Origin of the sequence: Clostridium puniceum, assembly GCF_002006345.1 — a bacterium.
Lineage (GTDB): Bacteria > Bacillota > Clostridia > Clostridiales > Clostridiaceae > Clostridium > Clostridium puniceum.
The window spans coordinates 1-57,671 of sequence record NZ_LZZM01000125.1 but is presented as its reverse complement, the minus strand read 5'-3'; the positions used below and the strand labels follow the sequence as shown (position 1 = coordinate 57,671).

Sequence of the window (57,671 nt, the reverse complement as noted above, 5' to 3'; positions counted from 1 at the left end):
CGAAGGCTTCTTTAATCATATCTTTAGCTTCTTGACTATCAGCAGGCTCAAACATAGGTATTTTCGCAGCTCTTGCATAATTTCTATTATCTTGCTCATTTTGTGATGAATGCATTCCTGGTTCATCTGCTGATATTACAACAAGTCCACCATTAACGCCTATATAAGCATTTGTGAAAAGTGGATCTGCTGCAACATTAAGTCCAACGTGCTTCATAGAGGCCATAGATCTAGCTCCTGCATAAGATGCTCCTATTACAGCTTCTAACGCAACCTTCTCATTTGTAGCCCATTCAGCTAAAACATCTCCCTTATAAGTAGCCATATTTTCAAGAATTTCTGTACTTGGTGTTCCTGGATATGCAGATGCAAATTTTACTCCTGCCTCCCATGCCCCACGGGCAATAGCTTCATTTCCTGTTAATAACTTTTTCATGGTACCGCTCCTTCTTATTCTAATTTTTATTATTAAAGTAAGTTCCTTCTTTAACTGCCACACGCAGATAATATAAGTGATAAGTATTTTTATGATATAACAACAGATACTATTATCTTCTCTATGTTATTTATGATTAATATTAATAAAGTAACTAATCACTTTCCTAAATATATAAAGCAATTACCATGCCAAAAAAAATATAAGCTAAATCCTCGTATTTTATTACTGCTTCTCTTTTTATATGTTCCATATTCTTAACATGTTGTTTTGTTTACTTTACACTTTTCAATATCCCATTTTATAGACTTATCTTATTAATTAATAATTGAGTAAACAAAAAAATACAGGAATTAAACCTGTATTTTTATAATCTCCTTCTAACTCTTAGTCTTATTCCACAAGGCTGTTCTGCTAATACCCAGCTGTTTTGCAATTTCAGTCTTATTCAATCCTTGATTAGATAACATTTCTATTACCTTTTCTTCTACAAATCTATTAATCTCTTTTAAATCAATATTCTTTTCTCTACTGATTTTATTATCATCATTTGTATTATGAACATTAGAATTATCACTAATAATTTGTTCATTACTCTCAATAACTTCTCTATCCCCTAAATCCAATTTATTAAATATTACATATCTTTCAGCAATATTCCTTAGCTCTCTTACATTTCCCGGCCAAGGATAACTTATTATTTCTTCTTCTTCTCTATTATTTAAATTTAAACCTTCTCTATTATCAGATAGTTTTTTAATATAATATTTAAACAAAGGAACTATATCCTTTTTTCTTTCTCTAAGAGGTGGAAGGTGGATTTCTAATATATTTAATCTGTAAAATAAATCATTTCTAAATGTTCCCTCTTTAACTTTACTCTTTAAATTTTCATTTGCGGCTGCAATAATTCTAACATCTAAAGGTATTATACGATCAGAACCTATTCGCATTATTTCCTTTTCTTCCAATACACGCAGCAATTTACCTTGAAGATTAATAGAGATACTATTTATTTCGTCTAAGAATATTGTACCTCCATGAGCAAGCTCAAATAAACCAGGCTTACCACCTTTTCTAGCTCCAGTAAATGCTCCTTCCTCATAACCAAAAAGTTCACTTTCTAAAAGACTTTCTGTTAATGCAGCACAATTAATGGCAACGAAGGGTTCATTTTTTCTGCTGCTTATATTATGGATACTTTGAGATATCATTTCTTTTCCAGTTCCACTTTCTCCATAAATCATTACAGTACTATCGGTTAATCCAATATTAATTGATTTTGCTAAAGTGTCTTTCATTACAGGATCATGAGAAATAATATCTTCAAATTTATATCTTGCAACAAGTCCTTTTTTATTTAATTCATACCTTATCTTTTTTTCCAAACTTTGAAGTTTTGTTATATCCTGAAATGAACACAAAGCACCGTAGATATTACCATCAACTTCTAATATAGATATGTTTGCTGCAATCACAATTTTCCTTAAACTCTTTATTTCATTATATTTATTAACCTTGTCATTAAGGACTTCTAACATAAAACTAAGTTCTGGACAAACCTCTATTAATCTTTTATCCATTACTTCTGAATTTTCCTTTTTTAATAATTCCTTAGCTCTTTCATTATATAATATGATTTTACCTTCTACATTGACTGCAACTACAGCATCATGAACTCCATCAAGTACAGTTTTTAAAACTTGATTTTTATATTTTTGCTCCTCTAAGTTTTCTATAATTTCTTTAGCATATGCAATCCCATCATAAATAGATTCATTTGCAGCTCCTATTGAAACACTTTCAATTCCGTATTTTTTAGCATAACTACAAGGGATGCCGCCTCCAACTATTACAACGTTATATTTTCTTTTTAAATATTTAACTACAAGTTGCTCTATATTATCCTCATCATGAAATCTTTCGATTATAATTTTTTCTTTAATTACATCTTTCCAATCGTCATAATTAAAATATTCTATATCTGATATAAACAATATAATATCCTTATTAAATTTAGAAGCTGACTTTATTGCACCAAGTATATCAAGTGTTGTTATCTTCAAATGTATAACAGGAACATTTACTCTCCCAACAGTATGACGATACCCTCCACTTCTTGCAATAATAGCTTTTGCGCCCTTATTTTCTAGACTTTTTCCTTGTTCTTTCATGTTATTAGGATCTAATATATCTATAATTATTTTCCCTTGTTCTACATCTTCTCTAAATAATTCTATAATGCTATCTTTAAGCTCCATATCAGAAGCAATTACTCCAATTTTTTTATCCACATATATCACTCCTAATAATAGTTTTTTCTTTAGTATATCAATTTTTGCAACTTATTTCAGTGAAATTTTTTACCAACAAATTAATTAAACAATAAAAAACATTACTATAACAGCAAATTATAGTAATGTTTTTTGCTTAGGTTTATACGAAGAAAAATATATATAAATTGTTTATTTTTCAGGTTTAGCTGCTGTAATGAAGTTCTTATAATTTTCTAAACTCTTAGCATAATCATCTGATTTTTTTAATTCCATACTTATAGCAACAGTTTTTTTAATATCATCTGCATGAATTAATTTTCCAGATAAAGTATCATGAGCATGTTCTAATTGTTCTTCTGGGAATTCAAATCTCACTTTACCATCAACAATTTTAACCTGGCCTTCAATACCACACATACAGCAAACGGCATGTGTAGAATCTCTATCTAAATAGAAATTTCTGCTATGGCAATGTGGACAAACTCCTTCTTCACCTTTATAAGAAGCCTTTTCAATATCTTGTGCTGCTTTTGCAAGATTTATTCCTATCTCACGTACTCTTTCAACTTTATCATCATCTACAACAATACCTGTAGACCATGGGAATACTTCATTATTTATAACTTTCCACATAGGAGTTAAGGCTTGTATTGCTGAATCACATTGAAATCTTGTAACCCAATCTGATCCTCCAATTCCTATATAAGAAACTACTTTGTCTTTTAATATTCTTGGATCTGGAGCTTTACCACCTGTTGCTTCTGCAATTTTAGTAGCTACTACATTATTACCTCTATCCATTCTTGGTCCAAAACGGTCTCTAATTGTAAGAAATAAGCTTGGAGTACCTTTACAGAAAATTGGATTTGCAAAAATTATTCCATCTGCATCCAACATCTTGTCCAATAACCAGTCAAAATCATCTTTTAATACACACATATTTCCTTTTCCAGTCATAAGAGCGCCAACGCATGCTGTACATCCAGTACAATATTTTATATCTAGATCTAACAAACGCACAAATTCAACTTCTGCTCCCATTTCCTTTGCAGCCATTAAAGCTTCTTTACACATAGAATCATTGTTACCATCTTTTCTCCCGCCTGAGATACCTAAAATTTTCATTTTTTATCCTCCTAAATTTATATTAATAAAAATTTTCTATACTAATCTGAAGTGTTAATTTGATTCCATGGATTTTAATAATTAAATTTAATTATATATATCAATAGATAAACTACACACACTTAATCACTTCACATGGTTTTTATGTAGTAAATTAATCATAATTTTTTATATCTTACTTTATTAATTATAACTCATTTACTATGTTATTAATTATTACTATTGCTTAACGCATAGTTATATATCCTCTATATTGTGAATAATTATCACTTCTTGCAATATCAGATAAGAATAAACTTGCAATTTCAAATTTAGGTCTTAAATATGGGAATTGATCATATTGAGCCCAAGCTGGTTTTGAAATCTCCTTCGCTCTTTCTACTGCACATTTATGCCATGCAGAAGGACCTTCAAACCACATTTCTACTACACGATGGAATTGACATCCATTTACTTCTTTAATAATTTTACTTGATAATATTCTATTAACCTCCGGCATGTCCTTAAATTTAGGAATTACTTCTTCATAAAACCATTTATCTCCTTCTTCTGCTGAAACACCTTCTGGGTATTTCATTACAAATTGCCAACGATAATTTGGTCCATCTTCTATAGTTCTTCCTTGTCCTTTAAAATCTTCCTCCCAACATACTGGAACAAATGCAAAGATAAATGGAGGCATTCCATTATCTCCACCTGCTGCTCTTGCATTATCACCTTCCATATTTGTCGTATTAGCTTTATCTACTATATCATCTCCATCATCTGGAATGTTGCCTTGCCACTTTAATACATCTAATGGAAAGAATTCTGTAAATGCTTTTAGTTGAAAATTAGCAGTCATTGGATTAACCATCCAATAATGTTCTGTTAACTGCATTCTTGTTAAACCAAACCTTTCCCCTTCTGGTGGTGTAGGTAATGCTGCATAAAATGCATATTTTGATACATAAGGTCCAAATTGTGATATACTATCTGGCACATGATATCTATATAACCAATTTTCTAGTTTAATACGATAATCTTCCTTCACACAATCAACATAAATCAAACTTCTCATAGGATTAAATTCTAACGCCATATTAATAGCCTCCTCAAATTTTCTTCGGTTATTCCTTCAACTATATTAACTTAATTTATAAGTATTTAAGAAAAGCTTAGCCTTATATATGCTGCAATAATAAAATTACATAAAAAAGGCTATACACTGAATAAATAACCAGACATATGATGTAAATAACTAATTGCAACATATATATCTTAAATAATTTCTTGTTTAAGTTTTTAAGTAGAACCTTTATATAATTTATATATAGCAATGATTGTGCCAAAGTATTTATGTTTGTCTTGAAATATTACCTAATAATATCGAAATGTATTGTAAACACTCAATTTCGTGTATTAATTGCTTCTATAAAATATTTTTAAATTTAAATATATTTTTCGCAATATGAAAATGTTATCAGAAAACGTTATTTAAAACGATGATTTTTTTCATTAAACTTCATAAAATAGAATATAAAACTCTGTTTTAGGACTTTTATTTTAAATTCATAATTGAATTAGTAGTGATGATTTTTTTCATCACACCTCTTGTATCTAAAATATTTTTCTTTTTATGATATAAAAGAATGTCTCTAACCTTAGTACTACTCATCTAGAAAATTTGTTTAAAATAATATAAAATTTCCTTCTACAGCTTCTACTAAAATTAAAATATTTTATAAAATTTAACACTATTATACCTTTCTTATTTGAAAATATGATAAAATTATAACATTAATAAAATATATTGGGGGCTAAAGAAATGATATCAAATACTATGAAATCTGTTATTTCGAACAATTCCATAATAAGGGCTATGTTTGAAGAAGGGATGCGATTATCAAAGATTTATGGAGAGGAAAATGTTTTTGATTACAGTATAGGCAATCCAAATGTTGAACCTCCAGAGAGTATAAAGAAAGTTATAAATGAAATTTTAAATGAAGAAACACCTAATTATATTCATGGATATATGAATAATTCAGGTTATGATGATGTTAGGGATGATGTTAGTGCTTTTTTAAATAAAAAACATGATTTAACTCTTTCTAGAAATAATATTGTTATGACTTGCGGGGCTGCAGGTGGATTGAATATAATTTTAAGATCAATTTTAAATCCTGATGATGAAGTTATTGCCTTTGCACCATACTTTGGTGAATATAACCACTATGTTAACAATTTTTGTGGTAAATTTATAATTTCTCCAACTACTCCAGGAACCTTTGAACCTGATTTAAAAGCTTTAAGTGAAAACATAACGTCTAAAACTAAAGCTTTAATAATAAATAACCCAAATAATCCTACTGGCGTTGTTTATTCAGAAGAAGTAATACAAGGTTTAGCTAATCTTCTAAATGAAAAACAAAAAGAATTAAATACAACAATTTATTTAATCTCAGATGAACCTTATAGAGAAATAATTTATGATGATACTTTCGTGCCTTGCATTTTAAAATATTATAATAATACTTTTACAGCCTATTCTTATAGTAAATCGTTATCTTTGCCAGGTGAACGTATAGGCTATGTGGTTATAAACACGTTAATGGATGGTTTTGAGGAAATGACCTCTGCATTAAAAGTTGCAAACAGAATTTTAGGTTTTATAAATGCTCCCTCATTATTTCAAAGAGTCATTGCGAAATCCTTATATGCAGAAGTTGATGTTAGCAGTTACAAGAAAAATCGTGACCTTTTATATAATCACTTAATCTCTCTCGGCTTTGAATGTATTAAACCTCAAGGTACATTTTACATGTTCCCTAAATCTCTAATTGAGGATGATAAAAAATTCTGTGAAGATGCAAAACAATTTAATTTATTGCTTGTCCCAGGTTCAACCTTCGGATGCCCTGGCCATGTTAGATTAGCTTATTGCATCTCATATGAAAAACTTAAAAACTCATTGCCTGCATTTGATAAGCTTGCAGCGTTATATAACTTAAAATAAACATTGTTGCAAAATGAGCTACCTATTATAGTAGCTCATTATAAAAACTATCAATTATTTAAATTCTTTAGCTAAGGCTTCAAATGCTGGTATAGATTTTTTTATCATATCAAACTCCGCACAATATGCAATTCTCATATAACCTAAACATCCAAATCCTGAACCAGGCACAAGAAGCAAATTATATTTCGTAGCTGCTTTACAAAATTCCACATCATCTGGAATTAAAGTCTTAGGAAATAGATAAAAAGCTCCTTGTGGCTTAACACATTCAAATCCTAAACGAGTAAGATTATCATATAAGAAGTCTCTTTTTTCTTTATACGCTTCTACATTTACTTTTGCATTTAATGAATCTCCTATAACCTTTTGGAATAATCCTGGCGCATTTACAAAACCAAGTGTACGGTTGCAGTATTCTAACGCTTTCATTAAAGTGTCAATATTTTCAATATTACTACTAGCAGCGATATATCCAATTCGTTCTCCAGCAAGACCTAAGGTTTTACTGAAAGAATCTACCTTAATGGCATTTTTAAAAATTCTTAAAATTGAAGGTACCTTAATCCCATCAAAAACAATTTTATTATAAGGTTCATCAGAAACAATAACAATATTATTTCCATACTCTTTTTCCTTAGCTTCTATAATTGCCGCCATACTCTTTAAGCATTCTTCATTGTATACAACACCTGTAGGATTATTAGGAGAATTAATAATTACAGCCTTAGTTTTTGATGTAATTTTTTCTTCAAATTCTTTCAAATCTGGCTGAAAGGTTGCAGTATCAGGGGATACAAATACAATCTTTCCTCCATTATTCTCTACATAAGAATTATATTCCCAAAAGTATGGTGAAAATATTATAACCTCTTCTCCATCATTAAGTATGGATTTAAATACTACATTTAAACCACCTGCAGCTCCAACAGTCATTATTATATTTTCTCCAGTTAAACTTACACCACTTTCCTCCTGCACGGCCTTTGCAATTTTTTCACGGACATCTGGAAATCCTGCATTACTCATATATCTATGCAATCCTTGTTCTTCATTTAAAATATACTTTTTAAGGGATTCCTTTGTCTCAATGGGAGGTTCATCTATAGGATTACCCAAACTATAATTATAAACATTATCAGCTCCAAATATCTTAGTAATTCTATTTCCTTCTTCAAACATAATTCTAATCCATGAAGAATTATTTAAATTTTTTATAATTTTTTCCGAAAACATAAAATTCACCCCAACTATTTTTATTATGTATGTTTCGTACTATACAAGAAAATATGTTTGCCTCATATTAGGTCTATTAGGCTAACATGCTGACGAAGTATAGCACGAAATATACTACTAGCATGCTGGCGTATTATTTTCTATAATGTACCTTAAACAATTACAAAAATACTTTTCAATATAATAATTTACTATAATCAAGTATATCATATTAATTATTATTATGTAAATTTTTCATAATATAAAACAGCTGAAAATATTTAATAAATTTAAAATACTCTAATATTAATTTAGCATATTTTTCATTAATTCCAGCAATTTCATTCTTTCCCAATCCCTTATTAATTAAATTTTGTATTACTAAATCTTCAATCACTCTATTTATCTCATCTAAATCTATTTTCATACTATCATCAATCATTATTTTTTAGAATGCTCCATACTTTCACTTCCTAAAATCTGATCATATTTATCTGTGCCTTTTAACAAACTATATCTTTCTGCAATATTTTCAGTTTTCTTATATTTCCTAACCACATATGTTCCTTTAATTTTTCCTCTAATTCTTTTGTAATTTTAATCTCTTCTTTAGTCATTTCCTTTACAAATTTTTTGAACGTACCTCCCATGTGCTAATTCAATTGAACAATATTAAATCTAAAGATATCCCAGTAGATATATGTGGTATGTTAAAATTTTTACTAATTAATTTGGCTTGAGTACCTTTTCCCGATGCAGGTGCACCTAATAATATAATTCTCAAAAAAATCTCCTCCTAATTTTATATTTTCTTTTAATAAATTATGGACACATATCTTTCCACAATTTAAATAAATACAATACATTGTGTATAAATAATCATATATATTTCTAAAAAAGTAAATCAGTTAGCTATGCTAAATTATATTTAAGCAATATTTATACCAAAAGTGATTTTATTCATTAGATTTTTCTTAAACAAATGTAATAAGGTTTTTAATTTATTCATTTATAGTTAATTAAAGCTTCTCAGCTTTAAACACCTCTGATACTTTTTTACACCCTATCAGATTTGTAACATCTTTTAATTTAAATTTTTATTGATTTAAGCTTTCACGAAACAAGTTTTAATCATTTTCGTTTATCTTTGTTAATTAAAATGAACATTTGAACTTTACAGAGAAATAGTTTATGATGATTGAAGTACTTTGTATATTAAATTACTATAACAATAACTTTATAGCTTACTAATACAGTAAATCATTATCTCTTGCCTAAAGCTCCAATTGAAGATAATAAAAAATTCAATCTATTGCTTGTCCTTACTTCTTCTTTAAGATGGTTGGGACATTTTAGATTAGTTTATTGTATTTCATATAAAAAAATTAAAAACTCACTACAAGCATTTGATAGATTAACTGATAAATTAACTGCTTTATATAATATAATTTATAAATAAAAATATATTTATATACATACGCAACAAAGTGCCATTATTTATATGCCTTCATAAATAATGGGCACTTTATTGTATATCTTATTATAGAATCATGAAGATTATTATAAATTTCTATGTAAAGAACATAAATTGTATCTATTATTTTTATTAGCTATCTACTCCAAGTTCTCATTCCCTAGAATTATGCTTTCCTTAAAATTCTGTAAAGTTAAAATTAAATCTATTATAAATATGATTGAAAAAAAGCAAATTCCTATGATTAAATTTCTTTCCCATTGTTCATAAAAATTATGTATAGCTGGCTGCAAGAAATATACTCCTACAAAGCTGAGCAATGTCCAATATAAGGAAAACTTAAGAGTTATAAATCCATGTATGTTATATTTAAAGCTAGAATAATCCCAATAAACCTTATTAAAAATATATTTAAGCGCAGCTCCACTTATATATTCAACCGTTGTTGGAATTAAAAAGCATAATAATATTAAAGGAATCCTATTAATATCTAATATTTCATTACATAAAATTAAATAAGTAACTGCAATTCCATACATAGGTTTAAATGGTCCCTTCAAAAAACCTTCCTTTTTAAACTTTCCTGTAATAATGAAAGTATATAATTCTTCTATTATCCACCCCATAAAAGAGTATATTATAAAATTAAATAGCAAATAAAATAGTAAATTCATAGCTTTAAGCGCCTCCCTTGAAATTAGTTTAGATAAACAATACTAATATAATTAATAGAAACTTTAAACTAAATTTAGTATTTCTATACTTTACATTTTCTATCCATAATAAAATTTCTAATAATTTTTAAGATGATATATACATTTCAATAAATAAACTACATATACTTATCTAGTATGCATGGTTTTTAATGGTGCAAATTAATCAGAACCTATATATACGTTGTAATTAGTTCTTTATCTCATATATTCAGTCATTTATTCAGCTTATAACCTTTTGAAGGTTATTGTATTATTGCAACATACATAATAAAATTTTAAATAATCTTATTGACAAATATTATAAATAGCAGTAATATTTATTTAGAGATTAAATTGAACTCAATTAAATTTTAAAAAATATACTTAAATTTTATTTTATAAAAACATATTGGAGGAATGAATTATGAAAATATTAGCTTTAGAATTTTACAAAAATGGAGAAATGAAAGAAGCCTTTGCATTAGGAGGCTCACTTGAAAAAGAAAAAATTAACCCTAACAAAAAATATGGAGCAAGCTTACAAAATTATTTAGTTGATACAGGTAATGATGTTATTTTAGTAGATACAGGGCTACCAGTTGAAACTCCTGATTTTGAGCCTAAGCCTGATCAAATGTTATACATGGGTGAAAAAGTTGCAGATTTCAAAACAGCTTTAAAATCTATAGGATATGAACCAAAGGATATTACTAAAGTACTTTTAACTCACAAGCATCCAGACCATGCTGGTGAATTAAGATTATTTGACCATGCTAAAATCTATCTTTCTCGCATAGAAGCAGATGCAATGAATTTAAATGGTGAAAATGTAGTTAGAGTTGATTTTAAAGATGGAGAATACAAAAACTTCGAGAAAAGTGAAATTATAAGTGAAAATATTGTTATGATTCCTGCTTATGGACATACTACTGGTAATTCTTTAATTTTAGTTAAAGATGGTGACAAACATTATATGATTCATGGTGATATTACTTATACTGATGAAGCTTTAAGACAAAATCAATTATCAGTTGTTTTTGAAGATAAAGACTTAGCAAAAGAAACATTGAACGGTGTAAGATCTTTTATAAAAGAAAATAATACAGTATATTTATCAACTCATACACCTGAAGGTTTAAGTTCATTAAAAAATGATACAATCATGAAATTATAATTAGTAATTCAACTAATTGAGGAAATTTGATAATTAATTTATATATTTTTCTTCATCAACATTATAGTATGTTCACCTAATGTAAATACAAAGTATTTTGTATCTAATTATTTTATATTTTAATTATGAAAAATCTTAATTAATAATGCACAAATTTATAGCCCTATACCCTAAGTATTTATCAAAATTTTTATTTAGGTGAATGTTTTAAATAAATGTTGTTAACATTCTAATAGATTTTAGAACGGACAAGTATTTAAAGTAAGCTGGTACACAATAACATACTTTAAAAAAATATTGTTATGGATGAAAATTCATAACAACATTTCTTTAAAACAGATTATATAAAATTAATATATTAGAGAACCGTTATATATGTGGCTATCTAATATATTAATTTTATTTTTCTAACCAACTTTTTTGCTTTATATTTTTGAGACAATCTTCTACTTTATGTTATTTAAACATTTTTCACTTTATGTTTTCTAGATAACTTTTTACTTATCTTTGAATATGCTTAATAATCTTCTATCTGTTATAATAATATTATTAAATTATTCTTAGACTCAGGTTGCACAAACTATTACTTAATACTATATATAGCTGAGCCTTAGATAAAAATATATTTTGTGGAGGACAGTTTACATATGGAAAAAATTTATTATGACAATCAATATCTTAAGGAATTTACTGCTGAAATTGTTGATATAAAAGATTTTGACAATAAATTTCATGTTACATTAGATAAAACAGCATTTTTCCCAGGTGGTGGCGGTCAAAGCTGTGACCTTGGCACTCTAGAAGATCAAAAAATTCTTGATGTTTATGAAAAGGAGGATGTTATTTATCACGTAGTTGAAAAGAAACCTATTAAAATACATAGAGTTAAATGTGAAATTGACTGGGAAAGAAGACTTGATGGTATGCATCAACATTTAGGCCAACACGTTTTATCAGGTACTTTCTTCAATCTTTTCAATGCAAATACCTTTGCAATACATTTAGGCAGTGATATAAGCTCTGTTGATATTTATGGAGTTTTTACTGAAGATCAGATAAGAGAAGCTGAAAGACTTGCAAATAAAGCTATAGGTGAGGCTATACCTGTGGAATCCTTTGTTCCAACTAAAGCTGAATTGAAAAAACTATCACTTAGACGTGCACTTCCAAATACTGCTGAAGATATAAGAGTTGTTAAAATTGGTAATTTTGATATTAATGCTTGTTGCGGTCTTCATCCTGCATCAACACAAGATTTAAGACTTATTAAAATAAAGAAATTCGAAAAGCACAAAGAAGGTACAAGAATAGAATTCTTAGCTGGTAAACGTGCTGTTTCTGATTCGTTTAAAAAGGATGAATTTCAAAACTCTATTTGCAAATACTTAAATTGTAATGAAAATGAAGCTATAAATGGAATTAAAAATTTAAATGAAAGCTTGCGTGAAGCCAATGAAAATAATAAGAGCTTAAATATTTTACTTGCGAAATACCAAGTTAAAGAAATTCTTGATAATGCAGTTAAAGTAAATAATATAAGAATTATCAAAGAAATATTTGACGACGAAAATCTAAAGTATGTAAACAATCTTACTTCTAAGCTTGTTGAAAATCAAAATACAATTGCTCTAATGGCCATAAAATCTGATGACAAAGTAAATCTTATATTTGCCTGCTCTAAAGATGTTAAAGATGTAAAAATGAATGACCTATTAAAAGATGCTATATCTCTTATTGATGGTAAAGGAGGCGGAAGTCCACTCCAAGCTCAAGGTGCTGGTAAAAATAATGCTAACCTTGAAAGTGCCTTAGATTATGCTGTCAACAAAATAAAGCAAACTTTAAATTAGTAATTATAAGACTTTAAAATTAATTGTAATTATAGTACTTACTAGAAGTTCTAATTATAATAACAAACTAACTCTAATAAATTCTGATTATAGTAGCAATTTAATAGTCATAAATTTTACTTAATAATAGCAAGTTAATTGCTGTAAATTTTACTTTAATATATAGGTTCTAATTAATTTGGTACATTTAACTCATATACAGTAGCTGAATATGAGTTAAGTGTATGTAGTTTATTTATTAGAATATATATATTATATTTATGTCTATAAATTATTTGCAGATGATTATAATTACAAGTTTTTAGATGTAGATTTATTATTGCAACATATATAAATAAACAATCTAATATAAATAAACTTAAATTATGATGTTCTTATGATTTCAATTATTTGCTCCCTTGCTTTCTTTGATTCAGGAAACATCAGCAATGGCCAAATATGAATCATTAGAGGATATTCATAATAGTTTATTTTTACTCCCTCTTCTTCAGCCATATTTTTAAACTTCTTAGCATCTGGATATAATATATCATTTGTTCCTGTAAATAAACTGATTTTACCTAGACCATTTAAATCACCATAAATAGGACTTATCAAATAGTGTTTTGCTCCTTTTTTGCCTCCATAGAATTTGCCAATTTCAATTAAGGAGGGTAATGCTAACATAGGATCAAGTTTTGATATTTTATATATTTCAGTATTAGTAAACGACATATCTAAAGCTGGTGATATTAGAATTATGTTGCTTGGTTGTGGCATTTGTTTTTTTCTCAAAAGCTCCCCCAGCGCAAGACTAATTCCTCCGCCTGCTGAATCTCCCATTATTACCATATCCTTAACCTTTACCTCTGATATGATTTTTTCATATATAGGCATAATCATATTGAAAATTTCTTTCCCTTCATGGTTTGGAAGTAAAGGATAAATTGGAATGGTTATTGTACAATTCAAAGCTCTTGATAGCTTAGCTAAAAAATTCCAGTGAATACTATTAATTTCATAAACATATCCTCCACCATGAAAATAAAGGATATGTTTTTCACTTGTCTTCCCCAATGGTTTCATTACATAATAAAAATAGCCATTAAGTTGATTTTTAACAATATTAAATCTTTTTTTCATTATTTGGGGAGGTTCAGGATTTTCTGAAAGCTGCCTTTTCCTTATATTTTCTTTTAACTCTTCACCAGTTAAGTTCCATATTTTATTGAATTTAATAATCCTAAGTATAAATTTTGCTAATTTACTTTGAATGCTTTCCATACACCTTCTCCCCTCTGATACATTTTTAACTAGAGCAAATACAATAACCTTTACTTTAAAAATTATATTTTAAATACCTCTATCAATTCATTTAAGTCTTGTGCAAGTATAGCTTGGTTTTCAAGCTGTAACTGCAACTTGTTTCATACTTATAGCTGTTTTGTTATGTAATCTAATATTTTTGTAAAATTCGTTGTTGATTCTTTTGAATTAATTGCCATGTTATCTACAATAAAATTTATTTTATCCATGGAAGCTATAATAATTTTCCTACTGAACAATAGTACTGTCAATAAAAACTGGTTAATAAGTGAAAATAATACATATACATACGATTTTAAAGATCAATATATCTATTTGTATAGATATATTGACCTTTACCTTTATTATTAGTTCTATAATAGTTTTATTATGAAGATTTATTATGTTATCTTTCTGGTCATTTTATTCAATATTAATTACGTCATATCCTTCATCTTCAATTGTAGCCTTTAACTCTTCATCACTACTTGTTGTTTCAACTATAGCCCAGTTATTTTCAAGGCTTACTTCTACTGACGTACCTCCTAATCCTTCTAGGGCTTCCTTCACATGTCCTACGCAATGTTCACATTTCATACCTTCAATTAATATTTTCTTTTTCATAATAACACACCTTTCTTTTAGTTAAGAGTTAAGAATTCTGAGTTAAAAGTTGAAGCTCAAACGTCTTCGGTATTTCTTGAATTACATATTTTCACTGCATATTATTATTGATTCACATAGTATAATTAATAGTATATTTTCGGTTTGAATTTTGACTGTATATTGTTGCTTGCTAATCATAACCTTCTTAAATTGTTCAACTGCTTAAATCATTCTTTCTTAACTATTAACTGTAAATTTTTAATTTTTTATTACTTGTTGACTGTAAATTTTCTTAGTCTTAATGCATTTGTAAGTACTGATACTGAGCTTAAACTCATTGCTGCTGCTGCTATCATTGGATTTAGTAATGGACCTCCAAAAATATGAAGTATACCCATTGCAACAGGAATTCCAAGTACGTTATACCCAAATGCCCAGAATAGATTTTGTTTTATATTTTTAATGGTTGCACGGCTCAATTTAATTGCAGCTATAACATCCATTAAATCACTTCTCATAAGAACTATATCTGCTGATTCTATTGCAACATCTGTTCCTGAACCTATTGCTATTCCAATATCAGCTTGTGCAAGTGCTGGCGCATCATTTATTCCATCTCCAACCATAGACACCTTTTGGTTTTTACCTTGAAGCTTTTTTACTTCATTTGCCTTGTCTTCTGGTAATACCTCTGCAAGTACTATATCAATTCCTACCTGTTTCGCTATAGCATCTGCTGTTTTCTTATTATCACCAGTAATCATGGCAACCTTTATCCCCATTTCATGAAGAGCTTCTATTGCTTTTTTACTACTTGGCTTAACTGTATCTGCAACTGCTACTATACCTCTTAGAATTTCATCTACTGCAATATACATTGGTGTCTTTCCTTCTGCTGCTAATCTATCTGATTCTTCTGATAAAACTGATATATCTATATTCTTCTCATTTATTAATTTTTTATTTCCTACTAAAATAACTTTTTCATCGATTTTCACTTCTATTCCGTGACCTGGAATTGCATTAAATTCTTCTATTGCTTTCAATTCTAGCTTTTTCTCTTCTGCACCCTTTACTATTGCTTCTCCTAATGGATGCTCTGATCCTTTTTCAGCGCTTGCTGCTAAGGTTAATATTTCACTTTCTGAAATTCCATTAGTTACAATGTCTGTAATTACAGGCTTTCCTTCTGTAATAGTACCTGTTTTATCAAATACGATAGTCTTTATTTGATGTGTTATTTCTAAGGCCTCTCCGCCCTTTATAAGTACACCATTTTCAGCACCCTTTCCTGTTCCAACCATTATTGCTGTTGGCGTTGCAAGACCTAGTGCACATGGACACGCTATTACAAGTACTGCAATAAATATTGTTAGTGCAAACACAGGTGTTTCTCCAGCTACTAGCCAGCTTATAGACGCTATTATAGCTAACATAATTACTGTAGGTACAAAGTAAGCTGATATGATATCTGCTAGTTTTGCTATTGGCGCCTTGGAACCTTGTGCCTCTTCTACTAACTTAACAATTTGAGCAAGAGCAGTATCCTTACCAACCTTTGTAGCCTTATATTTAATAAAGCCTGTTTTATTAATACTTGCACCTATTACATTACTTCCTATAGACTTTTCCACAGGAATACTTTCACCAGTTAACATTGATTCATCAATCGCTGTACTTCCTTCTATAACAGAACCATCTACAGGAAGTTTTTCACCTGGTTTTACTAAAACCATATCCCCAACAACTACTTCTTCTACTGGAACTACAATTTCATTATTATTTCTCACAACAACTGCAGTCTTAGGCGCAAGTTTCATTAACGCCTTAATGGCTTGTGAGGTCTTACCTTTTGAAATTGCTTCTAAGTATTTTCCCAAGGTTATTAAAGTTAAAATAACCGCTGCTGATTCAAAATATAAATGCATTGCATATTCTGTTTCACCAGAATTTATTTTATAAATACCAAATAATCCATATATAAATGCTGCCAATGTACTTATAGCAATTAAAGAATCCATATTAGGACTCAATTTAAATAAATTTTTAATACCAATGCGATAAAATTTATATCCCATTATCATTACAGGCAATGTAAGCACTACTTGCACAATTGCAAAATTTAATGGGTTCATCATAGAATCAATTATATGTGGAAGCGGCATTCCTAACATATGCCCCATAGTTATTATGAGTAGTGGCGCTGTAAATATTAAGGATACAATAAATCTAATTAATAATATTTGGCTTTCCTCTAATTTTTTCTCTGTTGCTACTTGCTCTTCGTCCTTAACTAATTTATATCCAGCCTTATCTACAACAGCTTTAATTTCAGCATAACCAACTTCATCTTCATTAATATTTAAAGTAAGTTTTTCAGTTGCAAAATTGACAGCTGAACTTTGAACTCCATTAAGTTTTCCAGTAACTCTCTCAACTCTATTAGCACAAGCTGAACACGTCATTCCTTCGACTTTAAAAGTATAAGTCTTCAAATTTTTCTTAACACCATACCCTGCTTTTACTACTGCTGCTTCAATATTTTCATTATTTAACTTCGTTTCATCAAATTCAACACTCAGCGTTTCAGTTGCAAAATTAACATTTGCACTATCCACTCCATCTAATTTCTTAACAACTCTTTCAACTCTGTTAGCACAAGCTGAACACGTCATTCCTTCTATTTTCAATGCTTTTTTATTCATAATCTAAACTCACCTCTTTATTTTTTGAAATAATATCTATAGTTGAAGACTAAAGTTAAAAGCCATGTATTTTCTTTCATTTTATATTTCTCAACTCAAATAGAATTTTTTTCTACAACTTAAATTCCATTCACTCTGCACATTCTTCATAATTTATTTAGAAAGTAATTTCTCTAAAACCTTATTAAATTCTTCTATCTTTTCTTCCGGATTATTGTTATTGCATGCATCCTTAACACAATGGCGTAAATGCCCTTGAAGAATCATTAAATCTGCTTTTTTTATTAAAGATTGTACTGCCATTAATTGATTTGCAACATCTATACAATATCTATCGTCTTCAATCATTTTTATTATTCCTTCGATTTGACCTTTTGCCGTTTTTAATGATTGCAATGCTTTTTTTCTTTCTTCGCTCATGTTTTTCCTCCCATCCCCCCCGGGGGGTGTTGTTATTTTAAGTATATATCAATAATTTATTTTGTCAATATATTTTTTCTAAACTATATCTTTTGCTTAACCATATATCTTTTGTCCAAACATATATCTTTTATTCAACTATCTTAACTATATATTCAAGGTCAGACTATATTTTTTTCCTAACTATATTTTTTGTGAAGCTACATATTTTCTAACTTTCAATATTTCTTTTTTCATACTCGCGAACCTTAAAACTAGATTAACTCAGTTTTTCATCCCTTCCAAATTCTATAATCTCCTGACATAATAAAAAGGCATGAATTTAATTACTCTCAATCAAATTCACACCTTGCCCATTTCCTCATGATTTTTTAAGCCTTTTAAAATAATTTGCTTATAAAAAATATTTTCTCATTATAATTTTCATATAAACTTAACTTATCTCTTCGGAAGCTTCTTTGAGGTATTCTACAAACACCTTAACTATATGTGGATCAAATTGCTTTCCTGAGCACCTTTTCAATTCACTAATAGCCTCCTCTCTTTTCAAAGCTTTCTTATAAACAGTATTATTAGTCATAGCATCGTAGGCATCTGCAATACTTACAATTCTAGATATCAATGGTATGCTTTCTCCTTTTAATTTTAAAGGATATCCCCTGCCATCCCATCTTTCATGATGTGTCAATACACCTTTAGCCACATTATCTAATTGATTAGATGCTTTTACAATCCTATATCCCTTTTCTGTATGGGTTTTTACTATTTCAAATTCATCTTCCGATAAATTGCCCTGCTTAAGTAAAATATCCTCATTTATCGCTATTTTACCTATATCATGTAACTTTGCAACAATTGTCAATTCATCCATTACTGACATAGGCAGTGATAATTTTTTCCCAATAATTAAAGAATTATTCACAACACGTTCTGTATGTTCTTCTGTTTCCAAGCTCTTAGTTTGAAGTCCTATTTGCAACGAATACATTATGGAACTGCTCAAACTGTTTTTTTGCAATAACTTCTGTCTATATACCTTGTCTTCTGCTTCTCTTAAAGCATCATAAATGCTTTTGTTTAAATTATCAGTTATAGCTGATCCCAAGGATATACTTACATCAATTAAATCATGTTTGTAATTTTTACATTGATTTATTATTTTTTTTATAATATTTTCACATTCATAATCAGTGGTATTAGGAACTAAAATTACATATTCATCTCCACCAGTTCTGAATATTAATTCTCCATTTATACACACATCCTTTAATGCTTCTGCTATAAGCTTCAATAATTCATCACCTTGGCTATGCCCTAATGTATCATTTACCAATTTCAAGCCATTTGCATCTCCCATAATTACTCCCACTGGAAGATGTTCTTCACTTAAAAGTTCCTTTGCTTTTTCTTCAAAATAGGTTCTATTATATAAATTAGTTAGAACATCTGTAAAACTTATTCTCTTTAATTCTTCCTCTGACTTTTTCTTTTCAGTAACATCTAAAATAAGTCCAACCACTCCTACAGCATCATTTTTTTTATCTATTACAGGTACTTTTACCGCCTCAGTATATATCTCTTTTCCATCTTTTGATTGAAGTATTGTTTCCGCCTTTACACTTCGCTTATTTTGTAAAACTTCTGTATCTTCTTTGGTATACTTAATTGCCAATTCTTTTGATTGGTGTATCTCAAAATTTGTTTTTCCTATTAATTCCTCCATGCCTTTGCCATTATAAAAATCATTAAATTCTTTATTTGCATAAACATATTTGCCATCTTTGTCCTTATAAAAAACCATTCCTGGAAGTGTTTCCATTACTACTTTTAGTACATTTTCTTTTTCTTCTATAATCTTATCTTTTTCGTTTATTATATTTAAATTTGCATATATGCCAGCTATAGCAACTAATTGCTTGTCTCCGTTAATAAGTGGAATTATAGTAATTTTTCTATAGTTTCCATTTAAGTACCCTTCTTCTGTAATTGGTTCTAAAGTCTCTATAACTTTATTACAATATTTATACCCTTCATTACTTATTGCTTCATCAAAAATTTCATTGTCACTTAATCCAATAAAATCATCATCTTTATTTCTATATATTTTTTTATATTCTTTATTTACATATATAAATCTTAAATTCAGATCTTTAATCCATATAGGTTGTGGAATACTATCCACTAGTAATTTGAACATATTGTATTCCATTCTGACTTCTCCCCTTTAAGTTCATCTAAAATGATTATAACACCAAAATTTAAAAATTGCAGATAACTTCCAAATATCTAACAAAAAATATGTAAGTTAAATATAGGGTCTCTCAATCATAATTATTATTGAGAAACCCTATATTGTCCCTTATTGTTTAAAGTTAATCTTAATGTTAACTATTTCACTATTACTTCCAATTCTTATTGGTGGTCCCCATGTACCATAACCTGAACTTACAATTAAATTAAAATTATCTTTTTTCAAATATCCATAATCTTTTTCATTTAAATAACCTGTAACCAAATTACCTGGGAATATCTGTCCTTTATGTGTGTGTCCTGAAAGTTGTAAGTCAACATTTTCTACTTCCGCTTCATCTAATTGCTCTGGTCTATGATTTAATACTATAATTGGAAAGGATTTATCAACATCTTTTAATATTTCCGCAAGTGGTTTCATACCTTCACCTGTTATTCTTTTACTTGCTGGATCATTTCTTCCCACTACATAAAAGCTATCTGCTACTTCTATTTGTTCATCTTGCAAAAATTTTACATTTCCATCCTTAAAATAAGAAATAGTCTCTGATAAATCTCCAGCTCCATATTCATGATTTCCTGTAATATCATACACACCATACTTTGATTTTATTTTCTTAAAAACTTCTCTAGAATATTCTTTTAACGTTGTTGATGTATTTTCATCAAATATATCACCACAAAACAAAACTATATCTGGATTTAATTCATTAATTGAATCCACCATTTTATCTACACCATTTTCTTTTATACCTATTCCCATATGAACATCAGAAATCATAACAACATTTAATGACTTAATTTCCCCTGCTTTTTTCTCTATGTTAACTTCATAATTAGTTACAACTTTATTTTGAGCATTCCAAATCCCAAAGCCAACTATAATAAACACTATAATAAATACTGAAACCCCATTAAGATATACCTTTTTTAATATTTCTCTCGTTGAATCTCTAAGTTTAATTTTCTTTAAAATAAACCTTAATATATCGACAACTAAAAATATCATAGCTAAATAAATAAAAGCTCCAATATAAATATAGCCAACTAATGCAAGTATGGATAAAAATCCATTATCTATACTTAATAGTCCTTTAATCATATTACTTAAAATAAAAGCTAATGCTATAATCCAATATATTAACCAATATATTGCCCAATGTAATCTGCGTTTAAATTTCACTCTTTTATTTAGAATTATTTTTTTCCCTTTTGTTCCAATGTAATAACAAAGGATTATGTACAAACCTAATATAAGAAAAACTGCTAATATCATTTTACTGTTCATTTTTTAATTACCTCAATCTATATTTTTATAGTTCTTATCTACTAGTTCCTTTAATCCATCTTCTGCTAACTTAGCAAAATATTTTGCACAATTTAAAACTGCATTCTCATCTACTTGACACTATGGATGATGGTGAGCATAAGATAACCCTGTTCCTACAGCAATAAATGCACTTGGTATCTTCCTTTGATAATATGCAAAATCCTCTCCTTCTAGACCCATAGAAATTTTTTTCACATTATAACCTGCTCTTACTCCAATTTTTGTACTAAATTCAACCCATTCTTCCGTATTATTTGTTGCTGGTGACCCTTCATGCCAAATAAGTTCTGCACTACCTCCAAAAGATAAAGCTATTCCAAAAATTATTTCCTTCATTCTTCAAGCTATTAACTCACGTATATATTCATTTAAAGTTCTAGCTGTACCTTCAATATATGCGGATTCAGGTATTACATTCCATGTATTTACTACTTCTATATGTGTAACGCTTAAAAGTGCTTTTTCTGTCGCACATATATTACGGCTTATAATTGTTTGAAGCGCTGTAACTATATTACTTGCAAGTATAATTGCATCCACTCCTCTTTCTGGTTTAGCTGCATGACTTCCAACCCCTGTAATCTTAATTTCAAACCTATCTACGGCTGCCGTCATAGCTCCAGCTTTTATCCCCATAACCCCAACTTCTGCATTTGAAACATTATGTACTCCTAAAATTGCAGCTACATAAAAATCATGGCCACAAGCATGCATTCTTCCATTGACCTTAGATTTGTTTGGTAAGCTTGTCTCTTCTTGGATCGACAATGCATAAATATCACATCTAATTGCAACAACTGTCCCGTTAGGATTTCCTTTTATTTGTGCTACAAACCCTGTTTCAAGAGGTCAATCAAGAATCTCTATATCAACTTTTTTTAATAATTTTCTTATTAATTTTGTTGTTTCAAATTCCTCATTAGGTAATTCAGGATTTTCATGCAATTGACGATATGTCCCTATAAGTTCATCATTTAAATTCTCTATTATTGATAATAATACCTTATTCATCCTATTATCCCCTTTTAATTGTTGCTTAAATTATAGCATCTCTTCTTAAGGTGTCAATAGATAAAACAAATACCGTATTTTCCTCTTTAATACATATAGCTTTTAATAATCAGATGCTTACTGTTCACTCTAAAAATTCCATCAAGGATGTTTTAAAAAAATGTTGTTATAGTTTCCAACAAAATTACGGTCAACTTTTAGCCTTCAAAGGATAATTCGCTGTTTTTTTATAAATAATCTTATATTCTTAATAAATACTCAAAATAATCTTATATTTTCAATTCTTGTATACTAATTTCTTTTGTTTTTATAAATATATTTTTGAAAGACAAATTAGAGATTATATCTATATAGTCCATTTTTCTATTCAAATTAAATAGTACAAAAAATGAAAGGTATCCTTCCAAATATTTTGTTGCAACTCCTTTAAATTTGCCAAGCCATATTTTTAAATTCATGATAATATATTTTATTCTGTCATCAGTTTTAACTTCTTTTACTAATTTTTCGTTATGCTTTTTTGCTTCTATTTGAATATATCTATCTTGATATGCAACAATATAAGATCTTTTTTCAATTTTTGAGTAAATCTTATCGCTAAATATATTCCAATTCCAACAATCCTTAAATATTGGCATAGCAAGCATTGAATCTTCATTCCCTCTTGCTGCTATAATCCAAATATTTCTCCTTCTTTCTTTTATTACGATATTTCTACTTTCCTTAAAATTTTCTTTTAATATAGTCTTATTAATATGTACATCTCCGTTTAATCTATTAGGTATGCTATCGATTTTTAATCCATGTAAAATTTTATGTCTCCAATAAAATGCTGTTGCCAAATTTATATTTAATTTTTCAGCACTGAATCTTAATGACTTTCTTTTCATCATTAATTCAATAAATTTTATCCATTTGTTTAAGTCTTTCTTCGAATAGCTCCATAAAGAATTTGTAACTTTCGAAAAAGTTTTTCCACATTCTTTGCATTTATTATCTTTGGATTTGCTTATAACTTCCATATCTAATATACTTATTACTACCACAAATAGGACAACATTCAATTTTCTTATTTCTATAAATGTTATCTTTGATGAAATTATTTATGTGCAATTTTAATTTCTTTGAATTTACTTTTTTCTGTATCAAAAGACCACCTCACGCATAATATTATTTCAATTAATTTACACACTATAATTAGATAATTAACATAGAACAATTATTCATAATTATTCACTGTGTATTAGTTAAATTGAATATATATCTAATTCCTTTCAATACTTGCCATATAATTAAGATTTTAAACACTAACAACATTTATTTAAAACAAATCATATGGAAATAAAATAGTAATATTTACCCCAAACTTAGAAATAAATATTACTATTGAAATTTTGTAATTAATCAAGTCACTCAGAAACATAAGCAAATGAAAATATTATTCTCCTTAATAATAACTCTGAAAATCCTTTTGTATTATCATTATTAACTATGTTTAATATTCTATAGAATATTAATTTTTCAAGTCATCTTTTAAATATTAGATTTCAATTATTAATTACTCTTCTCTATAATCTGCTTTAACCACACCTTCAAATTTATCCATATATTTTTTATATTCCTCAATAGTAAATTTAGGATTAAATTCTGCCTTGATTTGTTTAGCCTTTATAGCTTTTTCTTTTAGTAATCTATATGCTGTTAATGCCATAATTTTAGCAGTAACAATATAAGCTATTTCTTCGTTCACTACTTTAAAATATTCTGAATGCAGCCCACCTTCAACTCCTCCAGTTGCAAATTTTAGTGTAGGCATTATATGTGTTAAATCTCCCACATCACTTGAACCAGCTGTATGACTATTAGATTCAATTTCTTTTACTAATCCATTAGGCAATAAACTATTTGATATATCTAAAATGTCTTCTGATGGTTTTAATGGTATTACCGGAAGGTATCCTGGTGATGTTATTATTTCTACTTCTCCACCAACAGCTAAAGCACCTGATTTAAATGCTCTGTTTACTTTTTTACTTGCATCTTCGATTGCTTCTACATTTTTTGCTCTAACTAAACTCTCAATTACAAGTTCATCAGGAATAACATTTACTAAACCTCCACCTTTAGTTATTATAGAATGAACTCTAACTGAATCTTCATCCTTAAAAGTTTCCCTTTGATAAGCTACTGCATTCAGTCCTAAAGAACCTGCATTTACTGCATTAATTCCTAAATGTGGAGTTCCTGCTGCATGAGAAGCTCGACCTTTATATCTAGTAACTTTTGACACAAATCCATTACTTGTCCCATCACCTACTACTACATCAAAACCATTTGGATCAGAATGATGAACTACTGAAATATCTACATCATTAAATTCGCCAATTCTTATAAGTTCACTCTTTCCTCCACCATACTTAATCAAATTTTTCTCTTTTAAGGAAAGTTTAAATTCTATTTCTCCATATTCTTCAGCTGGTACTGCAAAAAATATTACATTACCATCTAAGGAATTTTTTATTTCTTCATCTGATAAGGAAATGGCTGCTCCTATTATTCCTGCTAACTGGGTATGATGACCACATGCATGGCATGCACCTGTTTTTTTATCTGCCCATGGATTATTGGGAGATACTACTGCATCTAATTCTCCAATTAAGGCTACATTTATATCTTCAGAATTTTTCTTTTTCAAATATCCTTTTATTCCTGTTATTGCAAGATTAGTTTTAACTTCTTCGCTATTTTCTTTTAAAATTTCTAGTACCTTTTGTGCCGTTCTCTCTTCTTTATATCCAAGTTCGGGATGTTCATATATGTCTTTTGCAAAATTAATAATCTTTTCTCTATTTTTATCAATAATTTCTACTATTTTCTTTTCAATTTTATCCATATTATTTCTCTCCTGTCTTAATAATTTAAAGGATGAATTTATGTTCACTTTTAATCTTAATTTTAATTCACTTAATGCCTGACTCTACATATAGTATGCATGTAAATCATATCAAACTCATGATTCCATGAAAATTATTGTGCTTAAAGGCAGATAACTATATGTATTTAATGAATTTTCTCCATCAATCATACTTATCTGCCTTTTAGATTATATTGTTTAATTATTTTAATTCTTCTGGTATAAACCAATAATTATTTTTATTGTGCTCAGCCATATAATCTTTAAATTCTTGTGATTTATATGCCGCTACTATATCTTTTGCCCATTTACTGTCTTTATTTTTTTCATCAACAATAGCTACAAGCTGTAATTCTTTACTAACATCTTCTGATAATAATGATTTTGAAGCATCTATTTTTGATGAATACACTATACTTCCTGGCAATACAGCAAAATCTATATCATCTAGAGCACGTGGAATTTGTGCTGAATCCATTAGAGTTATATCAAGCTCATAAGTATTTTCACTAACATCGTTTATAGTTAATGTTGTTGGGTTTGCATCTTCTTTTAATTTAATCCATCCAGCTTTTTTAAGTAATCTAAATGCTCTTGCTGTATTTGAAGGATCCTTAGGGATCGCTACTTTTTGTCCTTTTGCTACTTGATCGATTGAAGTATGTTTATTAGAAAAAATTCCTGCTGGCACTGTTGGAATAGGTGTTAATGGAGTTAATTTAGCATTAGTTTCCTTATTAAAATTATTTGCATATGCTGTATGCTGGTCTACATTAAAATCAACGCTACCTTCCGTTAATGCTACATCTGCTTGTCTTAAATCTGAAAAATTTATGGCTTCAATTTTATAACCGTTTTTCTCCAATATCGGTTTAACTGCATCAATGAATAATTCACTATATGGTCCTGGAGAAATCCCCATTTTTATACTCTTACTTTCTGTCTCCGAAACTTTGTTAGCAGTACTTGCACTACTTCCACAACCTGCTAAACCTAAAGCAAGTGTCCCTGCTGTCACCCCTATAATAATTCTTGTAAATAAATTCTTTTTCATATTTCATTCTCCCCACTCTTAAAATTTTCTATATCAATTCTTTATTTTTCTTATAGCTTTAGTAGTATTTAAATGCATGAATATACTTTTAAATTACAATATTAATAGCCTAAAGGCTATTGCATATTATAACTGAAATTATTACCATACTTAATGTCTTCTTGCTTTTCTTGCCAACCTATTTCCTAAACTCTGAATAACTTGTACAAAAAGTATTAATATTATTACAGTAATAACAATTACTTCTGTATCAAACCTTTGGTATCCATAGGAAATAGCTACATCTCCTATTCCCCCGCCACCAACAGTTCCAGCCATTGCAGTAGCTCCAATTAATCCAATAGTTGCAGTTGTTAAGGTCAATATAAGAGATCCTAATGCTTCTGGTAAAAGGAAATGCCATATAATTTGTATTGTTGTTGCCCCCATTGCTTCTGCAGCTTCAATAATTCCACTATTAACTTCTAATAAAGAGTTTTCAACAAGTCTCGCAATATATGGAATTATATATACTATTAAGGGAACAATTGCTGCTTTAGTTCCAATAGATGTTCCAACTATCAATCTTGTAAATGGAACAATTGCTACAAGTAAAATTATAAATGGTAGTGAACGAACAATATTGATAATGTTATTTAATACTGAAAAAATAACTTTATTTTTAACAATTCCACCATTTTTAGTTATAACAAGTAATACTCCAAAGGGTATTCCGAATAAAGCACCTACAATTAAAGAAATACTTACCATTTGTAATGTTTCTACAATAGCTTTAATTATCTGAGGTCCAGTTATTGTCATCATAGTGCTACCTCCTCTATTCCAACATTTTTATCTTTCATAAATTCATATGATTTTTGTATATTCTCTTTTTCACCTTTCAATTCAACTATTAGATGTCCTAATATATTACCTTGTAATTCAGTAACATTAGCAAACAAAATATTGGGCTCAACATTAAATTTACTACATGCTTGTGCAAGTATAGCTTGTTTTGAATTTTCCCCTATAAATTTAAGTTTTAAAACTCTACTTTTGGTATCTTCATAATTAATTCCTTCCAATACTACCTTAGGAACTTCATCATGCACAACTGTACGAACAAAATTTTTTGTTGTTTCCTCCTTAGGATTTCCAAAAACATCTATTAAATCACCTTGCTCTATAATTTCTCCTTTTTCCATAACAGCTACCTTGTTACAAACTTCTCTAATAACATTCATTTCATGTGTAATCATTAAAATTGTTATATTATATTCTTTATTAATTTTCTTCAGCAATTGTAATATAGAATCTGTTGTTTGAGGATCTAATGCTGAAGTTGCTTCATCACATAAAAGAATTAATGGATTTGTAGCAAGTGCTCTTGCTATACCAACTCTTTGCTTTTGCCCTCCTGATAATTCATCTGGATAGGCTTTAGACTTATTTTCTAATCCAACAAATTCTAATAATTCCTTTACCCTGCTTTCAATTTCACTCTTTGGAGTATTGTTTAATACAAGAGGAATAGCAACATTTTCAAAAACAGTTTTGGATTCAAGTAAATTAAAATTTTGAAAAATCATTCCTATCCGCTTTCTTATATCACGCAATTCTTTTTTGTTTAATCTTTCTAGGTTTTTATTATCAACAATTACTTCTCCTGATGTAGGCTTTTCTAAATAATTAACCATTCTTATTAAAGTACTTTTACCAGCTCCACTGAATCCAATAACACCAAAAATATCACCTTGTTCAACTTTTAGGTTTACTCCTTTAAGTGCTTCTACTGTAACATCTTTTCTATTAAATACTTTTCTTATATTTCTCAATTCAATCATTAAGATACCCCCCTTCCTTAAATGATTTTAAGATTTATCAATTTAAAATTGCTTTCAAAATTTCATTCCAATAAAACATATATATTTACTAGGAATAACTATGTTTTTAATTATAGCACTACTTTTCGCCATGTCAATATCTTTTCCAAATATGTTGTACTTAATAAATTATCTGAATAAAAATAAAAACTTTGTTAACAATTAATGTTAACAAAGTTTTGCATATCACTTTATTTTTTTATTAATTTAAAACAACTCACTTATTTTTCTATTTCATAAGATTTGTTGCTGCCATAACCCCTATAACAAATATTATATAAAAAGCGATATATCCTAAAGACCAACGTCCACTAAAGGAATACTTAATCTTTTCATGAGTTTTTAATATTCTAGTGTCTTCCTTTAGGGTTTGAAGAAATTCTTGCCCATACAAGATAACAAATAACGTAAGTGCTGAAACTCCTACTAATAGATATACCATTCCAAATAAACCTTCTACTACTGGCATTTTAAGTGATGATATTCCTGTTGCTGTAAATGCTATTGTATTATTAAAAATATGAGCTATTATTGATGGAAAAATAGATTTAGATTTAATTGTAATAAATGCTAGTACAGTTCCCATCAAAACTGGATTAATAAATTGAACCAAATTTAAGTGGAACATAGAAAATAAAATTGAAGATACGATAATTGCTGTTAAGTTTCCATACTTTTGCATACTCTTAAGTATAAAACCTCTGAATATTATTTCTTCTAAAATAGGCCCTAGTAAACAAACATAAGTTAAAAACAATACTAAATATTCCCTTTGATTGGGAAGGGTAAAATCTGGCTGTGGAATAATTATTCCATAATGTTTGATAATTGTTGAGTAGATTAAGTAAATCATACTCGAAATCATTCCTGTTCCTATACATGAAATTGTTCCTAACAATACAAACATTTTGGGTGCTTTATTAGATGTAAATACATCGTCTCTAAGCCTTATCTTTGTTGTTTTAATTGCTATTATAATTGCTACAACATCACCAATTATACATGGAAGGTATCCTATCCAAAAGCTATATGCATCCTTTGATATTCCAAGAATAATATTTGCCTCAAGATTAGTTATTATATCTATTCCTAAAATAACACCTTTAGTCTTAATTATTAGTTTAAATAAATATCCAATAGCATAGGTTAATATTGCTAATATAAGGAGCATTCTTGTGCAATTTCCCCCAGTTTTCTTTAAATCTTCTTTTAAAGAAAATTTTCTACTCATAACTTCTTGTTGAAAATCATTTATCATTGTTCACTAGCTCCCTTACTTACTCATCTAAAAGCATATAATTCTTCTCTTCTATCCTTCTTTATATCAAAACGCTTTTTTACTTCTTTGATTTTTTCTATTTCTAAATCATTTATTATAAGTATCTCTTCTGAATTTATTTCATTTAAAATTTGTCCATCTGGATTTACAAAAATTGATTTTCCGTTATACTCAAGTCCGTCACTAAAGCCTGTTCTATTTATCCCTATAACATAACATTGATTTTCTATAGCTCTTGCTTTTAATAATGTTATCCAATGTTCTTCCCTAGATTTGGGCCAGCTTGCTGCTACTGTTATTATTTGTGAATTTCTAGATGCTATTTGAAATATTTCTGGAAATCTTAAATCATAGCATATAAATGGAGTTATTTGAAACTCATTTATTGGACAAGTACATATTTCCTCACCTTTATAATACTTATCATCTTCTCCACTATAAGAAAATGGATGTATTTTAGTGTACATAGCTAAAATATCTCCATTTTTAGATATAATAGTGTATTTATTCTTTCCCTTTTTATCAACCTTTATTGCAAATCCTAGTCCTATATTTATGTTATTGTCTATAGCCAATTGCTTAATCCAATTTATTATCTGCTCTTCTGATAATAACAGCTTATTAACATCCATTGTGAAACCTGTTAGTGACATCTCTGGAAACAGCAATAATTCTACATTACTTTGTAAAGCCTTCGTAACAAAAGCCTCAATCTTTTTCATATTTTCTTTGCTATTTTCCCAAGCTATATCTATTTGAGCTATTCCTGTAATCAAAAGTTTCTTCCATTCCAACCCCAATTTTCAACTTCTTCATACTTAACGTATATTTTGTTTTGAGGTATTCCTAATTCTTCTTCGTATATTTTACAAATTTCTGCTGTTAAATTAGAATAAGCATCTTTACTTGCTTTGCCAAATATTTTCACTTCTACAAAAGCACCTTTTTCTAACTTTTCTCCTGCAAGATATAGTGAATATTCATCTTCAAATCCAACCATTAAAACTGTTTCACTTTTTCCTGGAATTAGCTCTATAGCTTTTCCTAATCTCTTTTTTATAATTTCCTCTTTTTCACTTGAAATTTTCACACTGATTCTTGATCCTATAAATGGCATATACTTTAATCTCCTTAATGTAATGTATTTAGGTTAATAAAGGCAACCTATAATCCTTTATAAGCTTTATTTGCAATTTTTTCAATTTTATTTTATTATTTCTAATTATAGCACATACTACTCAAATACTCACTGTTACTCTTATTTTTTAATAAAATTTTAAATTTATTAATATATCATCTAACATGTTGAGCAAATTCACTAATTTTTGTTTATATATGTTGCAATTAGATTTCTACATGTAAATTATTTTCAGATGGTTATAATTACAAGTTTTTAGATGTAGATTTATTATTATAATATATATTATGAATTCTTTGCCTTTATATCTTCTAATCACATCATTTCTACACAAGTTATCTTTGCAGACTTTTGCTTCTATTTTTATGATATTATCACTTGTTAAATTCCTATCTTTATCATTAAACCTTTTTAAATAAATAATACCTATCATCAAATATTATAAGCTTTCTCAAAACATAGATATCTGACCATCTTCATATCCAATCTTATACGCCGTAATAATATCCTTCATTTTATATAATATACCAAATTTATTACATTCTTTTTTAAACACCTGCCATAATTCTTTTGCCTTTGGAGATCTGCATTCATAATCATTTTTAAATTGCTCTAAGTATTTTTGTTTAATTCCGGAAAAATTTTCATCAAGTTTTTTATAATACCAATCTCGTTGATTTTGTCTTAAGGTAACGCCAAAAGCAGGATATATAAATTTAGCTCCATTTTCATAAGCAAGCTTTACTATTCCCAATATATTATCTTCATTATCTTCTAAAAACGGAAGTACTGGCATAAGCAGTATCCCTGTAAAAATATCATTGTCAGAAAGTTCTTTTATTGCCGAAAATCTTTTTGATGCTGGCCCTACATTAGGTTCTATCTTTTTACAAAGTTCATCATCACAAGTTGTTATAGTTATTTTAACAAGTACTGGAGAATGATTCTTTATTTTTTTTAAAACATCAATATCTCTTGTAACCAAACCGCTTTTTGTTGCAATTGAAACTCCAAAACCATGGGTATTAATAAGTTCTAAAGCACCTCTTGTCAAACAATATTCTTTTTCTAGCGGATTATAAGGGTCACTCATTGCACCTGTTCCTACAATTCCTGTTTTTTTCTTTGATTTAAGCTCTTTATTGATTAGGGCAAGAGCATCTTTTTTAGCTCTTACTGTATCAAAATTATCTATTCTATAACATTCACTACGACTATCACAATAAATACAGCCATGACAGCAGCCCTTGTAAATATTCATATTATAATTATTTCCAAACCAAGCATTATGCTCAGCATATCCAGATACGATAGTTTTCGTTGCTACAAATTCCATCACATGCTCTCCTTCCATTATTCTTATTCAATTAGTCTAGAACTTTTCTCTTTTATTAAATAATTACATGTATTTGCAGTTACTTTAAATATCAATGTGTATTTCAATTAAAAAAGTACCCTTAATTAAAATTACAGTTAATAATTTAATTTCAAAAAATCCCTAAAGTATTTCAGCCTTAATTGTTAACTATTAATTCTTAGCTATAGTATATATATCTAATTTATTGCAATATAAATATGTATTTCCTGCTCACCTATTTCACTGCCACTTATATATTCCTCAAAATCAAAAGTATATTTTCTATCTAAATCCATTGCCCAAATCTTAGCCCAACATTCACCTACTACTTCTTTTACTTTTCCTTTAACTACAAATTTTGCATATTTTCCTTCTACAATTTTTTTCATTTGAATTGCCTTTGGCAAATTTTCTTTCTCAGAAATTTCACAGCAAATCATAACATCATAATCACCACTAACTTTATCTTCATAATTTGTATATAAACCAATAGTATTACTATTTTTTTTATTTGGAATTATTGAATAAAATCCATCTTCAAAAAATTTCTGCCAAGCTTCACCTATAGTTTTTCTCATGTCGGGAGCATTATTGCTTGTTCTAATTACAATTCCTGCTATTATTTTTTCTTCTAAATATACAACTTCATAATCCATCTAATATACCTCTTTTCATAATAATAATATAATAATTATTCTCAAAACTCTACTTGAAACTAAATCATATTTTTTAATTTAATCTTCAAAATATGATTTATATTTAACTATTACTTAGTATATCAATTATAATCTGACAACAGTATGTCATATTATTTTTATCATTTAGTGGCGATTTTTAAATATTATTTAGAAAAAATTAGTATTTAGTTAAATTTTTTCTTAAAATATGGTATATTATTTATATATTTATTATTATATAAGTTCTAATTAAATTACTTTACTACATTAAAACCATGTAAAGTAATCAAGTATATATGTTACCAAAAGTAATCTTCATTAAAATTAGTTATGGCGACTTGATTTTGTTGAATAATCAAAACTACATATATATGTAATTCATTTGTTTATTTGAATACATATTAGAGATTAATTCTCTTATTATATTTGTATAAGTTGGGGGAGGTTTTTTATTATGGTTATTGATAAATTAACACCAAAAATTCTAATCATTGATGACAATACTGCTAACATTTTACTTCTATCAAAAATGTTAAAAATAGCTGCTTATAATAATATTAAAACACTGACTGATTCTAGAGAGATTTTAGATACCCTCTCTGTATATATGCCAGATTTAATATTGTTAGACTTTAGAATGCCATTTATTGATGGTCTTGAAGTCATAAATATATTAAATTCTGTAAAAGATTACAAAAATATACCTATAATTATGATTTCTGCTGAAAATGACAAAAAATATTATGAAAAAGCACTAGCTAATGGTGCTATAGATTTCATTACTAAACCTTTTAATTATAATGATATAGTTTTAAAAATAGAGAAAACTTTACATGTAATTTAGTAACTAAAATAGATTTGATAAAGTAAGGGTGATACTATGAGGGGAAAAAGGGGTAATAAAAGTATTTCACTTTATAAATGGATTTGGCAATCTTACATTCATACAGTCTTAATTCCATTAATACTTATTGAATTAATTTTTATTGTTATATATTTCAGTTCATTTGCTTGGTCTCATAAGAAAAATGTAATTCTTTTAAAAGAACAAGCTCAAAGTGAAGCTGAACATATCGTAAATCAAGAAGCTAATTCAATTAATAATCAATTGACCAGTATTTCAAATTCAGTAATGCTTTTTCGCAATCAAATTAAACAAGCTTTATTAACACCAGCAACTTTGATAGCTGCTGATTCTAACAGATTAACTTATTCAAAAAATGGTACTTTATATACTAATGAAGATAGTAAAGATGGTAGCGTCTCAATATTTTATAGTGGTATTATCTCTACTAAAGAAGAACAACAACAAAAGGTTTCTAAGGTTTTAACAACACAAAAATTAATGGCTGATATAAAAGATACTGAACCACTTGCATCTTCTATATACTTTAATTCCTTTGATTCCTTAAATGTTACTTATCCTTATTCCAATAATATTTCTCAATCTTATTCTTTAGTAAATATTCCTTCGCATAATTTTTATTATGAAGCTGATGTTGGACATAACCCCAATAAAAAAGTAATATGGACAAATTCATATTTAGATCCCTTAAGCAATGGATTAATAACCTCAGCTATATGCCCAGTTTATAATGATAATTTTTTAGAAGGAGTTGTAGGTATTGACATAACTCTCGATACTATTTCAGATCAAATCTTGACCATGCAAATTCCATGGCAGGGGTATGGATTATTAGTAGACAAAAATGGACGTATTCTCTCAGTTTCTAATAAAAATGAACTTGATTTAGGTTTAACTGAAAATAGTTATTCTAATATTAATTTAAAAGATAAGTTAAATACAGATGAATTTAATTTATATAAGAATCAAAATCTTGCTTCTTTAGCAAATGAGGTAACAAATAATTCTTCTGGTTTTTCTACTTTTAATATAAAAGGTAATTCTAAATTTATATCTTGGACTACAATATCTAATACCGACTGGAAACTGCTTGTTATCGTTTCTGAGGAAAACATTTATTCTAAGATAAATGCTTTAAAATATAGCTTAATTAAAATGGGTATATTTATTATAGCTGGATTGCTTTTATCTTATTTTATATTTTTTATACTCCTTTATAGAAAAGCACAGAAAGCAAGTTATACTTTTGCAAATTCATTACTACAAATTAATAACATGGTACAAAAAATTGGTAATAGAGAATATAATCCTAGCCCCCCTATGCTTGATATTTTAGAATTCAAGGATATATGCACACAGTTAATTAAAATGGGAGAAAACTTAGGTGAAACAAATAAGAATCTGTTACTTACTCAATATCAGCTAATGAAAAAAGAAACTGATTTGAAAGCTCTTGTTAATTCTATTAACGATATAATTGTAGAAGTAGATGCTAAAGGAAATATTACAAACTTTTGGTCTAAATCCCATCGAGATTTATTTAAGCTATATGAGCAAGGCGCTTTTAATTCAATTAATGATCTTTTGGATATAGAAACCTCTAAAATTGCTCGAAAAAAAATCTTTTATGTGATGAAAACAAAAGAAAATACCTCTATAGACTTTAATATTGAATCAAATTCAGGTTTAAAATGGTTTCAGGCTTCTATATCTCCACGTTTAAATAATTCAACTAGAGTTGTAGTTTCTGCTCGTGATATAACTGTTCAAAAGAAAATGTCTAAATCGCTTATTGCCGCAAAAGAAGAAGCTGAAAAGGCAAGCAGGGCAAAATCTGAATTTTTATCAAGCATGAGCCATGAACTTAGAACACCTCTTAACGCTATTTTAGGCTTTTCTCAAATTTTAGAATTAGATCCAGAATCACCACTTACATGTTGTCAGCAAGAAAGCGTTACAGAAATATTAAAGGCAGGTAACCATTTACTTGAGCTCATAAATGAAGTACTAGATTTGTCTAAAATTGAATCTGGAAAACTAAGTATTTCAATTGAATCAGTGTCAATTAAATCTGTAATGGAAGAAACTCTTTCTATAATAAAACCCTTTGCAGATACTAATAAAATTAAACTTATTAGTCCTTCTATAGAAAATTCAGATGAATTTGTTTATGTTGATAATACTCGTTTAAAACAAATCCTGCTTAATTTGCTTTCTAATGCAATTAAGTATAATAAACCTAATGGAGAAGTAACTTTTTATCATGATAAAATTGATGATAAATATAAATTTCACGTTATTGATACTGGTATTGGATTATCAAATGCTGATTTAGATTTAATCTTCAAGCCGTTTCAACGTTTAAACAAACTCAACAATTCAATTGAAGGAACAGGCATTGGCCTTACAGTTGCAAAACAGCTTGTTGAGTTAATGAATGGTAACATATACGTAGAAAGTGAAAAAGGTTTTGGAAGTCACTTTTGTGTTGAATTTCCAGCTGTTAATATTTGTGCTACAGAAGCAGCTGAAATTGTACTATTAAGTGAAGGTCATAGTTCTCTCTCTGAAGAAAAACATTATACTGTTCTTTATATAGAAGATAACCCTGCAAATTTAAGACTTGTAGAACGTATTTTAAATCAAATTACAAACATAAAAATGCTTTCTGCAACTTCTGGAGAATTATGTGTCGATTTAGCTATTGCACATAAACCAGACCTTATATTATTAGATATTAATTTACCTGGAATAGATGGTTATGAAGTTTTTAAAAGACTTAAAATGTATGAGGAAACTAATAGCATCCCTATTGTTGCCATAAGTGCTCATGCAATGCCAAAGGATGTAACAAAGGGTATTTCAATTGGCTTCACGGACTACATTACCAAGCCAATTAATGTTGCTAAGTTTACTGAAAAAGTATCCAACATCTTACTAAATACTGACTCCAAAAATGAAAACTAAAATAAACGGATGGAGGTATGTACATTATGGATTACAATAATATATATGATATAGCTGGTTTTGCCCATGATTTGGGGCTTAGCATTGAAGATGTCTCAGCGCTATATGCTGAGTTGGTTAATGAACTTAAGTCAGCTCTCTTAGAATTAAAACTTTTTATATACAATAAAGATTTGGTAAAAATACAAATGATAATTCATAATATAAAAGGAGTTTCTGGTAACTATAGATTAACGGATATATACGACGAAACTTCTAAAATCAATGATGATTTAAAAAATAAGGACTATTCTGAATTTAAAAGAGATTTAAATCACCTTTGTAATATTACTTATACAGCTATAGAAGAGATAACAAACTTCTTCAAACACAAATCTATTTCTATTTAAAACTGCCAATGGATTGAATAACTGCATCATAAATTATAAAATAAACAAAATAGCTATATAAATTAAATACAAATTTATATAGCTATTTTACTTTTTTGCCACCTTCTAACTTATCATGATCTTGTGGCTCCTTAAAGATTTTCCTCATGAATATTAACATCAAACTCTAACTTTCTCATAACTTCAATAAGTTTTGCTGTATTAATTGGTTTTGTTACATATACTTCACAACCTAGTTCAAAAGCCTTTTGAACATCTTTTGCATTATCTAAAGCTGTAATTAGAAATTTTTTAGAAAGCTTCTCTTGATTTATTCTCTTATCCTTTTCAATAGAACTAATCATCTTTAATGCTTTTAATCCATCTAACTTTGGCATCATTATATCAAGGCATATTAGATCATAAGGTTCAGCTTCTTCTAGGGAAAACATAAATGCGCTAACTGCTTCTTCCCCGTTAACTACCATATCACAATCACCATATTGTGAAAAAAATTTAAATAAAAACCTTCTATTAATATAGTCGTCTTCTGCAATAAGAATTTTCATTAATTGACCATCTCCTCTTCCAGCTTATTATTTTAACATTAGTTTTACTATACTATTTTTCAATTGCTGAAATATTACCTTTACCTTATCTTGATTATTTCTTCTCGCATTTGCTTTCAATTTAAAACCTAGCATTACTAAATCATCAAATTTAGATAGAAGTATAGAATTATTTATAAATTCAGCTAATTTTTCAATTTTCTTCATGTCATTTTCTGCTTCATTCATTTTCAAAATAAAATTTTCAAATTCTCTGTTTAGTATTAAAGAACTCTCTTTTTTAGCTAATTCCTCCATAGAAGCTTCTTTCTCTAAACTTCTATAATCATCACTAAAATTATTTTCTTCAACAATCTTAAAATTTGCTGTAAAACTAAAAATACTGCCTTCATCCTTTATACTCTCTGCCCAAATTTCTCCACCTAGCATTCCAACTAGCTGCTTTGATAATGCAAGTCCGAGTCCAGTTCCACTATATTCACGAGAATAAGAGTTATTTAGCTGGCTAAAGCTTCTAAAAAGCTGATTCATATCTTCTTCCTTAATGCCAATACCAGTATCTTTAATAGAAAATTGCAAAATAATATCTTTATCATCTCTAAAATTTTCTTCAATGTTTAAAGTAATAACACCTTTTTTAGTAAACTTTATTGCATTACTTATTAAGTTATTTAGTATTTGCTGAAGCTTTCCAGAATCTCCATATAGGAATTCTGGAATCTGTTCAAAGCTATTACATTCTAGTGTAATTCCTTTTCTTGTTGTATCATAACTATAAATCTTTAAAATCTTGTATATTATTTCTTTGAGACTAAAGTTCCCCTGCTTTAATTCCATCTTTCCAGCTTCTGATTTTGAAAAATCAAGAATTTCATTTACAATGTTAATTAATGAATATGCACTATTTTTCGCAATTATAAGATTTTCTTTATATTCACCATTTAATTCTTCACTCATTAAAGTTAGCTCGATCATTCCTATGATGCCATTAAGTGGTGTACGTATTTCATGACTCATATTTGCAAGAAAATTACTTTTAGCTCTATTTGCAGCTTCTGCTTCTTCCTTTGCCCTTATAAGAATATTTTTCATATCTTCATCAGCTTTTTTTCTTGCAATTCTTGCATTTAATTCATCAAGCTCACGCTTTACAACAGGGCCCAGCCGAGCTAACTTGTCCTTCATTATATAATCTCTACAACCGGCACGCATGGCTTCTACAGCTACTTCTTCTCCAATTTCGCCTGATACTATAATAAAAGGTATGTCTAGCTTAGTTTCATTTAATATCTGCAAGGCTTCAATGGAACTAAATTCAGGCATTACATGATCTGATAAAATTATATCCCAACGACTAGAATTTAATGATTTCTTTAATGCTTCAGCATTTTCTACCTGTTCATAATTTACATTAAACCCACTTCTCCTAAGTTGTGCTACTTCAAAATTTAAGGAAGCCTTTGAATCCTCAATTATAAGAACATTAATATCTTTTACCATAACCTTCACCTCATTAAAGAAGATTTGCGTTTAGTTATCTTTGGTTTTTACATATATTCTGGCATATTATCTAGGTCTATATTTTTTACTGAATTATTATAAGTTGATGAATTACTGTTTTTCTTTAAATTAAATTGACTAACTTGATCCTTTAACATTTCTGCTTGAGACGCTAATTCTTCACTAGCCGCTGCACTTTCTTCTGAAGTTGCTGAATTAGTTTGTACTACAGTTGATACTTGCATGACTGCTGCATTAATTTGTGCAATACCTTCGGATTGTTCATTTGATGCTATTGCTATTTGATCTATAAAATCCGCAACTTGTACAGTGTTTTCCACAATTTTATTTAATGCTTCAGCAGTTTGATTTGCAATCTTTGTTCCTGCCTCTGATTTTTTAATTGAACCTTCAATCATCTCTGTAGTTTCCTTAGCTGCCTTTGCAGATCTAGCTGCTAAGTTTCTAACCTCTTCTGCAACAACTGCAAAACCTTTTCCATGTTGACCTGCTCTAGCTGCTTCGACAGCAGCGTTTAAAGCTAAAATATTAGTTTGGAAGGCAATTTCATCAATAACTTTAATAATCTTATATATACTAGTTGATGCATTATTTATTTCATCTACAGCATTTTGCATTTCTTTCATTTGTCCATATCCATTTTGAGCATTGACTTTAGCATTTTCAGCAATCTCATTAGCATTTGTAGCATTTTCTGCATTCATCTTAGTTTGAGCAGATATTTCTTCAATTGATGCTGTTAATTCTTCAATTGCACTTGCTTGTTCCATGGCACCTTGAGAAAGAGCTATACTTGAATCTGATACTTGTTTCGAACCTGATGCCACTTGCTCAGACGCTGAATTTATATAACACATAGTATTATTTAGCTTATCAGTCATCTTTCTAAAAGAAGCACCTAATAAGCCAACTTCATCTTTACCACTTATATTAATTGTTACATCAAAATCTCCATCAGCAACCTTATCAGCTATTTTTATTATTTTACGAACTGGTTTGCTTATTGTTGAAGAAATAAATATACCAATTAACACCGCCATTATTACTCCAACAGCTAAGATTATTATTGTTAATGTTGTTGTATCTGCTGCAATTTGATTGTTACTTTCAGATGCTTCTTTTGCAAGATCTAATTTCAGCGTTGTTAAATTTGCAATTGCAGTATTTAGTTCACCTAAAACTACCTTCCCTTCATTATGAAGAACGTTACTTGCTTCTTCCTTTCTATTTTCAATTTTTAGTTGTATTGATCTATTTATAACATCCATGCATTTAGCTTTTGAAGTTTTTATTTGTTTTACAACCTCGGCGCCCTCAGTAGTCAGTGTTGTCTCTGAAATTTTATTTACACTTAAATCAAATTCATTACTTGCTTCTTTAATTGTATTACTAATTTCTTGTACCTTTGATAAATCATCTTCAAGTAATATCTCTCTAACATTTACTCTTATACTACTAAATGAATTAGAAATCTTCATCACATCTTCTAATGGCTTTGTCATTTTTTCATACAATTGCGTATCAAGTTGACTAATCTTATTGGTATTTAATATACCTTGAGTCCCTATAATCACTGCAATAAGAGCTACAATAAAAAATCCCAAAAGTATTTTCGCACTTATTTTCATATTATAAAACCAATTCATTTTTGTCCCTCCCCATATTATTCAATATTGCTTAAACCATCAATATCCTCATAGTTTATTAATTTATCACAATCTAAAATTAGCTTTACCTCATTATCTATTTTTCCTATACCACTTATATACTTATTACTGACCTTATTTAAATTTGGTGGTGGTACAATGTTTTCATCTTGTATTATTGACACTTCAGAAACACTATCCACAATAAGACCAATTGATAATTCATTTATATCTACAACAACTATACAAGTTCTATCATTATACTCTCTAAATGTCTTCTTAAATCTCAACCTTACATCCATTACAGGAATTATCTTTCCCCTTAAATTAATGATTCCTTTTATATAGTTTGGAAGTTCTGGAACTAATGTTATGGGCTGTATCCCAATAATTTCTGTAACATAGTTTATACCTATGCCATAAGATTCACTATCCAAAACAAAAGTAAGGTATTTTCCTTTTTGAGTATCTTCCTCCATGTCTACATTATCATTAATCATATTCACATTCATTCTAAACCACCCTTTCCACTAAAACTTTATCCCTAAATTAACCTTAATAAAAAATTTTTAATACTTTTTTATTTGGTTAAATATTTTGACTAATAGTAGCAAGCTGCTTTGAAACTACGTCTTCTTTAAACGGTTTAACTATAAACGATATTGCTCCTGCCAATATAGCTTCCTTAACTGATATTTCATGTCCCATAGATGAAATAACTATAATTCTAGCATCCTTGTCTATTGCTTTTATCATCTTTATAGCATCTATTCCTCCCATTTCTGGCATAGTTAAATCCATGGTAACTATATCTGGTTTTAATTGTTTATATAATTGTATAGCCTTAAATCCATTTTCAGCTTCTCCCACAACTTCAAACCCTGACTTTTCCAATAACATTTTTAGAGATAATCTCATAAATGCTGCATCATCTACTACAAGTACTCTTTTCATATGCGCTCTCCCCTTTAATAAACATTATCTAAGCTTATATATTTTTCTTAACACTATTATTGTAAATATTTTTATAATATGTTTGTAGTCCCGCAAGTCATGTAGTCATATGCAAATTGCACAACAAATTTATGCTAAAATGCAAATTGCACTTATTCCTATATTTATTTATCAATATAGAATATTTTTATACATTGTTCTAACTTTCACAAAATGGTATAATTTATAATAATATAAGCAATTATGACGTATTAAGAGACAAAATATACTTTGTATTTATTCTGTGTTTATAATGTATATTATTATGCAAAATTTAATTCATTTGAGTAAAGAGAGGTTTTTATATATGACAACAGTAATTATTGCTGAAGATCAGAAACTTTTAAGAGAAAGTTTTAAAAATATAATTGAAAATAATAGTGATATAAAAGTTGTGGCTTCTGCTACTAACGGAAAAGAAGCTTACAATTTATGCAAAGAATATAAACCTAATGTGGTTTTAATGGATTTATGCATGCCTGTATGCAATGGTACCGAGGCTACAAAATTAATTAAAGAAGCTTTTCCATCAATTAAAGTTCTAATACTTACTGCTTCTAACGATAAAGAGGATGTTGCTACTGCTATAAGTAATGGTGCTGATGGGTATGTTTTAAAAAATATTAGTACTGAAGAATTAATATTATCTATAAAGAGTGCTTCCTTAGGACTTGGCATAGTTGATAAAGATCTTTTAGATCCTATAGTATTAAATCTGCGTAAGGAAAATAATAAAACTAAAGTTCTTGAGGTCTCTGGTATAAATGTTTCTTTAACAGAAAGGGAACTAAGTATAGTATCAATGATAGTGGATGGTAAAGATAATAAAGAGATTGGAGCCTCTTTATTTATTGCTGAAGGAACTGTAAAAAACATAATTACTGAAATTATTTCAAAACTTCAATTAAAAGATCGAACTCAATTAGCAGTATATGCAGTTAGGAATGAATTAGTTTAAATTAATCGTTTATGTTTTAGTTACATATATTCTTTTAATTGTATTAAGAATATAACTAGGCTGACTTTATTTTTAATAATCTTGTTCTATCTAAAATTCATAGTGGACTAGTTCAACCCTAGTCCACCTCTTCTTATCTAAACATATTAAATAAAACACTGGGAATGCTTGAAAGAGAAACTTGTTTTTCTACTGCTCCTATGTCAAAGGCTACCTTTGGCATACCATAAACAACTGACGATTCTTTATCTTGTCCTATAGTCCTTGCACCTGCTTTTCTCATTGACATAAGTCCTGCTGCTCCATCTTGTCCCATCCCAGTAAGTAGAACTCCTACAGCATTTTTCCCTGCCATCTTTGCAACTGATTCAAAAAGCACATCTACAGATGGACAATGCCCGCTGACTTTAACTCCTTGGCTAAGTTCAACAATATATTTATCTGCTATCCTTTTAATCTTAATATGCTTATCTCCTGGTGCAACTAATACACTACCGGATTCTATAATATCCCCTGTTTGTGCTTCCTTAACCTTAAATTCTGTCTGCAAATTTAGTCTTTCTGCAAACATTCTAGAAAATATTGGTGGTATATGTTGTACTACTACTATTCCTGGGACTGTTTTAGGAAGAACTTTCAATATACTATAAACAGCCTCAGTACCGCCTGTAGAAGCACCAATGGCAATTAATTTACTATTACTTTGTAGTAAACTGCTGCTTTTTGGTAAATCATTTCTTCCAACTATATTATGGATATTAGACCTTGTCCCTTGTGCTAAATTAGCTAATAGATTTACATTTGCCGCCCCTTTAATTTTAAGTATTAATTCGCTTATAAAATTATCAAAAGCATTAGGCATTCTTGCATCGGGCTTACTTAGGAAATCTACTGCACCAGCCTGCATAGCATCGAATACAATATCACTTACAGAACTTACAACTACTATTGGAATTTTATATTGTGGAAGAAGCCTTCTTATAAATTCAACTCCATTTAACTTAGGCATTTCTACATCACAAGTCATTACATCAGGATTCAATTCCAAGAGCTTATCTCTAGCATCATAAGGGTCTACAGCTTTTCCAACTACTTCTATTCTAGGATCATTTGATATCCCCCTCGATATTGCCTCCCTAAATACCATACTATCGTCAACTACTAATACTCTAATTTTTCTCATAATCGTCACCCTTTTACCTTTTAAATCATAATAAATTTAACTTATAGCCCTCTAAAATAACAACTTATTCCTTTCTATATACAGATGGCATTATATACTTAAACCCTGTGGCTTGACCATTTAAAGATTCCGAATGTCCTATAAAAAGATACCCTCCTGATTCCATGCCGTTATAAAATTTATTAATTAATTCATTTTTCGTATTCATGTCAAAATAAATCATTACATTTCTACAAAAAATCACATGAAATTTTTTCTTAAAAGGAAATGTTCTTTCCATTAGATTAAATTTTCTATATATAATCTCATTTTTTATCTTATCTCTAAATATGAAATTATCTTGGTCAAATCTTTTTAAATAATCTCTTTTCCAACCTTCTGGTAAAGGCATTATTTGCTCTTTTTGATATATACCATTTCTTGCAATATTTAAAACTTTATCAGATATATCTGTCGCTAAAATTTTCTTATCCCACCATAACTTTTGTTCTTGGCAAAATTGGTCTAATATCATTGCAAGGGTATATGCTTCCTCGCCTGATGAACAGCCAGCGCACCACAATCTCAAATCTCTATCCTTAACTAATGTCATTAACTTAGGAAGTACCTTTTCTTTTAAATAATCGAAATGAGTCTTTTCACGCATAAAATATGTATGATTAGTAGTAATTTTACTTACCAATATATTAACAGCATTTCCAGTCTTATCAGAAATTAAATACTCATAATACTGAGAAAAATTATCAAAGTTATTCTCCGCCAAAACAGTATGAAGCCGTCCAATAACAAGCATCTTCTTTTCTTCCTTAAGGTTAATCCCGTAATTATCCTTTATATATTTAGCTAATTGTGTAAACTCCTTATCAGTAATTTCAACCATAATATCACCCTCTTTAATATTTTCCAAATTCGTCATCACTAAGAATTATTCTTCCTACATTCACATTTGTTCGATTTGCAGGTACAAGTTCTTGTATAGGTGTATTTTTAAGTTCTTTAATCTTGCTATCCTGTTTTAAATTATTTTGTTTGTTAATAGAACTTGCTTTTTTATAATTAAATTCTTCATAAAAATTTAAATTAACATTCTTCTTTAAATTAAACATGTTAACTTGCTCTTTTAACACTTCTGCTTGTCCCGCTAATTCTTCACTAGATGCTGCACTTTCTTCTGCTGTAGCTGAATTACTTTGTACTACTTCTGATATCTGAATTACACCTTGAGATATTTGTAATATTCCTGTTGATTGTTCCTCTGATGCTTCTGATATATGTCCAATTATATTAGCAACTTCTTCAATATCTTTTACTATATTATCTAGTGCCTCTGCAGTTTGATTCGCAATTTTACTTCCATCTACAATTTTAACAATAGAATCTTCTATTATTTCTGTGGTTTCTTTAGCAGCCCTTGCAGATCTTTGAGCTAAGTCACGTACTTCTTCTGCTACCACATTAAACCCTTTACCATATTTACCTGCTCTAGCTGCTTCTACTGCTGCGTTTAATGCAAGTATATTTGTTTGAAATGCAATTTCATCAATTACTTTAATTATTTTTGAAATGTTTTTAGATGAAATATTAATTTCATTCATAGCTTCAAGCATTAACTTCATTTCACTATTTCTTTTTATTGCATTTGTTTTTGTATTATCTGCTATATCATTAACCCTTTTTGTATTTTCAGCATTCATTTTAATCTTAGTAGATATTGCATCAATAGAAGCTGTTAACTCCTCAACAGCACTTGCTTGTTCTGTAGCACCCCGAGATAAGGCTACTGTCGAATCTGCCATTTGCCTAGAACCAACCGTAACCTGTTCTGACGCAAAACTTATCTGTTCCAAAACTTGATTTAATCTATACCCCATCTTTTTCATAGCTTCTGAAAGAATTCCTATCTCATCTTTTGAATCATTTACAATTTTCACATCAAGATTCCCATTACTGATTTCATTTGTAACTTCCGTAAGATTTCCTATCGCCTTGCATATAGCTCTGCAAATTGTAATTCCCAAGATTATAGCTACTATCATGGCTATAACAACTAAAATAACTATCCTTCCAACTGATAAATTTACTTCTGAAGAATATTCTTTGACTTTGTTGTTTCCACCATTTATCTTTAGTTCAAATAATTTGTCTATAGAATTGTTTATTTCATCAGATAAACTTTTTGTTGTAGTCTGACTCATTAATACAAGTGCTTCATCTTCTTTTTTTGAATTTACTAGATTAATAATTTTGTCTTTTATTATGTTGTATTTATCTAAGGATTTCTTTAAATTATCAAATTCTTCTCTAGCTTCTTCTGTTTGAATAGACTTTTCAAATAAAATTAAATTCTCTTTAATTTTATTATCATAACTATTTATCTTATCTATATACTCGTTTCTTTCGCTGCTATTCTTATATAAGATAAGGTTATCTAAATTTATCTTAAGTCTTTGATATGAAATAGATACATTACCAATATCACCAATAGCAACTCCATAATTTTCATATAGTTCCGTATAATCTTTGTTAGTTTTATTTATTCTTGTAATTCCTATAAGTCCAACTATACCAGATATGAACGCCACAATAACAAATGCTAATATTAACTTTGTTTTGATTTTCATATTCTTTAATAATTTCATAACGCTTCCTCCAGTTTCTCCTTAATTATAAGAATAATATTTATTCACCGCACAAATTAATAAAATAAATTCTGAAACTTATATTTTTGAAATTATACCTCCAATATCAATAATAAGACTTATGTTTCCATCACCTAAAAGAGTACATCCTGCTAAATCCTTTATATTTTTAGTATTCTTAATATAACTTGGAAGCGCCTTTACAACTACCTGTTGTTGTCCTAATAATTCATCTACCCAAATGCAGAAGCCATTTTCGTCTTGCTCTACCATTATTAAAACACCTTCCGAAAGATGATTTAAAGTTGTCTTTACAGCAAAATGCTCGTTAAGTCTAAATATTGGATAACATTCTCCTCTAACCATAATCATTTCATTATCATCAGGATCTTTTATAATATCTTCTTCTTTGGGTCTAAAAAATTCTTTTATTGAACTTGTAGGAAGAGTATACCTTGACTCACCGACTTTTACATTCATTCCATCTATAATTGCAAGAGTCAATGGTATTTTAATTGTCATACTTGATCCAAATTCTTCAATGCTCTCTACACTAATTGAACCACCTATTTTTTCAATATTTTTCATTACAACATCCATTCCTACTCCCCTGCCACTGTATTCAGATACCGCTTCCTTAGTAGAAAACCCTGGCAAAAATATCAAGTTAAATATTTCTTTTTTAGTCATTTCACTTTCATTTTTATCAAGAAGTTTATTTTCTCTTGCTTTATCAAGAATTTTTTTCTCATTAAGCCCCTTACCATCATCTTTTACTATAATAAGTACATCACTGCCTGCATTTTTTGCTTCTAAAACCAAATTCCCTACTGGCTGTTTTCCCTTATCAATTCTCTCTGCTATAGTTTCTATTCCATGATCTATGGAATTACGAACTAAGTGCATTAATGGGTCCGATATATGCTCAATTATCTTCTTATCAACTTCTGTATCTTCACCAATAATAGTAAGTTTGACTTCTTTATTCATCTTTTTGCTCATATCTCTAACAATTCTATTCATCTTCTGAAAGGTTGCAGATAGAGGTACCATTCTTATAGACATTACGGTATCTTGCATCTCTGTTATAATCTTACGAAGCTGCCTTGCTGATTTTTGAAAATTATCTAGCTCTAACCCTGCTAAATCTGGATTTTGTGTAACCATTGACTCCGAAATTACTAATTCACCAATAAGATCCATAAGCCTATCTGCTTTTGCTACACTTAGACTTATAAAATCTTGATGAGAATTACTCTTTTCAGTTTTCTTTTCCTTAACAGAATTTTTACTTACTACTTCACTTGGTCTATTTTCTTCTTCTATTCCATTTCCTTGTTCTTCTTTTTCTAATACTTGTATCGCTTCTTTATTTTCTATATTTTCTTCCTCATCTTTTAATATAGAAATATCCAACTTACTTAGAAAAACAGTTTCATTTATTATTGACTTAACTGCATCAATATCTAATTCCGAATAAAAAATCATTGTAAAACCATTTTTTTTGATTTCCTCACTAGCTTTTTCATCGTCATCAATTATATTTTCTGGTGTATTACTTATTACTTCTGCTACTTCTGATAGCTTATGAAGAATTCCAAAACTTCTTATATTTTCCATTCCACAATCTTCAATAAAGTAGACACAAGCTTTATATTTTTCCCTTGCAGTTTCTTCCTTAGCTTTTCCACTTGTTACAAAGAATTTTGATGGTTTTGACTTTTTCTCTGTTACAGCATCACCACCACCATGCTGTGCCTTAAGCATATTTAAAAATTCCTTTATCTCACTAATTTTCTCCGAAGAATCTCCATCTGGAGTATCTCCATTTTGAATTTTACACATTTCATTCTTAATAAAATCAATAGCATCCAATACAATATCGCTTAAAATATTATTATCTACATTTTCTGGATTCTTTTCTCTAAGATAATAAAATAAATCTTCTACAGAATGTGAAAGTTCGGCGATATTATTAAATAACATCATTGCCGATGACCCTTTAACCGTATGCATAATTCTAAATATTTCATTTATTGAATCGGCAAAGCCGTTTTCCTTTTCCCCATCAATTACTAATTGTTCTAACTTTTCTATAAGTTGATTAGTCTCAAAAATATACATATCTAACATAGACTCATTTACACTATTTTCTGACATCTCAATTCCCTCCCCGTAATATCCCTATATAAATGCATAAACTTCCCTATATTGTTATATTAAGTTGTTTATTAATATCTTTTAAGTCCCTCAGGTCACTGATTTAAATGCAAATTGCACTACTATATTATATATAAATGCAAATTGCACACTTTAAAGTCAATATATAAAAAAAGCACCCAATTAGGTTCCCAATATCTAAATAAGATATCATTAACGTCAATTGAATGCTTTAACTAATCAATATATTTTTAATTGGAATTATATTAATTAGTTTTCTTTTCTTCTGTTGGATATTTTCTAATAACAATAATTTCTACTCTTCTATTTTTAGCCCTGCCATCTTCTGTACTATTATCATATTTAGGCATGTATTCACCATGAGCTTCAATAGATGCTCTATCTGCAGTAATTCCAGTTGATGTGACCATATAATTCATTACATTTATAGCACGCATTGCACTTAAATCCCAGTTTGATCTAAACTTTCCATTACTAATTGGTACATTATCTGTATGTCCCACAATTTTAACCTTATTATCTAGGTCATGTAACATAGTTGAAAGTTTTGAAAGCAATGGTGATACATCATTCATTATTTCAGCCTCTCCTGATCTAAAAAGCACTGCATCCTGTATTGCAATCTCTAACCCTTCACTAGTAAGATTGACTTTAACCTTATCTGAATAGCCCTCTTTTCCAATTTCTTGTTCTAGCATCTTCTTAATTTCAGTCATCTTATCTTCTTCTGTTTTTGCATTATAAACTTCAGCTTGTCCACCCTCCCCATCCATAGGAACCATGGAACTTCCATCTTGCATCATAACACCAGAGCCACCTGAAAAAATCACGTTAAATGATTTGCTCATAGCTTGAAGCTTTGCTTGATCTGTTTGTCCCATTGCAAACATAACAATAAATAGCGCCAATAGGAGGGTTAACATATCTGAATATGGAAGAAGCCATGCTTCATCAACATGCTCTTCATGATGCTGCTTTTTCTTACTCATCACTCTTCTCCTTAATTACCTATCATTATTTTCTTCAAATCTAACTCTGTCTTTTGGTGCTAACATTCCCACTAACTTTCTTTCAATACTTTTAGGATTATTTCCTGCTTGAATAGCTAAAATTCCTTCAAGCATAATATTCATATTTTGCATTTCTTCTAAAGATTTTCTTTTTAATCTATTAGAAAATGGATGCCAAATTAAATATCCAGTAAAAATACCATAAACAGTTGCAACAAAGGCAGATTTTATACTTTCTCCAAGTTTATCAATATCATTAAGATTTCCAAGAGCACCAATTAGTCCAATAACGGCTCCTAAAACTCCAAGCGTTGGAGCCGTTCCACCTGCTGTCGAAAAAGCTGTGGCACCAAGACGATGTCTCTCTTCCATACTTTCAATTTCTATTTCTAATACTTCTTTAATGAGGTCTGGTTCTAAACCATCAACCACCATTTCTAGCCCTTTTTTCATAAATTTATTTTCTAGTCCTTGTATAGTACCTTCTAGAGATAATAATCCATCTCTTCTAGTTGTTTGAGACATTTCTACAAGTTGTGCTATAATTTCTGCAGGATCTTGTTGACCTTTAGCACTGAAAAGAACTCCAAAAATTTTAGGAATCTTTTTAAACTCCTCTTTTGGAAAAGAATTTAACAAAGCAATTATAGTACCACCGATAATTACCAATAACGCTTCAAGGCTTAGTAATACAGAAAGACTTGCTCCTTTTTCTAACATAGCTGCAACTACAATTACTAAGCCACCAATCATACCCATAATTAAAAATATATCCATGTTTGTCCCCCTTATTAATATGTATACCCTAATATACCTTAAATGTCGATTTTTTCATTTATTTTGTTCAAAACTTCCCTATAAAATTCTAATAATTCAACTTTTTTAAGGTTTATGAAAATTCATCTAAAAATATAATACCATAAATTTTACTAATATAGAACTATATTTTACATATATTTTGCATATATTTTTATTTATGTACAATTCTCTACTACTTGTTTCTACAGTAATTTCCGACTATTTATCTCCAAAAATCCACTTAATTCATCTGTAAATTTTCTATATTCCTAATCATTAAATTTACCAATTCTTCATTAAATGTACTTTAATGTATCGCTATTTATTATTTAATGCAAAGTAAATCTAATAGTATAAAATTTGCTTTATGTTAAATAATAAATATATTAACTTCCTAAAATTTAAGCTGACTATAATTATATAATTAAATTTTATATTCTTGTCCACTCTATTATGGATTTCAAAATTCAAGGAAGATTTATTAATTTTTATGCACTATGTTCAATAATTTCCATGAAATCTATTTATATCATTCTTTTTTACTTATTTTTCGATATTACTAAAATAACAGAGATTTAAAGGAGAACTACATTTATGAGAAAATTTTTAGTTATAACTATCCCAATAGTTACGTTAACTATTTTTATATTTATTATGTTTAGCAGCTCTATATTAAAACCAACTTTTAAAAATGGCAATAGTATTCCTGAATCAATACAGTCAATTATTCAAGACATAGAGTTAGAAAATTGGGACGCTGCTAATTCTAAAACTGATAAATTAAAAATAACCTGGGAGAAAGTAATTAAAAAAGTACAATTTAGTTCTGAACGTGATGAAATAAATTCCTTTAGCACAAATATAGCACGCCTTAAAGGAAGTATTAAAGCTAAAGACCAATCAAATTCCTATTCAGAATTAAATGAAGCACTTGACCATTGGACCGAATTAGGAAATTAAATTTTGTTTGAGAATAAGAAGAGCTCAACGTATTGCTTAAAAATAAATATATGAAACTAAAAGACCATATGTAGAGCATAACAATCTGCTTATACAAATGGTCTTTGACAATTCACAAATATTCACAGGTAAATTTTAATAATCATCTGTGGATATTTATAGATATCTGAACTATATCATAATAGGTAAATGCTAAAAATATTATGTTATACCTTAATTTAGAGTATCTTTAAAATTATAGATATCCTATATTATAGTATATTTAGACTTATGCCTTATCAACATATTGACCTATTTTCTATACCATATAAGTTCCATTATATGCTTTTAATTCTTTTTCCTCTTCTTCATGTTCCTTAATTTCCTTTTCTTTAACATAATCCTTTAATTCTGTTACCTTGGAGCAGCCCCAGCCAAAATCCTTAGTTGGTAAATCTGCTTCTAATTTCTCTAAAGGTGATACACTTAAAGTAACAAAATTTTCTACCAATGATAAATCTAAGTTTGTTGTTTCATCAATTTCATATTGCTGCTTTAACTCTTCCTCTGAAGGTTTGGCTAAATTCTTTAATTCTTCATCCAAAGTTAAGTCTAAATCTCTTTCAATATTCAATTCTTCATCAGTCTTTTCTAAATTATTTACATATGCTTTATTTAAAATTGCTTCTTCAAGAGATGATTTTTCTGCTTCCAATTGCATTTCTTCTTTATATTGTTTTTTTAAACTTTCCAAATCGATTTCTTTTGAATTCATTTCTTCTATAGTCACTACTACTTCATTTCTAAAATCTTCTTTTTCTATTTTAAATTGTTTTACCTTTTCTATTAAATCATCAGCCTTGTATAGTAAAATATCTGCACTGCCGTTTACACTTTCTGCAAGCTTTGCAAGTTCTACTGATGAGTCAGTTACTTGTTCTAGAGAATTAGAAGTGTTTTTTATTTCTTCTGATAATTCACATATAGTTTCAACAATTAAATCCTTATTATCTCCAATATCTTTAAAAGCACTGTCTATATTAGAAACCTTAGGAGTAATTTCATTAACTAATACAACAATTTCAGAAAAAGAACTTGATGCTTCATATATTATGTTCTTTTGTTTTTCTAATTCATTATCCATATTGCTGGACTCTTCTACAAGCTTATTTATTACTTTTGTAAGTCTATTTATTATTTTACTAATATTTTGAGCTGATTCTTTACTCTTATCCGAAAGCTTTCTAACTTCTGATGCTATAACATTAAATCCTCTTCCAGCTTCCCCTGCACTAGCCGCTTCGATTGCAGCATTAAAGGCTAACAGATTTATTTGTTCTGAAATGCCATTTATAATATTAATAATTTCACTTACATTTTTCATATCCCCTTGAATATACTCTATGTTCATTCCAAATCTATCAAAACTCTCATTAACACTTATAATTCCATCATTTAACTGTTCTATATTTTCAGTTCCTAGTAATGATTTATCATTTATAATTAAAACATCTTTACTAATAAAGTGTACATTGTCTTGTACTTCATTTACTTTTTCCCCAAAATGAGCAAGCTTACTAGTTATATCTTCAAAATTGCAGCTTTGTTTATTGGTATTAGCATAAACTTCCCCTATAGATGCTGATATTTCTTCTGTTAGCACTGATAATTGTTCTGCTACTTCTGTTAAAGATACTGACCCATTTCTCACTATATTAGCATTATTTCTAACTGATCTTATCATACCGCCAACAGCTGTTTTTGCTTCACCTACACTTGTACAAATTTCACTTATCTCATCATTTCCTTTAACATATTTATCTTCAATTTGAGTATAAAAATCCCCTTTTGCAATACTATCTACATAAGTTTTAGCTTTTAATAATCTAGTTATTACCTTGATAGTGAAACCAACTATTATAGAGGATATTAATATTATCATAATAATTGTGACTACTGTATCAACCATCGCTAAACTACTTAATGCCCCCAACAGGTCCTTTTCTTCAACTGAAATTCCCATAGAAAGACCTGTTTTTCCTATTGGACTATAAGCCATATACTTTAATTTACCTTCATAACTATACTTTCCAATTCCAGATTGGGTTCCAATAATCATACTTTTCCCTATATTATTTAAGTCCTCAAGAGAGCCTTTATCCGATGTTATATTTGTAATATTCTTATTTTCATTTACTAAAGTTTCATCTTCTGCTACTATAAAATTCCCGTTATTATCTACAATTAAAGCACTTCCTGTTTGTAAGAACTTTATTTCCTTATTTAAAACAGAAAAATCCTTGCAGTCTTTTACTAATGTAATAGTTCCAATTATATCTCCTTTTGAATCCTTAATATGTACTGAATATGCAATAACCTTAGCATTTGTAACTGGATCTACATATGGATTTGTTATAGCATTTTCACCTTTTATTGATTTCATAAAACTTTGAGTTGTCTTTATTTTCTTAGTATTACCTGCAGTATCTATTGAATTTCCCTCTTTATCACTTATGCTTAAACTAACCTGTCCAATTGCTTCTAAGGCTGGCTTTAAAATTTCCACCTTATCCTTTAACGGAACCTTTTCATCAGCAATTATTGGATTGCTGGCTATCGCCTCAAGATTTTTAATTTCACTCTTTATCTGGTCATCTGCTCTTCCTGCTGCTGTCTTAGTCATCTCTGCCATTATATTTAAATTACTTTCTTTTAAAGAATTACTTGCAAATTTATATCCCAATCCTGATAATCCTGTAAATGCAATTAATAACATTGGTATTAGAAATAATATAATTTTTACCTTAATACTTTTTATTTTTTTATTCATTACTACCTCCTGAATAAATAACTTTACTCTCTCAGGCTCATTTTAATCTACTTTAATAAACTTCTTATTAAAATATCATTAAAATACTGTTAAGAATCTCATATTAATACTCATCATTTAAATTTATCCAAATTATATACCGTTTTTCTAACATATTTAAATTATGCAACAATACGTTATCCTAAATTCAGCAGAAAACTTTAATTTTTCCTGTAATTTTTTTTCATTTATCTTATTGACATGGAAAATTTCAATGATTATAATAAGTACTATTAATATGTTAATACATTGATGAGGACAGTAAGCTAAAATCGTATTTTTCAGAGAGAGAATAATTGGTGTAATATTCTCAAATAGATTTAGACTGAAAACCACCTCTGAGTGACTTTAATAAAGTCCGTTATTATCACGTTACGATAAATTTAAGTGACCTATTTTTAAATTATTTAAGATAGTCTTTTGGCACTATTATATTTTAATGTTTAGACTTTTTAATTAATGTTTTAGGTAATTAGAGTGGAACCACGGATATCACTTCGTCTCTATATTTTTAGAGACGGAGTTTTTTTATTTTAATCAAGAAATTATAAATAATTTTACAAAAAATAATAACTGTAATTGTTCAATTGTATTCTTGGACATTAACTGTTAATTAAACAAAGTATCGAGAGGAGTTTTTTTAATGATCAAAGTAACTTTAAAAGATGGTTCAGTTAAAGAATTCGAAGCTGGATTATCAGTCTATGAAATTGCTAAATCTATTAGTGAAGGTTTAGCTAGAAACGCTTGTTGTGGAATTGTAAATAATAAGGTGGTTGACCTTAGATTCCAAATAAATGAAGATGTGTCTTTGGGCATATGTACATTTGATAATCAAGAAGGTAAAGATGCAGTAAGACATAGTATATCTCACGTTTTAGCTTATGCTGTTAAGAAGCTATTCCCTGAAGTAAAATTAGCAATTGGACCTTCTATTACTACAGGCTTCTATTATGATTTTGATAAGGACGTTGCTTTCACAGCTTCAGACTTAGAAAAGATTGAAGCAGAAATGCAAAAAATTATCAAAGAAAATCCTGAAATCTCAAGGTTTGAGCTTCCAAGAAATGAAGCTTTAGAATTAATGAAGGATGAACCTTATAAGGTAGAACTTATAAATGATCTTCCTAAAGATGAAACAATTTCCTTCTACAAAATGGGTGATTTCACTGATTTATGTGCTGGTCCTCACCTTATGTCTTTAAAGCCAGTTAAAGCAATCAAACTTACTAGAAGTGCTGGTGCTTACTGGAGGGGTGATGAGAAGAATAAAATGCTTACTAGAATTTACGGTACTGCCTTCTTAAAGAAAGCAGATTTAGATGAATTTTTAGAAGCTTTAGAAGAAGCTAAGAAGAGAGATCATAATAAATTAGGTCGTGAACTTGGAATCTTTACAACTGACGAAAAAGTAGGTCAAGGTCTTCCTTTATTAATGCCCAAAGGAGCCAAAATATTTCAAACTCTTCAAAGATGGATTGAAGATGAAGAAGCAAAAAGAGGATATGTCTTAACTAAAACTCCATTTATGTCAAAAAATGATTTATTTAAAGCTTCAGGTCACTGGGATCATTATAAAGATGGAATGTTTATCTTAGAAAATGAAGGTGATGATTCAGAAGTTTTAGCTTTAAGACCAATGACTTGTCCATTCCAATTTACTGTATATAATGCAGAACAACACAGCTATAGAGATCTTCCAATAAGATATAACGAAACTTCTACTTTATTTAGAAAAGAATCTTCTGGAGAAATGCATGGATTAATAAGAGTAAGACAATTTACTCTAGCTGAAGGTCACATAGTTTGTACTCCTGAACAAGTTGAAGAAGAATTTAGAGGGGTAATTGATTTAATAGATTACGTTATGTCTACACTTGGAATAGCTAGTGATATAACTTATAGATTCTCAAAATGGGATCCAAATAACACTGAAAAATATATAAATAACCCTGAAGCTTGGGAATCTACTCAAAATCAAATGAGAGTTATTTTAGATCACTTAAACATAAACTATACTGAAGCTGAAGGTGAAGCAGCCTTCTACGGTCCAAAACTTGACATTCAATTTAAAAATGTACATGGTAAAGAAGATACTATAATAACAGTTCAAATAGACTTTGCTTTAGCTGAAAGATTAGGAATGTCATATATTGATAAAAATGGAGAAAAGAAAATACCATTTGTTATCCATAGATCATCAATTGGCTGTTATGAAAGAACTATCGCAATGCTTATTGAAAAATATGCAGGTGCTTTCCCTACTTGGCTTGCTCCAGTTCAAGCAAAAGTATTACCAATCTCTGACAAATATAATGATTATGCTGATTCAGTTGTAAAAGCCTTAAGAAATAAAGGTGTTAGAGTTGAAGCTGACTACAGAGCTGAAAAGATTGGCTACAAGATAAGAGAAGCAAGACTTGAAAGAACTCCTTATATCTTAGTTGTAGGCGAAAAAGAAGCTGCAAATAATGAAGTTTCTGTAAGAAGCAGAAAAAATGATGATGAAGGTGCTATAAAGTTAGATGTATTCATCGAAAGAATTCTATCTGAAATAGCTAATAAAGAAAGATAATATATTATAATGTTGATACTTTTAAGTTCTGAATAAATTAAGCCCCTAGGAATAAATGATATAATTCCTAGGGGTAATTTGGGACTCTAGATAGTTTTGTGTTATTAACACATTTATCATTAAAATATTACTGGAAATTTTGTTTTCTGGTAATATTTTTTATTTTTAGTAAATACTAAAAATATGTTTTATATTCACTTATAGTATTAGTAATAAATCAAATATTATACATAGATTTTACAAAAAAGTACAAACTGTTAAGCTAGTTCATCATTTAATTGTTCAGCGAATATTATTGATAATTCTGCTAAAGTTCTACCCCAATTTGGTGTCGGTTGAGTCCATTTTTCTATAATTTCCATAGTCGCTAAATATACACATTTGCTTAAAGATTGATCTGTTGGGAATATAGTTCTTGCCTTAGTATATTTACGGATTTGCCTATTAAATCCTTCTAGCG

Annotated in this window: 47 protein-coding genes, 2 pseudogenes and 1 other annotated feature (1 of these 50 running past the window's edge); of the genes and pseudogenes, 9 read left to right on the top strand and 40 right to left on the bottom strand. The window is 28.7% G+C overall.

What is annotated here, in order from left to right:
* The 4 genes from iorA to CLPUN_RS09540 form a co-directional block, all read right to left on the bottom strand.
* On the bottom strand, positions 1–436 hold the start of the coding sequence (gene iorA, locus CLPUN_RS09555) for an indolepyruvate ferredoxin oxidoreductase subunit alpha (RefSeq protein WP_077847057.1). 1,349 nt of this gene lie to the left of the window's left edge; 436 of the gene's 1,785 nt are visible here — the first part of the coding sequence; the start codon lies at positions 434–436; the stop codon falls past the left edge of the window.
* 380 nt (positions 437–816) lie between these two features.
* A complete protein-coding gene (locus tag CLPUN_RS09550; RefSeq protein ID WP_077847056.1) occupies positions 817–2,730 on the bottom strand; it encodes a sigma 54-interacting transcriptional regulator in 1,914 nt (637 codons plus the stop codon).
* Positions 2,731–2,901: 171 nt separating this feature from the next.
* The gene (locus CLPUN_RS09545) at positions 2,902–3,837 is read right to left on the bottom strand and encodes a flavodoxin family protein (protein ID WP_077847055.1); all 936 of its coding nucleotides are present in this window, start codon (positions 3,835–3,837) and stop codon (positions 2,902–2,904) included.
* 226 nt (positions 3,838–4,063) lie between these two features.
* The gene (locus CLPUN_RS09540) at positions 4,064–4,918 is read right to left on the bottom strand and encodes an acetyl-CoA hydrolase (RefSeq protein ID WP_077847054.1); all 855 of its coding nucleotides are present in this window, start codon (positions 4,916–4,918) and stop codon (positions 4,064–4,066) included.
* A gap of 726 nt (positions 4,919–5,644) precedes the next feature.
* Between CLPUN_RS09540 and CLPUN_RS09535 the strand changes: the two genes are divergently transcribed.
* Positions 5,645–6,835, top strand: a complete 1,191-nt coding sequence (locus CLPUN_RS09535) for a pyridoxal phosphate-dependent aminotransferase (RefSeq protein ID WP_077847053.1) — start codon at positions 5,645–5,647, stop codon at positions 6,833–6,835.
* A 54-nt stretch (positions 6,836–6,889) separates the two neighbouring features.
* On the opposite strand, the gene CLPUN_RS09530 is transcribed toward CLPUN_RS09535, so the two are convergent.
* From CLPUN_RS09530 to CLPUN_RS09515, 5 genes and pseudogenes are all read right to left on the bottom strand, one after another.
* The gene (locus CLPUN_RS09530; RefSeq protein ID WP_077847052.1) at positions 6,890–8,071 is read right to left on the bottom strand and encodes a pyridoxal phosphate-dependent aminotransferase; all 1,182 of its coding nucleotides are present in this window, start codon (positions 8,069–8,071) and stop codon (positions 6,890–6,892) included.
* Positions 8,072–8,282: 211 nt separating this feature from the next.
* On the bottom strand, positions 8,283–8,492 hold the full coding sequence (locus tag CLPUN_RS09525) for a hypothetical protein (RefSeq protein WP_077847051.1): 210 nt from the start codon (positions 8,490–8,492) through the stop codon (positions 8,283–8,285).
* Between the two features lie 61 nt (positions 8,493–8,553).
* Complete coding sequence (locus tag CLPUN_RS29815) at positions 8,554–8,700, bottom strand: AAA-type ATPase lid domain-containing protein (RefSeq protein WP_479723534.1); 147 nt, start codon at positions 8,698–8,700, stop codon at positions 8,554–8,556.
* A gap of 38 nt (positions 8,701–8,738) precedes the next feature.
* Positions 8,739–8,834, bottom strand: a pseudogene (locus CLPUN_RS09520) (nucleoside monophosphate kinase); the annotation flags it as partial.
* A gap of 830 nt (positions 8,835–9,664) precedes the next feature.
* Positions 9,665–10,198, bottom strand: coding sequence for a putative ABC transporter permease (locus tag CLPUN_RS09515; protein ID WP_077847050.1), 534 nt, complete (start codon positions 10,196–10,198; stop codon positions 9,665–9,667).
* Positions 10,199–10,643: 445 nt separating this feature from the next.
* On the opposite strand from CLPUN_RS09515, the gene CLPUN_RS09510 reads away from it, so the two are divergent.
* Together CLPUN_RS09510 and CLPUN_RS09505 are read left to right on the top strand one after the other, a co-directional pair.
* A complete protein-coding gene (locus CLPUN_RS09510) occupies positions 10,644–11,393 on the top strand; it encodes an MBL fold metallo-hydrolase (protein WP_077847049.1) in 750 nt (249 codons plus the stop codon).
* Positions 11,394–12,040: 647 nt separating this feature from the next.
* Positions 12,041–13,243 carry an alanyl-tRNA editing protein gene (locus CLPUN_RS09505; protein ID WP_077847048.1) on the top strand — a complete coding sequence of 401 codons (1,203 nt, stop codon included), beginning with the start codon at positions 12,041–12,043 and terminating at the stop codon, positions 13,241–13,243.
* Between the two features lie 363 nt (positions 13,244–13,606).
* Here CLPUN_RS09505 and CLPUN_RS09500 read toward each other — a convergent pair whose 3' ends face one another.
* From CLPUN_RS09500 to CLPUN_RS09420, 18 genes and pseudogenes are all read right to left on the bottom strand, one after another.
* Complete coding sequence (locus CLPUN_RS09500) at positions 13,607–14,506, bottom strand: alpha/beta hydrolase fold domain-containing protein (protein WP_077847047.1); 900 nt, start codon at positions 14,504–14,506, stop codon at positions 13,607–13,609.
* 444 nt (positions 14,507–14,950) lie between these two features.
* Positions 14,951–15,151, bottom strand: a complete 201-nt coding sequence (locus CLPUN_RS09495; protein WP_077847046.1) for a heavy-metal-associated domain-containing protein — start codon at positions 15,149–15,151, stop codon at positions 14,951–14,953.
* Positions 15,152–15,402: 251 nt separating this feature from the next.
* Entirely contained in the window at positions 15,403–17,838 is a 2,436-nt protein-coding gene (locus tag CLPUN_RS09490) for a heavy metal translocating P-type ATPase (protein ID WP_077847045.1), read from the bottom strand.
* Positions 17,839–17,991: 153 nt separating this feature from the next.
* Positions 17,992–18,258 carry a metal-sensing transcriptional repressor gene (locus CLPUN_RS09485; RefSeq protein WP_077847044.1) on the bottom strand — a complete coding sequence of 89 codons (267 nt, stop codon included), beginning with the start codon at positions 18,256–18,258 and terminating at the stop codon, positions 17,992–17,994.
* Between the two features lie 433 nt (positions 18,259–18,691).
* A complete protein-coding gene (locus tag CLPUN_RS09480) occupies positions 18,692–20,467 on the bottom strand; it encodes a sensor domain-containing diguanylate cyclase/phosphohydrolase (RefSeq protein ID WP_077847043.1) in 1,776 nt (591 codons plus the stop codon).
* A gap of 150 nt (positions 20,468–20,617) precedes the next feature.
* Entirely contained in the window at positions 20,618–21,796 is a 1,179-nt protein-coding gene (locus CLPUN_RS09475) for a metallophosphoesterase (protein ID WP_077847042.1), read from the bottom strand.
* Positions 21,797–21,808: 12 nt separating this feature from the next.
* Positions 21,809–22,849 (bottom strand): annotated as a pseudogene (locus CLPUN_RS09470) (amidohydrolase).
* A 269-nt stretch (positions 22,850–23,118) separates the two neighbouring features.
* Complete coding sequence (locus tag CLPUN_RS09465; RefSeq protein ID WP_143329018.1) at positions 23,119–23,895, bottom strand: IS1 family transposase; 777 nt, start codon at positions 23,893–23,895, stop codon at positions 23,119–23,121.
* A gap of 512 nt (positions 23,896–24,407) precedes the next feature.
* On the bottom strand, positions 24,408–25,742 hold the full coding sequence (locus CLPUN_RS09460; RefSeq protein ID WP_077847041.1) for an amidohydrolase: 1,335 nt from the start codon (positions 25,740–25,742) through the stop codon (positions 24,408–24,410).
* Between the two features lie 223 nt (positions 25,743–25,965).
* Positions 25,966–26,817, bottom strand: a complete 852-nt coding sequence (locus CLPUN_RS09455) for a MetQ/NlpA family ABC transporter substrate-binding protein (RefSeq protein WP_077847040.1) — start codon at positions 26,815–26,817, stop codon at positions 25,966–25,968.
* 150 nt (positions 26,818–26,967) lie between these two features.
* A complete protein-coding gene (locus CLPUN_RS09450) occupies positions 26,968–27,621 on the bottom strand; it encodes a methionine ABC transporter permease (protein WP_077847039.1) in 654 nt (217 codons plus the stop codon).
* On the bottom strand, positions 27,618–28,640 hold the full coding sequence (locus CLPUN_RS09445; protein WP_077847038.1) for a methionine ABC transporter ATP-binding protein: 1,023 nt from the start codon (positions 28,638–28,640) through the stop codon (positions 27,618–27,620). The genes CLPUN_RS09450 and CLPUN_RS09445 overlap by 4 nt, the downstream gene beginning before the upstream one ends.
* Before the next feature lie 268 nt (positions 28,641–28,908).
* Positions 28,909–29,937, bottom strand: coding sequence for a CPBP family intramembrane glutamic endopeptidase (locus CLPUN_RS09440; protein WP_077847037.1), 1,029 nt, complete (start codon positions 29,935–29,937; stop codon positions 28,909–28,911).
* A 23-nt stretch (positions 29,938–29,960) separates the two neighbouring features.
* Positions 29,961–30,734, bottom strand: a complete 774-nt coding sequence (locus tag CLPUN_RS09435) for a nitrilase-related carbon-nitrogen hydrolase (protein ID WP_077847036.1) — start codon at positions 30,732–30,734, stop codon at positions 29,961–29,963.
* Positions 30,731–31,075 carry a phenylpyruvate tautomerase MIF-related protein gene (locus tag CLPUN_RS09430; protein WP_077847035.1) on the bottom strand — a complete coding sequence of 115 codons (345 nt, stop codon included), beginning with the start codon at positions 31,073–31,075 and terminating at the stop codon, positions 30,731–30,733. The genes CLPUN_RS09435 and CLPUN_RS09430 overlap by 4 nt, the downstream gene beginning before the upstream one ends.
* A gap of 235 nt (positions 31,076–31,310) precedes the next feature.
* Entirely contained in the window at positions 31,311–31,529 is a 219-nt protein-coding gene (locus CLPUN_RS29585) for a diguanylate cyclase (protein WP_143329017.1), read from the bottom strand.
* An 18-nt stretch (positions 31,530–31,547) separates the two neighbouring features.
* On the bottom strand, positions 31,548–32,432 hold the full coding sequence (locus CLPUN_RS09425; RefSeq protein WP_077847034.1) for an SPL family radical SAM protein: 885 nt from the start codon (positions 32,430–32,432) through the stop codon (positions 31,548–31,550).
* Between the two features lie 218 nt (positions 32,433–32,650).
* A complete protein-coding gene (locus CLPUN_RS09420; RefSeq protein WP_077847033.1) occupies positions 32,651–33,109 on the bottom strand; it encodes a GyrI-like domain-containing protein in 459 nt (152 codons plus the stop codon).
* A 475-nt stretch (positions 33,110–33,584) separates the two neighbouring features.
* Between CLPUN_RS09420 and CLPUN_RS09415 the strand changes: the two genes are divergently transcribed.
* Genes CLPUN_RS09415 through CLPUN_RS09405 form a run of 3 tightly spaced genes read left to right on the top strand, consistent with a single transcriptional unit; the run spans position 33,585 to position 37,351 of the window.
* Positions 33,585–33,974 (top strand): response regulator, encoded by a 390-nt coding sequence (locus CLPUN_RS09415; protein WP_198944311.1) that lies wholly within the window; start codon positions 33,585–33,587, stop codon positions 33,972–33,974.
* A 36-nt stretch (positions 33,975–34,010) separates the two neighbouring features.
* Entirely contained in the window at positions 34,011–36,962 is a 2,952-nt protein-coding gene (locus CLPUN_RS09410; RefSeq protein ID WP_077847032.1) for an ATP-binding protein, read from the top strand.
* 26 nt (positions 36,963–36,988) lie between these two features.
* Positions 36,989–37,351, top strand: coding sequence for an Hpt domain-containing protein (locus tag CLPUN_RS09405; RefSeq protein WP_077847031.1), 363 nt, complete (start codon positions 36,989–36,991; stop codon positions 37,349–37,351).
* Positions 37,352–37,482: 131 nt separating this feature from the next.
* Here the strand turns inward: CLPUN_RS09405 and CLPUN_RS09400 are convergent, their stop codons facing one another.
* The 5 genes from CLPUN_RS09400 to CLPUN_RS09380 all read right to left on the bottom strand — a co-directional run bounded on the left by CLPUN_RS09400 (position 37,483) and on the right by CLPUN_RS09380 (position 42,020).
* Positions 37,483–37,899, bottom strand: coding sequence for a response regulator (locus CLPUN_RS09400; protein WP_077847030.1), 417 nt, complete (start codon positions 37,897–37,899; stop codon positions 37,483–37,485).
* A 27-nt stretch (positions 37,900–37,926) separates the two neighbouring features.
* Positions 37,927–39,399 (bottom strand): ATP-binding response regulator, encoded by a 1,473-nt coding sequence (locus CLPUN_RS09395; protein ID WP_077847029.1) that lies wholly within the window; start codon positions 39,397–39,399, stop codon positions 37,927–37,929.
* A gap of 47 nt (positions 39,400–39,446) precedes the next feature.
* Positions 39,447–41,066, bottom strand: a complete 1,620-nt coding sequence (locus CLPUN_RS09390) for a methyl-accepting chemotaxis protein (protein ID WP_077847028.1) — start codon at positions 41,064–41,066, stop codon at positions 39,447–39,449.
* Between the two features lie 17 nt (positions 41,067–41,083).
* Positions 41,084–41,578 carry a chemotaxis protein CheW gene (locus tag CLPUN_RS09385; RefSeq protein ID WP_077847027.1) on the bottom strand — a complete coding sequence of 165 codons (495 nt, stop codon included), beginning with the start codon at positions 41,576–41,578 and terminating at the stop codon, positions 41,084–41,086.
* 76 nt (positions 41,579–41,654) lie between these two features.
* Positions 41,655–42,020 carry a response regulator gene (locus CLPUN_RS09380; protein ID WP_077847026.1) on the bottom strand — a complete coding sequence of 122 codons (366 nt, stop codon included), beginning with the start codon at positions 42,018–42,020 and terminating at the stop codon, positions 41,655–41,657.
* 346 nt (positions 42,021–42,366) lie between these two features.
* Between CLPUN_RS09380 and CLPUN_RS09375 the strand changes: the two genes are divergently transcribed.
* Positions 42,367–43,017: a response regulator gene (locus CLPUN_RS09375; protein ID WP_077847025.1), complete on the top strand. Its 651-nt coding sequence runs from the start codon at positions 42,367–42,369 to the stop codon at positions 43,015–43,017.
* 133 nt (positions 43,018–43,150) lie between these two features.
* On the opposite strand, the gene CLPUN_RS09370 is transcribed toward CLPUN_RS09375, so the two are convergent.
* The 6 genes from CLPUN_RS09370 to motA form a co-directional block, all read right to left on the bottom strand.
* Positions 43,151–44,200, bottom strand: a complete 1,050-nt coding sequence (locus CLPUN_RS09370; protein WP_077847024.1) for a protein-glutamate methylesterase/protein-glutamine glutaminase — start codon at positions 44,198–44,200, stop codon at positions 43,151–43,153.
* A gap of 64 nt (positions 44,201–44,264) precedes the next feature.
* Entirely contained in the window at positions 44,265–45,080 is an 816-nt protein-coding gene (locus CLPUN_RS09365; protein WP_077847076.1) for a CheR family methyltransferase, read from the bottom strand.
* A gap of 13 nt (positions 45,081–45,093) precedes the next feature.
* Positions 45,094–46,839 (bottom strand): methyl-accepting chemotaxis protein, encoded by a 1,746-nt coding sequence (locus CLPUN_RS09360; protein WP_077847023.1) that lies wholly within the window; start codon positions 46,837–46,839, stop codon positions 45,094–45,096.
* A gap of 78 nt (positions 46,840–46,917) precedes the next feature.
* Positions 46,918–48,999: a chemotaxis protein CheA gene (locus tag CLPUN_RS09355; protein WP_077847022.1), complete on the bottom strand. Its 2,082-nt coding sequence runs from the start codon at positions 48,997–48,999 to the stop codon at positions 46,918–46,920.
* A 266-nt stretch (positions 49,000–49,265) separates the two neighbouring features.
* The gene (locus CLPUN_RS09350) at positions 49,266–50,009 is read right to left on the bottom strand and encodes a flagellar motor protein MotB (RefSeq protein ID WP_077847021.1); all 744 of its coding nucleotides are present in this window, start codon (positions 50,007–50,009) and stop codon (positions 49,266–49,268) included.
* A gap of 15 nt (positions 50,010–50,024) precedes the next feature.
* A complete protein-coding gene (gene motA, locus CLPUN_RS09345) occupies positions 50,025–50,807 on the bottom strand; it encodes a flagellar motor stator protein MotA (RefSeq protein WP_077847020.1) in 783 nt (260 codons plus the stop codon).
* A gap of 615 nt (positions 50,808–51,422) precedes the next feature.
* Here motA and CLPUN_RS09340 point away from each other — a divergent pair.
* The gene (locus CLPUN_RS09340) at positions 51,423–51,788 is read left to right on the top strand and encodes a DUF4363 family protein (RefSeq protein WP_077847019.1); all 366 of its coding nucleotides are present in this window, start codon (positions 51,423–51,425) and stop codon (positions 51,786–51,788) included.
* A 298-nt stretch (positions 51,789–52,086) separates the two neighbouring features.
* Here CLPUN_RS09340 and CLPUN_RS09335 read toward each other — a convergent pair whose 3' ends face one another.
* Positions 52,087–54,597, bottom strand: a complete 2,511-nt coding sequence (locus tag CLPUN_RS09335; RefSeq protein WP_077847018.1) for a methyl-accepting chemotaxis protein — start codon at positions 54,595–54,597, stop codon at positions 52,087–52,089.
* A 279-nt stretch (positions 54,598–54,876) separates the two neighbouring features.
* Positions 54,877–55,144, top strand: a binding site (T-box leader).
* A 135-nt stretch (positions 55,145–55,279) separates the two neighbouring features.
* Between CLPUN_RS09335 and thrS the strand changes: the two genes are divergently transcribed.
* A complete protein-coding gene (gene thrS / locus CLPUN_RS09330) occupies positions 55,280–57,211 on the top strand; it encodes a threonine--tRNA ligase (protein ID WP_077847017.1) in 1,932 nt (643 codons plus the stop codon).
* Positions 57,212–57,468: 257 nt separating this feature from the next.
* Here thrS and CLPUN_RS09325 read toward each other — a convergent pair.
* On the bottom strand, positions 57,469–57,671 hold a 203-nt coding region (locus CLPUN_RS09325), incomplete at its 5' end, for a transposase (protein WP_143329016.1).

Bases quoted from the DNA above. Each gene is read 5' to 3' on its own strand.
- CLPUN_RS09415 (WP_198944311.1), top strand. From the start codon at position 33,585: ATGGTTATTGATAAATTAACACCAAAAATTCTAATCATTGATGACAAT.
- CLPUN_RS29815 (WP_479723534.1), bottom strand. From the start codon at position 8,700: ATGGGAGGTACGTTCAAAAAATTTGTAAAGGAAATGACTAAAGAAGAG.
- CLPUN_RS09390 (WP_077847028.1), bottom strand. From the start codon at position 41,066: ATGAATTGGTTTTATAATATGAAAATAAGTGCGAAAATACTTTTGGGA.
- CLPUN_RS09450 (WP_077847039.1), bottom strand. From the start codon at position 27,621: ATGATGACAATAACTGGACCTCAGATAATTAAAGCTATTGTAGAAACA.
- CLPUN_RS09510 (WP_077847049.1), top strand. From the start codon at position 10,644: ATGAAAATATTAGCTTTAGAATTTTACAAAAATGGAGAAATGAAAGAA.
- CLPUN_RS09360 (WP_077847023.1), bottom strand. From the start codon at position 46,839: ATGAAATTATTAAAGAATATGAAAATCAAAACAAAGTTAATATTAGCA.
- CLPUN_RS09500 (WP_077847047.1), bottom strand. From the start codon at position 14,506: ATGGAAAGCATTCAAAGTAAATTAGCAAAATTTATACTTAGGATTATT.
- CLPUN_RS09525 (WP_077847051.1), bottom strand. From the start codon at position 8,492: ATGATTGATGATAGTATGAAAATAGATTTAGATGAGATAAATAGAGTG.
- CLPUN_RS09350 (WP_077847021.1), bottom strand. From the start codon at position 50,009: ATGAGTAAGAAAAAGCAGCATCATGAAGAGCATGTTGATGAAGCATGG.
- CLPUN_RS09540 (WP_077847054.1), bottom strand. From the start codon at position 4,918: ATGGCGTTAGAATTTAATCCTATGAGAAGTTTGATTTATGTTGATTGT.
- CLPUN_RS09475 (WP_077847042.1), bottom strand. From the start codon at position 21,796: ATGAACAGTAAAATGATATTAGCAGTTTTTCTTATATTAGGTTTGTAC.
- CLPUN_RS09375 (WP_077847025.1), top strand. From the start codon at position 42,367: ATGACAACAGTAATTATTGCTGAAGATCAGAAACTTTTAAGAGAAAGT.
- CLPUN_RS09385 (WP_077847027.1), bottom strand. From the start codon at position 41,578: ATGAATGTGAATATGATTAATGATAATGTAGACATGGAGGAAGATACT.
- CLPUN_RS09395 (WP_077847029.1), bottom strand. From the start codon at position 39,399: ATGGTAAAAGATATTAATGTTCTTATAATTGAGGATTCAAAGGCTTCC.
- CLPUN_RS09530 (WP_077847052.1), bottom strand. From the start codon at position 8,071: ATGTTTTCGGAAAAAATTATAAAAAATTTAAATAATTCTTCATGGATT.
- CLPUN_RS09515 (WP_077847050.1), bottom strand. From the start codon at position 10,198: ATGAATTTACTATTTTATTTGCTATTTAATTTTATAATATACTCTTTT.
- CLPUN_RS09400 (WP_077847030.1), bottom strand. From the start codon at position 37,899: ATGAAAATTCTTATTGCAGAAGACGACTATATTAATAGAAGGTTTTTA.
- CLPUN_RS29585 (WP_143329017.1), bottom strand. From the start codon at position 31,529: ATGATAGGTATTATTTATTTAAAAAGGTTTAATGATAAAGATAGGAAT.
- CLPUN_RS09445 (WP_077847038.1), bottom strand. From the start codon at position 28,640: ATGATTGAATTGAGAAATATAAGAAAAGTATTTAATAGAAAAGATGTT.
- CLPUN_RS09355 (WP_077847022.1), bottom strand. From the start codon at position 48,999: ATGTCAGAAAATAGTGTAAATGAGTCTATGTTAGATATGTATATTTTT.
- CLPUN_RS09485 (WP_077847044.1), bottom strand. From the start codon at position 18,258: ATGAGCGAAGAAAGAAAAAAAGCATTGCAATCATTAAAAACGGCAAAA.
- CLPUN_RS09370 (WP_077847024.1), bottom strand. From the start codon at position 44,200: ATGAGAAAAATTAGAGTATTAGTAGTTGACGATAGTATGGTATTTAGG.
- CLPUN_RS09425 (WP_077847034.1), bottom strand. From the start codon at position 32,432: ATGGAATTTGTAGCAACGAAAACTATCGTATCTGGATATGCTGAGCAT.
- CLPUN_RS09405 (WP_077847031.1), top strand. From the start codon at position 36,989: ATGGATTACAATAATATATATGATATAGCTGGTTTTGCCCATGATTTG.
- CLPUN_RS09460 (WP_077847041.1), bottom strand. From the start codon at position 25,742: ATGGATAAAATTGAAAAGAAAATAGTAGAAATTATTGATAAAAATAGA.
- thrS (WP_077847017.1), top strand. From the start codon at position 55,280: ATGATCAAAGTAACTTTAAAAGATGGTTCAGTTAAAGAATTCGAAGCT.
- CLPUN_RS09335 (WP_077847018.1), bottom strand. From the start codon at position 54,597: ATGAATAAAAAAATAAAAAGTATTAAGGTAAAAATTATATTATTTCTA.
- CLPUN_RS09505 (WP_077847048.1), top strand. From the start codon at position 12,041: ATGGAAAAAATTTATTATGACAATCAATATCTTAAGGAATTTACTGCT.
- CLPUN_RS09365 (WP_077847076.1), bottom strand. From the start codon at position 45,080: ATGGTTGAAATTACTGATAAGGAGTTTACACAATTAGCTAAATATATA.
- CLPUN_RS09380 (WP_077847026.1), bottom strand. From the start codon at position 42,020: ATGAAAAGAGTACTTGTAGTAGATGATGCAGCATTTATGAGATTATCT.
- CLPUN_RS09480 (WP_077847043.1), bottom strand. From the start codon at position 20,467: ATGGAATACAATATGTTCAAATTACTAGTGGATAGTATTCCACAACCT.
- CLPUN_RS09455 (WP_077847040.1), bottom strand. From the start codon at position 26,817: ATGAAAAAGAATTTATTTACAAGAATTATTATAGGGGTGACAGCAGGG.
- CLPUN_RS09535 (WP_077847053.1), top strand. From the start codon at position 5,645: ATGATATCAAATACTATGAAATCTGTTATTTCGAACAATTCCATAATA.
- CLPUN_RS09420 (WP_077847033.1), bottom strand. From the start codon at position 33,109: ATGGATTATGAAGTTGTATATTTAGAAGAAAAAATAATAGCAGGAATT.
- CLPUN_RS09545 (WP_077847055.1), bottom strand. From the start codon at position 3,837: ATGAAAATTTTAGGTATCTCAGGCGGGAGAAAAGATGGTAACAATGAT.
- CLPUN_RS09340 (WP_077847019.1), top strand. From the start codon at position 51,423: ATGAGAAAATTTTTAGTTATAACTATCCCAATAGTTACGTTAACTATT.
- CLPUN_RS09430 (WP_077847035.1), bottom strand. From the start codon at position 31,075: ATGCCATTTATAGGATCAAGAATCAGTGTGAAAATTTCAAGTGAAAAA.
- motA (WP_077847020.1), bottom strand. From the start codon at position 50,807: ATGGATATATTTTTAATTATGGGTATGATTGGTGGCTTAGTAATTGTA.
- CLPUN_RS09410 (WP_077847032.1), top strand. From the start codon at position 34,011: ATGAGGGGAAAAAGGGGTAATAAAAGTATTTCACTTTATAAATGGATT.
- CLPUN_RS09495 (WP_077847046.1), bottom strand. From the start codon at position 15,151: ATGAAAAAGAAAATATTAATTGAAGGTATGAAATGTGAACATTGCGTA.
- CLPUN_RS09440 (WP_077847037.1), bottom strand. From the start codon at position 29,937: ATGATAAATGATTTTCAACAAGAAGTTATGAGTAGAAAATTTTCTTTA.
- CLPUN_RS09490 (WP_077847045.1), bottom strand. From the start codon at position 17,838: ATGAATAAAAAAGCATTGAAAATAGAAGGAATGACGTGTTCAGCTTGT.